Below are 57,671 nucleotides of genomic sequence, written 5' to 3' on the forward strand. Positions count from 1 at the left end.
CAGCAGCTGTGTTTTCACTAGCGCCTGGGTTTGCATCTTCTTTAGGAGCAGCAGCTGTGTTTTCACTAGCGCCTGGGTTTGCATCTTCTTTAGGAGCAGCAGCTGTGTTTTCACTAGCGCCTGGGTTAGCACCGTCTGGCGTTTGTTTCGTAAATGTTAATGATGATTGTTCTCCATTTTTAACTAAATAATATTCTACAAATAAATTATTGCCTTCTTTATAAACAGCTTGAATTGACATACTAACACCTTCATTTGGGTTAGAAAAATCAAAATAAGAAGCGTTTTTTAAGTCATATGCATCATTGTTTGATATATCCGAAATACGTTTTTGATTTGATGCTTTATAAACAATTTTTGTACCTTCATTTAGTTTAGTTCATTTTGCATTTTTAGCATCTGCATCAGGTTTTGGTTTTGCAGGATCAGTTTGTTCAGTATTTGCTTCTTGTGTTCCTGGTTCATCGCCATTTTCAGTATCTGTTTCATCATTGTTTTCGGTTTCTGATTCTTTGCCTGAATCAGGGTTAGCGGGATTAATAGTTTCTTGTTTTTTGAAACTTGTTGCCTTGATTTCTTTACTAAATTCTGGTGAAGTTTCACTATTCATACTTAATGTATAAGTGACAGTAATTCCGTCAGTTTTTTTCATTGCTTTTTTAAAAACTAATGATAGATTAGCATCATTAGTATTAAAAATAAACATTTCTTTTTCTGGATTTGCAGGTACTTCACTAAACATTACGTTTGATTGATTCTTATATGTTAATGTTACTTTTGCATTGTAATTATTTCAATCAATCTTCTTTGATTCAGTTAAAGTAGAAATTTCTTTTTCTAAAGCATTCAGTACTGACATTACCTTATTAGCTTCTTCTTTTGTTGTACCATCTCGGTATAAATTTACTTTTTTTACAGCTTTCTCTAAAGCCTCTTCTACTTTATCTTTAAATTCAGTTGAGCTGTATTTGCTTCTTGTTGAAACAACAAATTTATCAAATTTACTTAAATTTTCTTTTAAAAGGGGGTCTGCTGCTTTTTTACAAGCGGTTGCAACCGAAGCGATCAATGCAGCTGCTGAAAGCAACCCAAAACTAGTGATTAAAAATTTTTTATTAAATTTTTTCATAAAAATCGTTTTTTTAAAACTCCTTAATTTTTAAAAATTATTTTAGTTAAAATATCTTTTACTTGACAAGAATAATGACATTAAAAATATAAAAATATCTTTCTACATTAGAAAAAATAATAAACAATGAAAAATGTCATTCTCTTTTTGCTTTAATTATACTTAAAATTCATTGTTTAAAACAATAAATTTCTAAATACAAGGGTAAAAAATATGTGTAATTATGTCGAAAATTTTATGCAAGTTTTTTAATTTTTCTAACTGGAAATTCACTTGTTTTCAAAGACAAGTGCATAACCTTTTGTTTTCTTTAAATATATTTGCATTTTAGATATTACTAAATAAAATTAATGAGATATGATATTTTTCTTTAATTCAAATTAGAAAACAAATAGAAAATAAAATAATTAACACATTTAAATAATAAATATTCTATGATTCAATTTCAAAAGTATTATTATGCTTTTTTATATTTAGATTTAAATATATTGTTAAGAAAAATAAAACTAGCAATCATATTATGTTATTTCTTAAAAAACATTATTGTACAAATCTTATTTAAATTATAAAAAACACCATAGCGCATGCTACGGTATTTAAAAAATAATAACTATTCTAACTAAATTATATTTTAGAACGAATCTTAAATTTAAAGTGTGTGATTCCTGTGTTATATATATTCATCGCTTTAAATGTATTATTAAATTGAGTCTGATTAATATCATTACCATGAGTAATGTAATATGTTCCTGTTCGTGGATTAGCAATATAGAATCCACGAGACATTGTATACATTTCCTCTTTTACACGTAACACAAAGTCACTTCCACGTTTCCCCTGATATGAATCAGGATAATCTAGTGTCGGCTGTTCAATATTAACTTGAGTTAATGATTCGTTAACAGTATTTGTATGACCTTGTGGTTGCAGTCATGCACCCAACATCGTGTTAGATGCCGCATCGCTCGGTACTTTGGGAACTCCACTTGATAATGTACTATCGTTTTCATATGACACAGATTGAGTTGCATATGGTGCATGCAACATAAAGCGAGCAAATTCAATGTTTGTTCATCTTTCCCATGTATTGCTATCAGTTGCAACTGAATATGTCGGATTATTGCCTGCTGTTTTTTGCAGTTTTGGATATTTTACTACATTATGTAATTCATACCATGAATTATACATGTAAATATTGTGCGTATTTTGGTCTCATTCAAAGGCAAATTTCATATTAATTAATAACGTTGAGGGCATTCATGTATCTTGGTTAATTGGTGCAGAATTACCAGTCCCTTGAGTTTTATAGAATTTATTATTTAAGTATTGATTTTCATTTGGACCTGTTGATAAAGTCGAAGGCACAGCGACTAGAACAACAATTTCATTATTCGCATTAGTGGATAATCGCACGATTTGTTTAGCATTATCTGATACGATTTGTGAAAATTGTGTTCGAGAGAAGAATTCATTGAATTGGAATTTAATGTTTGCACTTGTAGTATCAACATTATTTTCATTGTAATCATAAATTTTATGATTACTACTTGCTTGATTATTAACGGGATTTGATTCACTTAAAACTTGTTTTTTAAAAGCACTGATAATCTCGTTGATAATATCATTTTGATTACTTGCCTTCCAGTTTAATTCATCCGAGTTACCTACAAGCACTTTAGCGTTATAACCTGTTTGGTATTGGTTATTAATTAAATCAGCAAAAATACTTGAACTTCCTGATAAAGCAGCAATCTCATTTTTTGCTTGGAAACTAATTTCAACCTCTACATCATCATACATCACTCCATTAAACTGTTGATAGTTAATTAATGTATTTGGAGCATACATATAACGCAATTTAAACTTCAGTTTTCTCTCTGCTGGTTTAGCTGGATCAATATCCATAATACTATAATACGTTTTATTGTTAACCCCTGCGCTTGGTGCATATGCTGGCATTAGAAATACTCTTAAAGTATTAGGGTTAAACATTGATTTCTGATCAATTTTACTGAATGCAAAACGTTCAAACATTTCTAAGAATGAAGTATTTTGGGTAATGTCAATTGGATTAGTAGTGTTATCTTGTTTTATGTTTGCAAACTTATTTTCAAATATTTTGTAATTGATATCACCTTTGGGTTTGATATCTTGGTATGCAGGTATATTATTACTAGCAACTGCTCTTGTTTGTTTAATTTGTGCCAAAAACAATTGGCGGTAGTCGTTTACTCAATCAAAAAATAATTGAGTATGATTAACATTGGTTGCACTTGCTGATGATGAACTTGGCGGATTCGAATTATTCGCTGGTAATACATCGGCACTAGGACTAATATCTGTTTGGTCTTTTTTAAACAGATATTCTACTAAATCGTAGTTATTTGCAGTTAATCAATCACCATTATCTGCATGCAATGCAGACACCTTAGAATGCATTGTTTGATAAACCGAAGCATAACTGTTAACCAGTTTATTATCTCCATTAATATATGAACTAAATTCATTTTCTACATTATTTGTATTTGGATTAATCTTATACAAATTGTGTGTAATCTCATTTAAACTACTGTGGTCATTTACAAATTCACTATAACTTGCCTTTAAAGTCTGCATAAAATTATTTAATCTAGCACGATAGTCAAAGACTTTATTATAAAAAGCCGCTAACACCTCCGCTTGGTTTGTTTGTTCAAAATTTGCTAAGTCTGTAGTTAAACTAGTATAAGCAGGTTTAATTTGTTCAATATATAATGTATAAACCTTAAGTAAATTTGCTTGAATCAAAAAGTTATTATTACTATCACCTAGATTAACTTCATTGAATAAATTATTGAATTTATAAAATCATCCAGACTGAACATTTGAACCAGATGATGCATTTGTGTTTGAAGGTTGAGTACTAATAAAGACTTTTACATCCGTTTTGATTTTTGCAATAAAATGATTAATTTGATTAATTGCATTTTGAATCAAAATAGTTGTTGGCTTTAAATATGTATCAATAAAATCTGTAGGTTGCAGTGAAGTGTATTGGTTATTATAAAAATCACTTGCTTCATTTAATTGGTTGTTATTAACAAATTGGTTTAAAAATTTATTTTTAATAGTTTCTAATGTTTTAAATGCTGTTTTTGTTGCATTATTTCATAAATGACTATAATTATCAGCACTGAACTGAATTTGTTTGGTAAATTCATTCGTTCTATTTAGAACATCAATAACATTCTGGTTTTGTAAATTAAATAAAGTAATTAGTTGTTTCGCATAAACTGAAAGGCCCGTTCCTAAAGCTGTATTAAATTCTTTTAAATTAATACTACTCATCAAGTTTTGAACATTATTTAACACTGAATCTTGAACTTGATTCCATGTTTGACTATCTGTTTTAGTAACACTATCTGCATCAAAAATATATAATGGGTTCGCAAACCAGGCAGTGTTATATGTGTTATAAGCCTCTAGGCTAGCTTTAGCTTTATTTAGTTCTTGTTTAATAGTTTCAACTGGTAAAGTTGGATTTGTCGCATTTGCTGTTCTTAATAAACTATTAATCCCATCTGTTTTTTCGATTTCGTGAACTAATTTATCCCCAGCTGCAATTAGTTTTTGATACGATTTCATTTTCGCATCATAAACTTTTTTAATCGCATTCGGTAAAATGATTTGGTAGTACTCACGAATTAGATGTTCATTCCGGTTTGTATCTGTTTGATTTATAGCAATTGCTTGGTTAATTTTCATCTGCAATTCGTTATATGCACTAATAACCGCTTGGTCGTTAGTTGGAAGAAATTTCCCATCAATAACTGCGTTTAATTCATTAGTAACTTTAAAATTGTAGACATCCTGAGCTAAATTGATCATTTTTCGCAAATGCACAGCATTTTCTAAAATTAAAACAATTGAGTCATTATCATCAGTCGCATTATTGTAGCTAGATAATGTTTGTTTTAAATAGCGGTTATATAACGTTACAAATTGTTCAGTTGCATCCGTTGCATTTTGATCAACATTATCAATTAAAGTTTTAAAATTTGCTAACCTGTTAATTAAAACCTGTTTTTCTGCTAGCTCTAAAGTATCATTGTTATTTAATTGGTATTTGACCTGTGCTTCTTGGTTAAATAAATTTAATTTTGCCTGTTGAAAGGCAAGTTCTTTAATTGCATCATCAATTTTTGTATTGAAAGTATCTAAATCTGTTTCCTGATCAGTATATAATGCCGCTGCATGAGCAATCGTGGTGTTTGCAAATTCATTAATTCGTTGTCCCATTTCTGTATTGATAGGTGATGTTTGGTCAACAAATGTTTGTGCAGCATTAATTTGCGATGCTAAATCCGCAAACTTGGCAGATAAACTAATCATAAAATCTAATTTAGTATTCTCTGCATTAACAACATTTAAACTTAGAGTATTGTTGTTTGTTGAGCGAATATTATTAATTCTTTGTTCAATACTTGCGGTTAAATTAACATAATTTGCTTTAATTTCAAGAAAGAAATTATTATTTGTCAAATAATTATCAATTTTACTATTTAAAGCAAGACGTGCATTGTTTAAACCCACTTGCTTATTTAAACCATTTGTTAAAGTACTAATGGCAATATTCAAACCATTAACAATACTTGGATTCCCTATTGTATTTGCAGGTTTGGGTGTTAATAAGTTGTTGTCATTATCTGGAAGAACACTTCCCATTACAGAAACTAAACTATTAATATCCGCATTATATCCGGTATATGTACTTGTTAGCTGAGTTCATTCTTTATTTTTCTCTGATAATTCAGCCAATTTTTTAACATAATTTAGTGCTAAAGTAGCAAGAACTTGTTTATCATCAACTACAGTTGCTATATTATTGTCTAACCAATTGATTAAACGCGTTGTATAAGCTTGTTGGTTGTCAATACCGTTTGTTCCGTTGAAACTTATATTTTGTACAAATGTTTTTGCTTCATTAACAATTGTGTTTGTTGCCTGGGCTTGTGATAAAACAGTAATTGCATTGTTTAAGCGTGTTTGGGCATTGGTTATTAAATCCGTTGTATTATCTACACTATTATTGAATAAAGTTTTACCATAAACATTAGTATGGATATTATTCACTTCATTTTCCAGATTAGTAATATAGTTTTCCAAAACAATACTTAAACTACTATTTTGTTGTTTAATGCTTGTAACAAAATCTTGCCCAATTCTAACTTTTTTAGCTAACGCAACTAAAAGTTCTTTGTTAGTAACTAGCGCATTAATTTGGGTATTAACTGTTTTTAAATTATTTAATGTTGCATTTGCAGATTCATTTAATTCCTCAAGTGGTTGTACCGCTTTTTTTACTAAATTATATAATTCTGGATCGATGACATTATTTGGATCATTTGTTTGATTTTCTACATATGTAAGTAAATCAACACTAATAGCGACTTTATTAGCAAGTCGTAAACCTGCAATTTCATCAATCCCATTTATAGCGTTTGATAAGCTTGTTTTTGCAGTGTTAACTGCGTTAACAGCGTAACGTTGTGTGTCTAAACCAATACTTGCGTTATTTAACGCTTGGTTTAATTCTTTACTTGCTTGTTGATAGTTGTCTTCAATAATTTGTGCAGCATCAGTTAAAGCGGCTTTGATTTCTACTATATCACTGTTAGGATTTTTATCCTGATTAGTTAATTTATTAATCAAAGCATTTAGTTGTTCTAAATGGGTTTGGGTAGTATTATCTTTGTTACCTGTATTTTCTACGGCATCCTTAATTTTAGTTAGTTCAAGAATACTTTGTTTAATTTCTGGTGATAATTGTTCATATGTTAAATTATCTTCTGCTAATTTAGTTTCTAATTGGGTTGCAAACTCTTGAGATTTTGACCACTCCTTCAATTGCACTAAACCACCCGCTTGGATTTCATTTAATGCATAGAAACTTTCAATCCGTGCATGCATAGCTTGCAATTGTGCAACCGTATGGTTAGGATCATTGGTAAATTCGTTTATGTAATCAACGAATTTTTGAACTTGTTCATCAAGGTTATTATAATCCCCATTTGGATGCTGCGTTTTTAAATTTGCGTACTTTGTTTCGTAGTCCTTGACTTTTTTTAACAATAAATCTTGTTGGAAACTATGAATTAATTTTTGTTTAAACGCTTTTAAATCTGCACTATTTGTTGTATTTTTGTTTAAATATGCATTTTCGAATTCAGTTTTTTGGTCGTTATAGTTTTTGAAACTTGGATGTTCTGGACTATTAGCTGCATCAATTTGTTCTAATAAAGTATCTAAGCCCCCGACAACCACGTTGTCGTTTTTCTCAACAACACCACCAATGACATTGTTTTTTATGTCATTATAATTATTGTTATACTGGTCTAACAGTGCCTGTTTTTCTTGTTTTTTATTTGCTACATATTCTGTTAAATTATTTAAAGCATTTTTCAAATCACGCGGGGTAATCCCTTCGTTAGCTTCAGTATAAGCCAGATAAAGATTATCTAAATCGCTAGCGTGTTGATTAATCATTGCGTTTAAATTATTGTTGGGGTTATTGTAGATTTTTCAATTTTTTTCGTCCGGGGTTAAAACACCATCTAATTCATTCCAAACCTTCCGTAAAGCCGCTTTACTCGTTGCCACTTGCATAGCTTTATCAAGTTCATTAACTTGTTGTTTAACCCCTTTAAAGGCATTAAACATATTATTGTTAATTACTTCATTTAATTTAGCAGCGTCAAGCGGTGATGTTTCAACAAGCTTATCATACAAAATAATGGCTGCTTTTAGTTTTTCTTGCAATTCTTTGTCTGCATTTAGTGTGTCAGCTGCATTTTTTACAGTAACAAGATTGTCTGATGCGATATTTGTATTTGCATAATCATTGACATAATTTTTAACTCGTTCATTAAATGCCACTTGTAAAGGTGTTAAAGTTGCATCATTAGCGTTAAATACGTTCGCCTGTAAATAATCGTTATATGTCTGAATACGATCACGATTAAATGCTAAATCTAAATTATCTAATTGTTGTTCTAAACCTAATTCAGTTGGATTGCTTGCATCAGGATTATTAATTAAATCATAGAAATCTTTTAAAGGAGGAATATTTTTGTCGTTTCCTAAAACATTAAACAGAATTCTTACCTTATCATTAACTGGGTCAATGTTATTAATTGCCGCAACTGTTCGTGATTTATGATTTGGATCACCACTGTATTCTTGGGCTTTATTAGCAAAATCCTGTTGCAATTTTTCAATTTTTGCAGTTAAAGGAATAATGGCAGATAAATTCTTTGCTTCTTTTAATAACGCTGCTTTTTGTTCATCGGTTAAATCGTTTTGATTTACACGTTTTTTAAGATCATTTAAACGTTTAATTAGCGCTACAACCCCTGGTGTATTCGAAGGAGCATTAACACTATTTAAATTTGCGTCTGGGTATGTTTTAATCAAATCCTCACCGATTTTATTCATTAAACCTAGCATTTCCCCATCTTTACGCTGATCATTAGTTTCAAGAACCAAATCACTTAAGCGTTTGTTTAAGGCATTAATTGTTGCTATATCTGTATCTGGGTTCGTTAATGCTTCATTAATTTCATTTTTTAATGCTTGAATTTGATCAAGATAAGGTTTTAATTTTGTTTGCAGTTTTGTTGAACTCTTACTTATTGCGTCTACTAGAGCATCGGCTTCATTCACCGTGTGTGTTAAATCCTTAATCGCTTGCGCATTCGCTCGTAACTTTATACTATTATCCGTGTGGTCATTAATTTGATTAATAAGAGCATTAACATTTTTTATACTTGTTTTTTTATCCAAAACATCATTAATTAAACTAGTGATATTTGCGAAATCATTGACACCTTGATCTAAACTATCAATTTGAATTTGTTCACTTGGACTATATACGTAATTAGGATCATTATTTTCGTTAAATAAACGACGAATATATTCACTATTATTAGTGAAGATTGCACTATTTTTCGTATAAACAGCAACTAATTCATAAGTTTTTAATAAATCTGTATAAGCGTTAATCTGATTTCATAACACAACTGATGTAACAGGGTTAAACTCTGTTAACATTGTTTCGCTTGTATTGTTTAACACTTGTAATTGATTAACAAAATCCTGCTTGTTAATTAAGTTAGGATTAATATTATTTAGTTCCTCATTGACTTTGTTGTAAATATGTTGCAATTGGTTTTTCAATAAATAACGTGTGTTTTCTCACTTATCTTTTAAGTTTGCATTTGCCAATTGTGGATTAATTTTAAAACTAATTAAATCTTGATCTAAACTAAACAACAGTGAACTAGTTTGATCTAATACAGGTTTATAGTAGTATTTATTAAATACTACATCAGCATCATTATATAAATTATGTAGATTATTTAATTGCTCTTTTAATACTACTAATTCACTTTGCGTGTTTAATAAGTCGACAAACCCTTGAATATCACTATTAATTTCATCAATGAAAAGACGGTAATCAGTATATTCATTAATCTGTTGTTCTAATTTTTGATTAATACTAATAACTTGGTATTGGGTAATTAAGTCCTTAGCTACTAATTGATCTAGTAATGTTTTAAACAAACCAATTCTTTCATCTGCAAACCGCAATCCATTTAGTTCGTTTTCATATTTAAATTTTTGATCTAGTAATATTGAACGATCAATGTATAAATTATTTAATAATCTTTGAACCCCTAATTGGTTTTTAAAAGTGTTTAAAGGTTTCTTTAAATAGACAATTCGATCAGATGTATATTGTAATAACTCACTAAAATGAGCCACTAAATCAACAGATGATAATGTATTTTCATTTAAAGATTTCACAAACTCATCAAATTGGGTATTTAAGTTGCTTAGTTGTTCAGCGGTGGTAGTTTGGTTTAATTGAACAACAAAATTATCATGATAAAAAGCACTTAAACGGTTATATTCCTTGCTTGTGTTCATTAAAGCAACTTCATCAGTTGCTGATTGATCAAGTTCTTTTAGTTGGTTTAAATAATAAGTTGCTGCATTCAAATCTTTGCTTGCTTGAAAATCATTTTTTAAACTCACTAATTGCTTGTGATCAATTTGATCACTGTTCTTTTGTTCAAGAACACTATACAATTGATTGAAAACAATGTTAATTTTATTTAAAAGAACGTTTTTAGTTTTTAAAGCTAATGCATTAAAATCATTCGTATAGTTAACATCCTGTTTTTTATCTAAATCTGAGACATTTAAATCTAATTTATGCATTAGAATTTGGAATTCATTAAGACGATAGTCTTTGTTCATTGCTAACGCATTAATTTCATTAATTAAATTAACAGCTTGATTAGTAATTGCATAGCTACCTAAACTCTTGGTTTGGCTAGTCAATGAATGCAAATTAACTACATTGTTATTTAACACCTGTAGTAAGGCTTGGTTTTGGTGATCTAAAGATATTTGTAAAACATTACGGTAGTTGTTTAATAATTGAGTTTTACGAGTAGCATCACCATCAGTAAACAAAGGCGTTAGTAAATCAATATCTACTAGATCGTTTGCCAAAAATTGTTGTCGTAAATCTTTTTCTTGTAAAAAATTAGTTTGTGATCCCAAAAACAACATCAGTCTTTCTGTGTTGTCTTTATCAAATTGATTATTGTTAATTTGGTTAATTACTGCATCTACTAACGCATTGGTATAAGCTTGTTGGTTGTGATGAATTAATCTTAATTTATCTGCTACACTTGCTTCATTATTATTTAGAACGGCTCACGATGCATCATAATCTTCGTTAATATTACTTAGATCAACATTTAATGCCTGAGCTAAATCATTAGCATCACTGTGCATTTTTGCATATGTTGTATATAAATACGATTGCTTTAACGAAGCAAATTTTTCATGAATCAATAAGGTTGTTGCAATTAAAGCACTTGCACTAATAAACGTGACTGATGCACCGATAATTAATTTTTTAGTAATTTTCATAAATATGCTCCTTATTAATTATTTGACTCATCGTCATCTTGTTTGGGGTGTAAAGTAATTGAAATATCAAAGTATTCAATACCATCTTTAAATTGATTACCTTGACGTTCGATGTTTTGGTTGCTAAGAGAACGAGTAAAACCATCGCTTAACGACTTATCAGATTTATTTTTTATTAATCATTGCGCAATCTCATCCGCCGTGTTTGTATTTGAATTTTCATAACCAACTGGAACAAAACCTACGTGTTGTGACCCATAATCTCACGCTGCTCATAAAGAAATATAAAGATCTGGTTTTATATTAATTCCGTTCCCATTTGTTCAATTAATATCATTACTAATAATTTGGAAACTAATATATAAAGCACCTTTAATACTTGGATCATTTTTGTCTTGAACAGGAATAGCAATAAATACTGGAATTCAGAAACTAAATTTTTGATCATTTCCTTTAAGATCAAATGTTGCTGCATTTCAATAAACATAACTGTTATTAGTAGTATTGTCTGTCGCGTTTACAAAATAATGATCGCTACCGTTATATGGAATTCTAATACCATTATTATTCGTTTTAAATTTAATCTTCATTCCTGAATTTTTATTCGCCCCAGCATCTGAATTTTTAAAAGCATTATCTTTTAAATATTCAAGATTATGATGCTGAGCATAAATTGCTGATTGGGAAGCAACGCTGTTTACAAAGTTATAAATTAGGTTTTTGTTGTTTCAACCCGCTTTTGCTGAATTAAATAAATTAATATTTGAACTAACATTATTCGTTTCTGGAGCCAAATAAGTTTTATCAATTACAACTTCGTTTAGCGTATGGAACCGAATAAATATATCATCAACACTAGTTTTGAAAGAATTAACATTTCAGAAAATATTATTTTGCATATTTTCAGTCGGTTTAACATATTCAAAAGCTAAATTAATTTTAACTTTTTTATATGCTGTATTTGTTTGTAAATATGATTTAGTAAAATCAGGATCTTGTGTTTCTTTAACAAGATAAATACGAACATTATTGCTGAAAATTTGGTCTTGCTCATTTGATAAAACACTGAAATCATCAAATAAATCAGCAAGTTTTGTGATGTCAGATAATTCCTTATTGATTCACAAGTATTTTTTATTACCAACAGTCTGTAACCGACTAGTATCTTGTTCTCATTCATGTACTTGTTGAACAAACTGCTCAGCTAGCACAACTTGTTTTGGACGAATATTAGTTGCATTAGTTTCTTTTTGATTATCGTTGTGTGGTTGGTTTAAATAATCAAAGAAGAACGATTGATTAGACGAATCTAACATTCATTTATTTAAATCTACAGCAGCTTTGTATAGATCTTTTGTACTTGTTAGTAAATTAGTCAGTGCTAAATCGCTATCTTTGTATTGGTTAAGAACATTACTTTTTAGAGTGTTTACATTATTCGTGTTGTTAATGTAAGATGATTTAACATTGCTAAAGACACTATCAATAGTTGTTAAATTTTCTTTAGCAACTAAATTTAACATTGTATTAAAGTTGGTTCTTTGATCTAAGAAATCATTGATAACTTTTCGTAATGAATACTCATCTGTATATGCAGAAGTGTCTAGTTGATCAGTTCCATAAATTAATTTATTAATTGCACTTAAGGCGTCAACCGCTTTGGTTGCAAAATTTTCAAAACCAGTTCATGCATTATTACGTGCTGTTTTAATCGCATCATCTAAGTGTTCGAGATTATAGTTAATTGTCTCACTAACTGGATCTGCTAGATTAACCGAAGTATTTAATGCATCTGTTTTAGTTATTAAATCATTTAAACGAGTCGTTAAAATTTCAGGATATCCTGTTGATGCACCGTCTTCAATGTGTTTTAAAACTTTAATAACTTCATCAAGATAACTACGTAAATTAATATTGTCACCAGTTGGCGTTTTTAGATCATTTCCAAATGCATATGCATCTATTTTTAGTTTATTTAGACTATTAATACTAATTGTCAAGATACTATCAAAGATATTTGTTAAATCCGCTGTCAAATTACTATATTTTGCTCCAATAATATTTTGGTAGTAGTACTCACTTAATGGATCAAATAACTTCGTATATTTACTTTCGTTATCACTTACTGGTACTAACACAAAATCATCTGCTAAATTAGTGTTGGTATTGTTTAGTAAATTAACAGCATTACTAATTAATTGGTTATCTAAACCAACTGCTTTTAATAATAAATTATGGTCAATATTTGCATTATTATTTCTTGTTGTCAAATCTGGGTCATTAATATTTGTTGTAATAGCAGTTGTGTTTAAAAAACTTAAATAAACTTGTGTTTTATTACGAATAGCACGTAGTTTGTTTCTTTCATATTTAATTAATTGATCAACCTGGGCTTGTAATTTTACAGTTCATGTATTAATGTTTTCTGTCCAAGTTTTCAAATCATCAAAATTATTAATCGTAGCTTCGCTGTTAAATGGATTACTATTATCATTCCAGATAAATGTAACATCGTTATTTGAACCACCCATATTACTAGTTGTTAATAACGGTGAAGCGTTAGACTGATAATTATTTGTAATGTATGTATACAATGTCTGAGCTTGTTGTTTGAATGTACTAATTTCAAGTTGTTTTTGGTTTTTTAAACGAGTAATAATACCTCGAGATTCATCCCCAATTTCAAAAATTAAAGTTTGAATAATCCCTTGGTTAGTTTTTTGAGCATTTAATCACGCAACATTATCACCAGTTGCTGGTGTTTTTAATACTTTTTTTGCACGAATAATTAAATTGTCTAGTTCAGCATACAAGGTATTCATTGCCGCTGAGTGTTCAGTATAACGGGGAGTGTTAGGTGTTTGGTTTAATTGGAATGTTTCAGCTAATACAACTAATTTAGCAAGTTGTTCAGTGTTTTTAAAACTATTGTCAAAACTTGTCTGGTCACCATCAATGAATTGGTTGTAATATTGTTCATATGTGAACGCACTCGTGTCATTAGAAGCTGTACTTAATGCTACAGCATGTTCTAGAATATTTAAAAGTGGTGCCTTATTCTCATCTGTTACTCACGAATTATTAGCTGATGCTGCGTTATTTAATTGGACAAGACGTTCAGTGTAAGCTTCAAGAATCTTCATTCGGGCGGTTAAACGTAAGATTTTTTGCTCCTGTGTTTTAATTTGTGCCAAATTATCATTTTTATAATAGTAACTGTCAATAACCTCTTTGTTTAAATCTAATAATAATTGGACAGTTGCACTAATTTTTTCGTTTGTACCAGGATTGATTGTGTAGGTACCATTATTGTTAGTAACATATTTACTAATTATATCAAGATCTTTTTGAACTGCCTGAGCAAGCATAACATAACTTTCAATTAAGCTACGAACCTTAATAATATGTGATTTCGTACTTGCGATTGCATTTTGATTTGCAACAAAATTATCAGAACTAGTCTTTGGTTGCTTTAAATTATTTAGAATAGCTGTATCACCATGGTAATAAAAATTATTCATTGCTGTTTTCAAATTATTGTAAGCTTCCGGGTGAGCAGTTAGGAATTGATCAGTATTATTTGTTAGACGTTCATGATCGTTTTCGTAATATCCGTCATTACCAGTTTTGGTCAATACTAAATCAATCAAATTCTTCCGTTGTAAATACGTATTGTAAGTATTATCAAATTTAATTCCTAAACCATTTATTAACGATTCATTTAATTGATTAACTTGTTGATTAAAGAAGGCTTCATCAATTTCAGAAGAATCAGGAGTGTTGGGGATTGTATCAATAATAACTTTTGATAACAAGAATGCATCATTTGTAAAACTAAACGGATTAAAGTCATTCCCTTGATCCTGGTTAAATCACCAATAATTATTTGTGTTTTCGACGCTAAATGTAGTATCATCTACCACTGTTTTTCACATATACTCTTGGTCCGCAATAGCATTTTCTTTTTCATAGCGATTCTTTTGTTTCGTGTATAAACTAACTACTTTCTCTAATAAGAAATTAACACGTCTCAATTCTAATGCGTGTACACGGTTTTGTGGATTTGTAACATCATTTACCTTTGTGTTAAAGTAGTTTAAATAAGCTTGAGCTTTTGCACGTGAAGTCGTGTTTTGTTCCGTATCGCTCACACTAGCTATCATTTGGTGATATGTAAATGTTTTTAATAACTTACTTGCTTGTAGATAATGTTCACGCATCACTTCTGCTTCTTGTAAATCAGACATCAAGTTATTTAATTCATCAGTTGTTAAACTGATTTGGTCATAACTATCTAAATCAGCATATTTTTGCTTTGCAGATGTTACTTTTTCATTCATTTCTTGCTTAATTTGATTAATTAAAGCTAACGAATCATCAGTTACATCCGAATCGACTGCTGTTGGAGCTTCGTTCTTCTTAGTTTCAGTTTCCTTAACAACCTTTGCTAATTCTAACAAGTTATTCAAGTTTGTATTAATTGTGCTAATGTTATTTTGAATTTCACTTGCTTTTTGTTTTGCGGCATTTAAATCGGTGTTATCAAGATTTTTCACTTCTTGTCGGTATTTTTGCAATAAACCTTTGATTTTTCCACCTAATGTTTGTTCGGACCACAAACTTTCTTGAATATCGTTATCATGTATATTTTCGTCATATAACTCATTAAAACGTGTTTCAAGTTTGCTAATATCCTCTTCGATTGCAGCTTTTGTTTGTGTTAAACTGCTGTTATTGTTTAAAGCATCATTCATCGCATTTAAATAACGGTTGATTTCAGCTGGTGCAGAATTTGTCCCGTCATTTGGTTTAGCGATGTATGCATAATTACCTTCCGCATCCGCTGTTGGTTTGTTTTCGTTTAACGCTTTAACTAATTCATCAGTTGTTAGATTCAAGGTCTCGCGTTGATCATTATTATTAATGTTATTAATCTTCAATGCAACTTGAGTTTGTTTGTCCACAAGAGCGTTTAGTTGTTCAAGTTTATTTAGAGCATTACTAATACTTGCTAAATCTGTTGGATCAATTGTGTTTAATACTAAATCGTTTAATTGTGCAATTAAAGCTGTATCCGTTGCACTGGGTTTTGGGTCAGTTAATTTGATTGTACTATTAGAATCAAGATTATTATCCTCGTGGCCAGCTAATACATTAACTTTAGCTTCAAGCGCTTTTTTATTCTTTACAAAAATATCCTTGTTATAAGCCAAGTTAATTAAATTAACAAACTGATTAATATATTCCACATTAATGTTTGCATCATAAACATTAGACACTGGTCTAAAGCTTACACTATCGTGGTTTTTACTAATCTCATACAAATTGAAAAAACCTTTTTCGCTACTATTAGATAATAATGCACTAACAATTTTAAAATGATTTAAATATTCAGAAGAGTAAACATCAGTTTGATTAGGGATAATTGCACTTGATGTAACTGTTTTAAATCAGTTTTCAAGAGCGATTAAATAAGGAGTTTCTAAACCTGTTAATGTTAAATCCACTCCGTTATTAGTTGCTAATGTTTTATTTAAAGCAAATAAACTAGTAACTTTGTTAATTGCTTCTTTTAAATTATTTGCAGCTGCATTTTTCTTATGACGATAATCATTAAGATTAGCACGAATATTAACAATTAATCCTGCGAACTGATCATCTGTTGTATCGATATTACCAATTAGTGTTTGGTATTGATTAATTAAATCCTGCAATTCAATGTCTAATGTTTGGTAAATAGCTCTATTTTGGTGATCAGCATCTGTTAATACGCCATTAGTTTCCGTAATTATTGCAGATGTGTTGTTAGAAATAGTTTCTGCTTGGTTAACACGTAGATTGATTAACTTGATTAATAAGTCTTTGGCTTCTTGTGCATTTGATTGTTTATTTAACTCATTATCCAAATTAATTATTTTTTGTGCACGAACCAAATCACTATCATTTAAATTATTAAAATCTAACCCGTTAGCTTGAATTGTCGCACTTAATTGTTGGGCGTATTCAGGGTACTGAATCGGTCACGTGGATGTTAATTCCTTGTATGTTTTTAGAGCAATGTTTAGTTTTTTAGCTAGTGCGTTTTGAGAAACTATTTTTGCTTGTAAAGCATCAATACGGTCCGTTAAAGCTGCAACTTCATCTGAACTTAAATTTGGGTTTGTTAATTCGTTATTAATCAAATCCAACAATTCGTTTTTGCTTGCATCTAATGAAGCAAGTTGATCATCTAATGATTTATATGGTTGTGGTTGTGGATTTGATTCTTGCGCATCGTGGACAGATAAATCATTTACTTTATAAGTTTCAGCAATTAGACGCGCTTTGGCAAGATCTAATTTAATTAACTGGTTAACTTGGTCAGCTTTTTGCTTTAAAACAGCAAGTTCATCTTTGTTGATAACCGGAATTAAATCATTTAATTGATTTGATGATTGTTTATTATAAAGATCATTGATTTTTGCATTAATCGTGTTCAGTTCCGTTTGTTTATTACTAATATCATTTTCTAAACTTATTGGGTTTGGATTAAGAGCTTCTAATTTGTCGTGTAAATTACCAGCAGTTGGATTTTTAGGATCAACTAATGTAGTATTTAATTTGTTTAAAAAAGTTTTTGCATTATCAAGTTCTTTATTTGCATTATTAACTGTTTTTTCGTATTGTGCAGCTAATAAAACTTCGCTTGCAATAACATCCATTTCTGCACGTAAATGATTACGGTAATCTTCCTTTGCAACCTCATCTAAATTACTTGGCGGATTAATAATGTCATTTTTTAGTTTGGTAAGTTTGGAAAGCATTTTACTTTCTAAAGTGGTTTGTGCTTGGTTAGGTTCTCGGAAACTGGCGTAAGTTTGTTCAATTAAATTTTTAATCCGAGTAAAATCACTTCGAGCATTAAACTCTGCTTTTTCTTTTAAGAAATTTTCAAACTCATCGCTTAAATTATCCTGAACGATTTTTAAATTATGCTCAGTGGGATTATCAAGTGCAGTTTTAGCTTGACTCATTAAATCATTAATATTTTTTAAACGAGCAGCCAATTGTGCTTTGATTTGTTTATTACTTTCATTATCCTCTTCTAGTAATGAAAGTTCTTTGTCCACTTGTTTAGCAAGTAGCCCTAAATCGGCAATTTGCGTAATTTTTGCGCGTAAATCGTCTGCATAAACCCCCAAATCATAAATTTTCTTTTGCTTTTGTTCGTAAGTTAAATTTGTGTTATCTTGAACAACATTCATTTGGTTTAAGATTGCATTTAATTTATCTAATAAATTCTTTTTAACTTTGTCGGCTTTACCTTCGGGAAAAGCTGTGTTTACTTCTGGCTTAATAGTTAAATTAATAAATTCACTGTGACGTTGTTTTTGGCGACTCACACGTAAATCATCATAGAAACCTAATACTCATTGTACTGCGGTTATCAGTTGATTTCGTGTCGCAAGAGAATAAGGTTGTGCGTAATTTGTATAATTTTCTTCTAGATCGCTAAATGTTTGCTTAAAACTATCTAAAACAAAATCTTCTGTCAATTCAGTTTTAATTCTAGGTAATAAGTTTAATAAAACTTTTTTATAAACTGTTCGTACACTATTAATCCCTTGATTAATTGTAAATAATTCATCATCATTACCCGCATTTTGAACCTGATTTGTTAAATTCAATACTTCTTGTTCAGATAAAAACATACGTACAGCATTAGTTTGTACATATTTCAATTCTGATAATAATTGCTCTTTTTGTTTTTTATTAAATTTAACAAACATTGTTTTTGCATTAATTTTTGCGCCAATGTTATTTAAATTTGAAATATAAGTTAGAAAATTATCGTTAAAATGAAGATTTGTAACTTCATTTAATAACTCATTTTTTGTTGTTTCATCTAAAACATTGTTTGTAAATGCTGTTGTAATTTTATCATTTATTTGTCCTAATAATTGTTGCGCAACTTTGATTTGATTTAATTCACGATTTAATCTATTAAAATTATCAAATAAAACATCTACATCATTTGTTGTAGTGTATGATTTTTTTAAAAGCGTGCTAACAAATTGGGATAAATCTTCGTCTAAACCACCACTAATCGTTTTTAATTCAGCAACTAAGGAATCAATTCCTACTTTAATGTCAATGGGGTTTTTAAAATAATTAGCAACATTGTTTAAAACACTGGATAAATGATTTTTAATGACATCAAAACCAGTTACCTTCTGATTATCTTCATTACTAATTTCTACATCCAAAAAGTTTTGATGGTTAGATACAAAGCTCATTAAATCATTAATTTCGTTATTTAAAGCAAGTTTAATACTATCACTTAATTGAGCATCAGCAATTTCTCTTAAAACATTTTTAAAAATATTATTAATAGTGCTGAATTTTAATGTCCGTGCACTTGTCTTTGTGCTAGCTTGGTCAAAAACTTCATTGTATAAATTTTCAAATTGAGTAATTTCATCGTAGGTCAAGTAATCAGCTTTTGATTTTTCAATCATTAACTGCGTTAATTGATATAAATCATTAACCATATGGTTCATTGACAAACCATATTCATTCCGGTTATACATACGTTCAAAATTAAACATTGTTGATTCAAAGTTCAACATTTTTGCTTGTTCTTTTTGGTAAACAGCATTAATCTCTTTTAAAAACTTAGGCACTTCATTTGCATTATATGTTGCAATTACCGCCTGTGCTTGAGCTCGAGTATCTGCTAAATGGAATAAATTTAAATAAGCTTCAGCATTTGCAGGTTGATTGTCATTTAGTAAAACAGTTCTTAATTCTAATTCAGCAAGTATGTTTCTTTGTTTCACCATTGTTTTAATGGGCGATTGATTATTAGTCAATAATTGGTGAGCATACAAAATCGCTTTATCAATATCTTGTCGATTTGTGTAATCTTGATTGGCATCTAATAGGTTTTGTGCTTTTTGATTTTGTTTATCTAATTCTACAAAAACATTCCCTTCATTCGGGTTGTTATTTGTATTATTCGTTTTTAATAGTAAAGGTACAGCAATCGCACATGCAACCGCTGGAATCGCTAAGCTAGCAGAAATAATTAAACCAATTTTTAAACGACGTTTTTGTTTGTTATTTTCTTTTTTCATTTATTTTTCCAAATCCTACTTATTATTAAAATACCCTAAAAATCCATGTACTCTTTGGTTTACTGTTCACAGTAAACCATTATTATTAGAATTCTCATATATATAAAAATCTGCTACAAAAGCAATTAATAGAGCGATCCCGACCAAAAATAATAAAATTAAAAAACTAATAATAACCCATGTGGCAATTCGTCTGCGAGCAGCACGAGTTAGTGAATACCGATATAATTCTTTATTTTCCGTTTTGTCCAAATTTTGCTTCATAAATTCTCCTTTATAAAAATAAAAACACAATATATAGAATATATTGCAGAAAAGAAATCAATAGTTATAATACCATAAAAAATTTTAATTGCAAATTTTTATTTTGTTAAAACAGGTTGTTTTGTCCTAATTTTTAGTAAAAATTAAGTAACAAAAGGAAAGTAAAAAGAGGGTTATTACAAAACTAAACCCTCTTTTTTATTCTCGAATATTTCTAACAAATGTTTTGAACATATTGTGTCTAATTTGTAATCTATATCATAATTATACCGAATTTGTTAACTTTTTTCAAGTTCCACATTCTAAAACATCAATCCGTATCAATTTGTTATAAATAAAAAATAATTTTATTAAAATTAAGCAGCACTATTCGTTAATGGATTATCAAAGTATAATTCTAATTCGTATGGTGTGGTGCCATCTTTTCTTGTAATTTCTTTTTGGGAATTTGCAAATAATGTTAAAACTAACCCAATAACCTTAATCCCATTTGTATCTGATGTATCAGGTAAAACGAAGTTGTACGTTTGTTTCGTTGCGTTATCAAATTTTTGTTGGTTACCTGTTGGTCTTCTGTAAAATTTATTAGATATCATTTTTTGATTATCTTTAAGGTAAACCAAACCAACACTAGATAATTCTAAAATATTTGGATTTTCACTGGTTTTTAAAATATTTTTCTCACTTTTTCGATCTTCTATGATTCGGTTTCTAATAACATTTTTAAGCTCATTATTTGCTTTAGATGCTTCGGATCCATTTTTTCAAAAAACACTAATCCCACTAACAGTAACAGTATTATGATTAACTGTGAATGTAACACCACCATCAGCTAAAGTTACCCCTAGTTTATCAAAACTATACTTTGGACTATATTCTGCTAATGGATCTTCAGGACTAGCAGGTTAATTATTATTCGTAGTAGTTGAACCATTGCCTAGATCAGTAGATGTGTCTTTTGTAGTCGCAAACACAACAACCGCTTGACGATCGTCATTAACCCCATTTGCAGCAGCAGTTAAGGTTTGAATACCATTATATACAACCCCATCATTTTTAAATGTTGGAGTGAAAATAGAAACTTTTTCACCACCGTTCGGATCATCCTTAAGCATATTAAAATCAGTAATAACAATTTGTGCAGATGGATTATTGCCTAATAATGTTTGTACATTTGCAATTGGAACATTTTTATAAACTAAACGATTATTAGATAATAATTCTGTCTTAAATGTTGTGAAATTATTTTCTGTCAATTTAACAGTATAGGTTTCATTATTTACAAAAGATAAACTACCCGGTGCTAAAAACAACCCTGTTGCTTCATCTGTATTTTGTAAACGAGAACCTATATAATCACGACTATATGAATCTGCCATATAATCTAAACGATTGCGGTTATTTAAATTAACAATTCTAAAACTTGTAACAACTTCATTTCATAAACTATCAAAACCAGCATTATCGTAAACTTCTTTATTCATATTAATATTCTCTACTGTAATATCAACATGTCCGTCATCAATAATTTTATATGTAACTGTTGCTGTTTTCGAGTGTGTTTCGTCGCTGACACCAACATATAAGAAATCACTATCATTTGATTGGAATGAACCCAATGTTGTAAATGTTGTTTTAGGAGTTAATGAAATTAATTTCTTGTATTCTTGATCAACTAATTCATAAAAACCATTTGTAAATGTACTTGGCGTTTTTTCTTTTAAACCAGTAAATAATCCCTTGATTTCAGTAACTAATGTATTTGCTACATCTTTTTGGCTTTCATCCTGCTTAGTTTCTAAATCTTTGATTTTTGTATTGATATCATTTAGAGTTTTAGCAGTATCTAGATAACGTTGTAACTCTTCTTCTGCTTCTTTTTGTTTGTATTTAGCAATAGCCTTGACATCCAATTCAACCTTAATCGCATCAAGAGCTGTAATTATCGCAGTTTGAACATTATCAGGATTTGTTAAACTAGTTTTAAAAGTATTAAGTTGATTTTCTAATGCAACGTATTCCTCTGTTTTATTTTGTTTAAACATTGTATCTTGAATATAGTATACAAAGTGCCGTGATAAATCATTTTCATATTGTAATCGATAAACAACTTTAATGCTATCATTACTTTTTTCCGCACTAACAAGAATGATTTTAAATTCAGGATTTGAAAAAGTAATAATAACTTTGGTTGGATCTATTGTGTTAGGAACTTCTGAGAAGAAAATATTTTCTTGGTTTTCGTATGAAACTTTTGTGTTTTGTTGGGCTTTTCCTCAGTCAACACTTGATGTTGATTCGCTGCTACCATTTTCTTCATTATTTTTCTTTCCATCATCTGTTTGTGTTTCTGTTTTTGGTTGTAAAAATTGTGATGCAGGAATTGTGAATTTGAATTCACTACTTGTATTTTTACCCTTAGTTAATGTATAGTAAACATCAATTTGTTCGTCTGTTTTTTCTGCTCGTAAAAAATTAACAATTATCTCAAGACCATTAGTTTTAAAACGGAAATAGCTACGATTTAAGCCACTAGGTACATCTTTAAAATATGTATTTGTTTTATTTAAATAATCAATGCTGACTTTTTTATTCGCTGTCCCAAAATCAAAATCACTTGCTTCTTGGAAATCACTAGAACTAATAACTTTAGTTAATAGACCTGATTGTTTGTTATCTTTTTTTAAAGTATATGTGACATAAATACCATCATCTTTTTTCTCTGCACTTACCAACTCAGCAGTAGCCATAGTATTAGATAATTGAATTTGGTTTAAATCAATTGGATTGTTAATTGATGCATATGCCATGGTGCTGCTATTTGCATAACTAAGAGTTGTTCGTTCATTATAAACTGTTCAATCAATCGTTTGTTGGTCATTAATTAAATTATGAATTTTTTCTTCAGATTCATTAATTAATTTTTGAACTAATTGTTGTTTATTTGGTACATTCTTGTTTAAAATTTCATTTACTTGACTTTTTGTTTCTGTTAATAAACTAAGAATCTCATTTTTATGTTTATCTTGAATATATTTATCAGTTGTTTCTTTTTCGTATTTCTCAAACAATTGCCGCGCATTATTTGTATCAGTGTCAGCGAAAACACCACCTACTTGTGTATTACTTTTACACGCTACTGCTACGCTTGCAATCATTGCTAAACTACTTAAAACACCTAAACTCGCCCAAACGAGTTGTTTTTTATTTTTTTTCATAAAAACTCCTTTTATATCGTTTATGACTTTTTTACAAAACATTTAATGATTTATATTTTATAAAAAAGTTATATAAAAATTTCTAAATACGGCAAAAAATATGCTTTTTTTACTATTTTCAAAAAAATAATTAACATAACAAAAACTCAGTTCTTCAACTGAGTTTTTTGTAAATATAAAATTATCGCTAATTAGTGGTGTGGAGTCTCAGGTTCGTGATGTCATGAAATGTATTCATAACGTTCTTTTTTTGTTTCATACCCACTAAGACGTTGATTAATTTTTGTTTTATCTTCTAATTGTGCTTGCATAATCTCTTCAGGAGTTACAATTAAAAAATCCATACTGTATGCATCTTCACCATGTAGTAAGTAATCAATATGACCTAATTGTTGGTGAACATTTAAACGTGGTTTAGTAATTAGTACTAAGAACGCAGTAAATGTAAAGGCATAACCAGCTGCTAGTGCTACTGCTCCGATTTGCAACCCAAATAATAATGCAGGGTTGACCATTCGTTCATCAATTACACTGTACATTAAATTAGGGTTAACTTCTTTCATCGCAAAAGCTCCGATTAAAAGCGAACCAGTCACTCCACCCATTCCGTGGACTGCTCACACTTCAAGTGAGTCATCAATTTTTGAATGGTGCATGATACGTGTACATCCATAGCACACAACACTTGCGGCAAGACCGATAACAGGGGCACTTCAGATTGGAACATAACCTGCAGTAGGAGTAATTGTTGCTAACCCCGCAATTGCACCGGTTACAATTCCCACTGATGTTGGTTTGTGTTTTTTAGTAAATGCCGTTTCAAAAATCATTCACATCACCATCGCAACGGCCATTGCAATGATTGTGTTTAATCATGATGATGTCATTAGACTCAATGATGAAGCCGCATCCGCACTAAAGGCTGCACCCCCAACATTAAAACCAAATCATCCCATAAATAATAATGCAGCTCCAAGAATTGTTAATGGAATGTTATTAGGTTTTACTTTATCATTTTTTAAAGTATAACGTTTTCCTAAAACAAATGATGCAGCTAAAGCACCAAACCCGGCAGTCACGTGAATAACAATTCCACCCGCAAAGTCTACTACACCCGCAGCAGCTAAGAAACCTTGTCCCCAGATTCAGTGTGCAAACGGAATGTAAATTAAATATTGTCATAACACAAGGAAAATTAAGTAGTTCTTAAATTTCATACGGTCAGCAAAGGCACCAACCATTAATGGTGGTGTAATAATTGCAAACGCTAATTGGTATGCAAAGAATAAGATTAATGGTACACCATTTGTGAAATTAGCAAAGACTAATCCCACTTCTCCACCTCATCCATTAAAAAATAATAGATTGCGGAAGGCAAAATATGTTGATGGATCACCAATAATTCCTTGTCCCACAGAAGGTCCGAATGCTAAACTGAACCCTCCGAAAATTCAAATAATGGTTGTAATTCCTAAAGAAGCAACGCATTGGTTGATAATTGTCAAGATTGCTTTCCGACGCACCAACCCTCCATAAAATAATCCTAGTGCCGGTGTCATTAATAACACAAACACAATGGCTAGTGCTGCTAGCAATGTATTTGTCGGATTAAAACTAACAGATTCTAAAAGTTCACTCGAAGCATTAGCAGATAAGTAATGCAGATCGTGAGTTACATGTTGGGCACCCACTTGCCAATCAAGTTTAATTGTATGTTCAGACACTAGTCACCACCAACTTTCTTCTGATTAATAGTTTGTACCATAACTATTTTACTTGTTGTTGATTTTGTTTTAAAACAACTTTGTTATCATTATTCAAAACAACAACTTGATCCTTTGTTCCAAAAACATTTTCTCAACGCTTGTTATCAGCAACCATTTGACTTGCTAATTCTTTTGCAGTTGGTAGGACAAAATCAAAAGAGTAAGCATCTTCGTCATGCAACATATAGTCGATATGGCCTAATTGTTGACGAACACTTAGACGAGGTTTAGTAATTAATACAATTAAGGCAGTAAATACAAAAGCATAAGCAGCCGCTAGTGCTACTGCACCAACTTGCAGACCAAATAACATTCCATATTCACTTGGTTCAGCCCCAATCACAGCATATAATAATCCATTCGGATTAACATCTCGTGAAGCAAAAGCTCCAATTAAAAGCGAACCAGTCATTCCACCCATTCCGTGGACTGCTCACACTTCAAGTGAGTCATCAATTTTTGAATGGTGCATGATACGTGTACATCCATAGCACACAACACTTGCGGCAAGACCGATAACAGGGGCACTTCAGATTGGAACATAACCTGCAGTAGGAGTAATTGTTGCTAACCCCGCAATTGCACCGGTTACAATTCCCACTGATGTTGGTTTATGTTTTTTGTTAAAGATAGTTTCAAAAATCATTCACATCACCATCGCAACCGCCATTGCAATGATTGTGTTTAATCATGATGATGTTGCAATGCTTCATGTAGCAGCATCGCCTTTGGTAAATGCTGAACCACCAACATTAAAACCAAATCATCCAAAGAACAATAAAGTTGCTCCCAAAATTGTCATTGGAATATTATTTGGTCGGTTTTTATCTGTTTTTAAGATATAACGTTTTCCTAAAACAAATGATGCAGCTAAAGCACCGAACCCTGCAGTTGTATGAATAACAATTCCCCCTGCAAAGTCTACTACACCCGCAGCAGCTAAGAAACCTTGTCCCCAGATTCAGTGTGCAAACGGAATGTAAATTAAATATTGTCATAACACAAGGAAAATTAAGTAGTTCTTAAATTTCATACGGTCAGCAAAGGCACCAACCATTAATGGTGGTGTAATAATTGCAAACGCTAATTGGTATGCAAAGAATAAGATTAATGGTACACCATTTGTGAAATTAGCAAAAACTAATCCCACTTGTCCTGATCATCCATCCGCAAACAATAAATTACGGAATGCAAAATAAGCTGATGGATCACCAATAATACCGTTACCAACAGAAGGTCCGAATGCTAAACTGAACCCTCCGAAAATTCAAATAATGGTTGTAATTCCTAAGGAAGCAACACATTGGTTGATGATTGTTAATGTAGATTTTCGACGCGTTAATCCACCATAAAATAAACCTAGTGCCGGAGTCATTAATAAAACAAACACAATCGCTAACGCAGCGAGTAAAGTGTTTGTTGGATTGTATCCGACTGCTGTCAGTTCAGTTTGATTATCAAACGCACTAACAAAGGTTAATTCATGACTGGAGAAGAAAATGTCTTTATCAACACCTAAAGTCATTATTATTACCTCTTTTATAATTTTTATCAATATTATGCAAACATAATACCCCTTTATTATATCCTAAGAGAATACGTCCAACATATATATTTACGAGTTTTTAACTTCTTTAAGCATTAATAAATAATCTTTGTATCGGAATTCAAGAATTTCATGTTGTTCTATCGCTTGTTTAACTGCACACATTGGTTCTGAAACATGCAAACAGTCTTGAAATTTACATTTCAAACTCAATTGTGCAAAATCCTTAAAGCTTCGGGCTAATTCTTGGGGCGTTAGTATCGATAAGTCTAAACTTGAATACCCTGGAGTATCAACCAAAAAAGCATTACTAACTGGGATTAATTTTGTTGCTGTTGTTGTGTTTTTACCCCGCTGTAAACTCAATGATACACCTTGAGTTTTTTGTACATCTGCTTGTAATAATTTATTAATTAGAGTTGATTTTCCTACACCAGACTGACCAACTAGACAGAAAACGTGATTGGTAATTAGATTTTTTAAAACATTTAAATCGGTTTTCTTTTGTAAATTAAAAACTTGATAATTGTCTTTTCGAAAATTTTGGATTATTGTATCTGCTTCATTCTGGTCATCTAATAAATCATATTTACTAAATGCTAACACTACATGTCTAATATTTTGGAATTCATAATAAGCTATTAATTTGTTTAATTGATAAACATTTAAATATGGTTGTTGAAATGATGATACAATTACCACCACGTCTACATTCGCAATCCGCGGTCTAATCAATGTATTCGTGCGTTCGGTAAAAGCGACAATCACATATTGGTTGTCAATCAATTCTACTTGAACATTATCACCAACTAACGGTTTATGTTTCTGGTTTTCATATTTAAAAATCCCTTTAATTAAAGCGGGAACAATGATTTGTTCATCGTATAAATAAATTTGAAATGATGATTTAACTAATTGAATAATTTTTGCTTGCATAATTACCTAACTAAACTTACAACTATAATAATGGTTAACAAAACACACACTAAAAAAATCACCATCGCAATTTGCCACCCCAAATGCATATACCATGGCTGATCAGATGATGTAATTTTATTTAAAGAACGCAAGTCATTATAAAGAACAAGATTTTTTTGACGATTTAATCCCTTTGTTTGTGTGTTATTTTCGATTTGTTTTAATGCAGTTAAAAAATCTTGTACAGATGTAAAAATCTGAGTTTTATCATTACTCTTAGATAGCACAGCGTTACGAATCAATTGGTTTGTTGCTGGATTAATTTGTGGGTTAATCGTATCTAGGTCTAAAAAATCAAATGTTTGCCATGCTTTTAAATAATAAATATCTTGTTTGGGAAATTTTTTGAAACGCTCATAATGCAATGGATCAGTCCCCGTCAATAATTCGTAATATAAGACCGCAAGTGAGTGCAAATCAAATTGCGGATTAAAAATCAGATAAGGATGCTGGCGATAATCAATTTGCACTAATTGAGGGGATGCATATACAGTTGTACATTTTAATTCATCATCTATTGTTAATACTTTATTATCGTATGCAACATAACTTGCTCCGTAATCAATTAACTTAATTTTAGTTAATGACTGATTGATTAAAATGTTTTCTGGTTTTAAATCTTTATGAATTAAACGTGGGGATAGATTATGAAAAAAATCCAAAACTGATCCAATTTGTTGGACTATTAAACGCGCTTTACTCGGCGTTAATAAAATATTTTTGTCTAAATAATCCCGCAAACTCATTCCATCAAAATATTCAAGAATCAAACATAAATAAGTTTGGTTATGATAGATATAATTAAAATTTGTATGATATTTAATTAAATATTCTTGTGCTTGGTGATTAATATTTTTTAACATATTAAACACTCTAATCTCATCCCTTAAGACATTTTTCTGTTTAACATCATTAGTTGTAATAATCTTTAAAACAACTAATTTTGTGTTATTAGACGGTTGAACAAGATAAATTTCACTAAAACCACCATTTGCGATGTGCTTAATTACCTTATAAGAGACATTAGTTTGGGGATCAACAATTAATGTGTGATTAGCAAATAACAAAGGCATAATCTATCAATGAATATAATACGCAAATGAAATATTATCCTGTGAATCATTATCAATTACAGTTTTTAATAATGTTTGCTGAATTTTTTCTTTATCATCTTCGTTAGTTAAATAACTATATAAGTTATTCATTTCATAATAAGGATAAAAGCCATCTGACGCTAAAAAAATAATGTCATGTTTTTTTAATTGGTTCACATAAAAATCATAAGTTAAAACAACGTTAGACAAACGACCAATATATTGTGTTAAACTATAGAGATTTTTCTCATATTTTTTATATAAATTAGGTTCTGCATTCATCTGTTTTAAACGATTTAAAACATTATGATCATAACCGATATGATTAAAACCTTTATCAGCAGTTAGTAAATAAGCACGTGAATCACCAATATTCATCGTATAAACCTGATTATTAATGATCAAACACACTACAAGGGTTGTTGCCATTTGATACGCTTGATCATCAATATTTGCTTGTTGTGTAATTTTATTTTGCGCTTGGTGAATTAGTTCAATTAATCATGAACGAATTTGGTTTTGTCCGCTACATGATTCGGATTTATTGTTTTCTAACAGAACAGCTTCTTCCTGCTCTTTTTCTTCTAAAGCTTCATTTGATTCTTGCTTCCTAGCGATCATTTTCAAATCTGTGCGTAAAAAAGCATCTTTAATTGTATCACTAACAATTAAACTTGCTGTGCTTGATCCAGCATAACCTCCTAAACCATCACATACTACTAATAAAACTTGATCTCATTCGTTTTTAACAACTAATGAAACATCATCATTGTGGCTGCGATAAGCACCAATATCGGTTAAATAATTGAATTGCACCATAAATACCCCTTTTTAATTAAAGAGCTTCTTTTTATCTTCACATGTAAAATAACTAGGAATCTTTCATTCAACACGTATTACTGCTTGTTGTGCAAAGATCCCAATTAATTCATACATACTCTTTGTCATAAGTTTTGTGTTTGTTGGCTGATTCCATACTAAAAAGTCTAAATAATAACGAAAATTCGATACTAAATTAGCAAAATCTTGAATCTGTTGTGAACCATCATTTTTTGATTTTAATAAAAAATAACTAAAATGAAGCAAATTTCGCGAATTTAATCCCATTGATGTTAAGTTTGCTCTTCATTTCGAAATATTAGGCTGTAGTCCTACGAAAATATCACTAATTAATTCTGTTGCTAGTCCATAAGATTCAAATATTAAATCAATGTGGTTATTATAAGTTAATCATTCGTTGTAATCAAAATTTCAACCATTAGTAATTCAATTAATTTTTCGTTTACCAATTTGTAAACCATCCGCTTCATTGAATCGAGCAACCACTTTATCTCAAATTTTTAAATTAATATCATTTAAATTAAATGTGTTCAAATAGAGATGATTAATTTTTAATTCAAATGTCTTTTGAATTAGCAAAACAACATGAATTAGACTTGATATTGAATACATATTTAAATTGCTTGCACATTTATCGCAATGTGCTGAGCAATTAGTCCCGATTTCTAAACTTAATGCTGCTTGGTTATTTTGTGTGTTTAATGCAGCATATAAATATTGATTGTCAATTTGAATTTCTAAATAAACAACTGTGTTTTTTTGAGTTTGTCGTAAGATTTTAATCTCTTGGAAATTGAAATTATTAGCTAATCACAAACGGTTGTCCTTGCTGATATTACTCATTTCCTTAAAATCTCAAACTAACTTACCATACACTCATTCATAAACTTGTTTGGCAAGAAATTTATTTTTTTCATGTTCAACACAAAATTTTTGCAAATCTGTTAATGTATAATCAAAAAATAAACAGTTCATACTAACGACGTAATTCCTTATTTAAAATCGCTTCCAATACTTCTGCTGCATTTTTAGGGTCATCGTTAATAATGTTGTATTGATAAACATCCTTAATTTGCATCTCTTTTTCTGCTTTTTTTAAACGTTGAGCAATTACTTCTTTACTTTCGGTGTTACGAGATAATAAACGACGTTCTAATTCTCTCAAGTTTGGTGGTAGCAAAAAGATCGATAGCAAATCGTCATCCTTATATAAATCAAGAACTTGTAAAGCACCCACAACCTCGATTTCCAACAAAACATTTTTTCCTTTATTTCGCAATCGTTCAACTTCTTGTTTTAATGTTCCGTACTTATGGTTGACAAATTCGGCTCATTCGATTAATTCGTTATTGTCAATTGCTTTATTAAAACGTTGATCATCGACAAAATAATAATCCACACCATCGACTTCACCATCACGTTGCTTACGAGTTGTCATTGAAATCGAATAAGCTAAATTAAGATAATTATTATTAAAAATTTGATTTAAAATTGTTTTTTTTCCTACACCACTTGGACCAGAAAAAACAATCAGTTTTCCTTTATGCATATTTTTTCCTTAAACTTCGCGCATACAAATTAGCGTATGAACTTATTTTATATATTATAAATAAAACTGGAGGATAATCCACACTAAATAAGAACAATTTATAAATCTTATTTATTATTGAAATGTGGTATTAATTTTGTCATTTGGGGACAAAAATTAGCACATCAAAAATTTTAGTAGTAGATAAAAAAAGATAAACCTAATAAAATATAAGCGATATTAATTGTAAAGGAATGTATACGATGTCAGAAAAATGTCATTTATCTCCGGAAGAATGCGCTTCGATTGGCCTTGCTCATAAACACCATTGTCCTTGAGAACAAGACCATATTTGTCGAGTAATTTTGCAATATAGAAACATTAGTTGTAAACCAACTAAATACAAGGTTATTTACCAGTTAGTAGAAAAACACAATTTACAATTGACGAAACTAATTAAATTGTTTGAAAATACTAATATTTCAGGATATTATAAATGGTTGCAGGCTCATAAAATTAATAATCAATGTCCAATTAAAAGTCGAAATAAAGATTATGTTCGTCGAATTTATGAAGCTCATCCTAAACACATTGGTTGTCGAAAAATAGCAACAATTTTAAATGAACAATACAATATTAAATTAAACTACAAGACAATCAACCAATACATGAAATCAATGGGTTTATGCAAAAACCACAAACACGATGCAACACCGACTAACTAACTTAAAAAAACATTGTTTAATTGATCATATCCCTTTAATGCGTGACAAAACCATTAATTATATGATCAATTTTTTAAATTCGCATCATTACCAAAGTTATTTAGAAATCGGCACCGCATATGGTTATAGTGCGCTAAGTATCCTAGTGCATTGTTCACATATTCAAAAAATAGTAACATTGGAAAAAAATCCTGAACGGTTTGCGATTGCACAAGGCTATTTGCAAAATACTTTGATTCAAAGTTTTAATACTGATTGTTTTAATTACACACCTGATCAAAAATATGATGTATTAGTAATTGATGGACCAAAAGGTTCCCAAATCAAATTGTTTGATCAATATATCCAGTACCTTAATTCAAATGGGGTAATGTTTATTGATAACTTATATTTAAAAGCAATTAGAGATTTACCAATAAAAACAAAAAACCAAAATAAATTACTAAATAAACTTGACGAATTTATTAATTATTTAAAGAAGCAAACAAAGTATGTTTTTGAAATAATTGATATCGATGATGGTTTAGGAATTATTCAATTTAAAAATTAAAAAACCAGTGAATTTTTCGCTGGTTTTTTTTAATGAATTTAGAATGGTTTTTTTCTCTTACTATCACATTATTTATGTATCTATAACTAGTAAATACTACTCATCTAGTTTTGCTTATCTTTTTTTGTAAACACTTTTTCAACAAATTTGTCAAAACTCCTAACTATTAAATGTTTTAATAAATACTTTTGTTATTTTAATAATCTGAAACTAAAGATTACATAAGAATTAAAAATCCACTTATAAATGCAACTTAATTTTGGCACATAAAAATAATTACTAATTCATCTCACTAATAATAAAAATAGAGTAAAAAAAGAATCCCTTTGTAGGGATTCTTAATTATTATTGATGTAGTCGAACTTGGTGTTTTAACATTTTTAAACGAATTTTAACATTCAAGACTAAAGCGTTTACTTGCTCTTCATCTTGAGGTCTATTTCTTAAATGTTCGCGTAACTTATATAAAATTGTTTTAAATTCTTTATAAGTGTGTTTATAGTCTTGATATACACGTAATAGCTTGAAATATTTTACCAATTTAATTAATTCAGATATTATGAACAAGAATCCAACAAACAAGAATGGTAAAACATTAAATCATTCATACCCACCAGTATAGAGTGGTTTAACTTTAAATACACTGTTTAGTCCCGGTATATAAACAAGCATAAACATCATTGCAAAAGAAATTGAAATGGTTATTAAAACATAACGTAAATCTTTAAACGAGTCAATTAAAATTGAATGGTTAACTTTAAGAATCGCTGCATTAAAAGATAGCATTAATCCCATAAACATAAACGATAGTGCAGAGCCTGCGCCAATTGCATCATGAATTTCGCCAATGCTATAATGGCTTGGGAGAACAAAATGCAAATTCTCTTTAATATTTAACTCTCAAGTGTTAAAATTCTGGAATAAATATCGTATATTCTCTAAACTGAAATTATGTAAAGAACCACTAACCCCTAAATAGAACAAGAGAATTGAACTAAATCCAATAAATAGACCCGTAACTATAATCTGCAACCACATTCGTGTTGTTAAAATTGGCGCTGATTTAGACAGTGGTTTGTTTTTCATTAGGTTAGTACTTGTAAAATTTAACCCCAATGCAATCCCTGGAAGAGTTTCAGATACAATATTAATTCATAATACCTGCAAACTACTCATCGGTGACATATTAAAGATTATTAAACCAAAGAATAAAGAAATTAATCCTGATAAATTTGTGATTAATAACAGAATAATTACACGCTTAATGGCATCCATAATCAAACGACCCATTTTAACTGCGCGTACAATTGTTTTGAAATTATCATCAATTAGAATCATATTTGCTGCTTGTTTTGAAACTTCAGTTCCCATAATGCCCATTGCGCACCCAATATCAGCTGCCTTTAATGCGGGAGCATCATTGACTCCATCACCAGTCATTGCAACGACTTTGTCGTGTTTTTTTCACGCATTAACAATGCGAATTTTATCACTTGGTGATACACGTGCATAAACAGAATAATCACTAATACTTGATGATAATGTTTCATCATCCATTGCTTGCAATTCTGCACCACTAATTGTTTTTTGATCAGCTTCTAAAATATGCATTTGGCGAGCAATTGCACTAGCAGTCTGAATATGATCACCTGTAATCATAATCGGACGAATTCCGGCTTCTTTAGCAATGTCAATTGCATGAATTGCTTCAGGTCGCGGAGGATCAATCATTCCAATTAAACCAATAAAGTTCAAATTTTGCTCGATTGTTTCTGCAGGAATTTCTTCATTTCAATCTGTTAATAAAGTTTTGCAAACTCCTAATACCCGTAAGGCACTGTCTGCCATCTTAGTGTTTGCGTTTCAGCTCTTTTGATCCAAAGGTTCGCTTGTGCGTTGACTAATCATATCAATCGCACCCTTGGTAAATAGATAATATTGGCCATTATTTTTTACAACAACACTCATCATTTTTCGATCAGAATCAAATGGATATTCAAATACCCGCTCGTATTTGTTGGCAAGTGTTTCATCATCGATTTTAAATTGATGTCATGCTTGTAAAATAGCAGTTTCTGTTGGATCTCCTAAATAAACTGTAACATTATTATCATCAACCGTTGAAGTTGCGTTATTCACAATAACTGCTGTTTCTAATAAATTTTGGGCTTTTTGATCTGTTTGATAAGTTTTTAATCCTCCTTCAGGAGTGTAGAAATGAGTAATTGTCATTTTGTTTTGCGTTAATGTTCCAGTTTTATCTGAACAAATAACGTTTGCAGAACCTAATGTTTCAACTGCTGATAATTGTTTAATCAACGCATTTTTTTTGCTCATTTGCTTAACACCAAAGGAAAGAATGATAGTCACAATCGCTACCAATCCTTCTGGGATTGCTGCAAAAGACAATGAAATTGCAAGAATTAAGGCACTTGCTCAGCTAGTTTTTCAGTCACCACCACCAACAAGATAAACATACATTACAAGCACAACTAAACACAGTACACTTGCAAAACCACCAATAATTTTGGACAATTTTCCAATTTTACGCTGTAAAGGTGTCTTCTCTTCCTTTTGTTTGTTTATTAAGTCAGCAATTGTCCCGATTTCAGTATGCATCCCAATATTAACAACAACAGCATTACCTGTTCCATTAACAACATTTGTTGATGCAAAAACTTTATTTTTCTGATCTCCAATTCCTGCATTTACGTCTACTTCTGCGTCAGCATCTTTACTTGTAAGTAAGGATTCACCAGTTAAAATCGCTTCATCACATTCCAGTGATGATGAACGAATCAGCAATGCATCCGCAGGAACGCTATCTCCTGCCTCTAAAACTAAGAGGTCACCAACAACAACATCTTGCGCACTAATTTGCATTGTTTCTCCATTACGAACAACTTTAGCGTGTGGGGAGGTTAGTTGACTCAAAGCTTCGCTTTCTTTTTCTGCTTTTGTTTCCTGATAAACACCAAATGATGCATTTAGCAATAAAATAAAACAAATAACCGCAAATTCAACATATGATGTGATAAGTTCAACAGTGTCATCAGCAGGGTGGACAATAGCCAGGGCAAGGGTTATAATCCCTGCAACAGCAAGTAACAAAACCATTGGATCAAGAAATTGCTTAAAGAATTTAACTACAATACTAGTTTTTTTCTTTTTTTGCATAACATTCGTTCCAAAACGGTTACGATTTTCTGTTACTTGTTTGTCATTTAACCCATTAATTGGATCAGTTTCTTGTATATCATAATCCCACAAGAGGGGTTCTTTTTCTTTTTTTCTTTTCACTTATAATTCTCCTTATAGATTTATATTTTACTTAATATTTAATTAAAATTCAAATTAATACATAATCCTTATTATAATAATATATTAGATATAGACGAGGTATTTAAATATGTTAGATAAAATCACCGCTGTTTTACAAACAGTAAACGAATCAGCTGAACAATTAGCTGGCGAATTAAGTTCAATCAAAATTGGTTTAAGTATTGGAATTGTTTTATTTCTAATTGCGGGATTAATTATTGGTTTCGTAATTTCTACAAAAGTTATGAAACGTCAACTAAAGAAAAACCCACCAATTTCAAAGGATACAATTCGTATGATTTACTCACAAGTCGGTCGTAAACCAAGCGAAGCACAAGTTAACGAAATTTTTAACCGTGCGAACCGTAATCAACGATAGGAATTATGAAATTCTTAAAATCAGCACCTACTAAACAAGAATGAATTCAAGATGACAAAGTTGAAATCTGTTTTATCGGACGTTCAAATGTTGGAAAATCATCTTTAATTAATGCATTAGCAAACCAGAAAATCGCTAAAACTTCAAATACCCCTGGGCGAACACAATTAGTAAATTTCTTTGATTTGCCTGATTATCGATTAGTCGATCTACCAGGCTATGGATTTGCAAAAGTTAATAAAGATCAAAAAACAAATTTAACAATGATGATTGATCAATATTTAACTCAACGTACTAACCTAAAAGCTGTTTTTCAAATTTGTGATCTAAATGTTTTAACTGATATCGATGCACAGATGTCCATCTTTTTTCAAAACCAAAAATACGATCATTTTTTAGTTTTAAACAAAGCCGATAAAGCTAATAAATCTTATTTCCACAACCATTTGCACCAAATCACTAAGATGTTTCAAATTAAACCAGAACAAATTATTTTGGTATCTGCGAAAAATAAAACTAACATTGATTTTTTAAAACGTTTAATGAAGTCAGTAATTCAAAAAAATAATAAACAAAAAGCAACTGTAACTAACTAGTTGCTTTTTTCTTTATTTAAAAATTGCATTTTTGTCTCATAGAATTTTTTAAGTTCATTTGAATAACGAATGGAGTGAAAAACAACATTGGTTGCAATCTCTTTATTCACTGGAACCAATACCGTTTGAATGTGATTGTAATTTATTTGGTCTACCATAATTTGAAAATTATTAAACATATTTTCATTCCCGTTAAATAACTCATAATAATCAAGATAGTAAAAATTTAATTGATTATCAACAACATCATAGTAGTTGAGCAAATAATAGCGAAATAATTGGTTATAACTAATAACCAACAAATCATAATTTTCAAAAAACTGAGCATTAAATTTACCAGTTGTTAACTTGCGGATCAAACCTAGATGCTGTTTTGGATCAGCATCGTATGAAACCCAGTGATTATTCAGCTGCAAATAATCATTGAAGCTAGTAATTCGCTTATAATTATAACCGCTTTTAGTAGTTTGAAAATTAGCTTCTTGATCTACTGTTAACCCGATATAAGCTGTTCAATCGGTGTTATTGTATTCTTTTATTAAACTAATTGTTTCTTCAATATAAAGTTCATTTTTTTTAGTTACACTTAAAACAATTGATGCGCTTGAAATAATCGTAAACAAACCCGAAAATATCGCAGCTTTAATAATTTTTGATTTTAATCTGCGTTTGTTATAAAGAATGGTTTGGAGATTACGTTTAGCATCAAAACTCATAGGTAATTAGATCTCTTCTTCAAAGTTTGTCGCAACTCATTGGATGTCATCGTCATCGTCACATGCACTAATAAAACGAACAAGTTTTTCTTTTTGTTGCTCATCCAATGCAATATATTCATCCGATACTCATTTAATATCAGCGCTAACAACTGGAATATTACTAGCAGCAAGTGCATTTTTTGCTTGAATAAAATGATCTTTGCTGACTTTAACTTCGTAGATTGTTTCAATTAATTCAATATCAATTAAATCAACTTCTAAAAGTGCTGCAATGATTTGATCCTCAATTACATCGTTTTTGTTAATTAAAAAAACCGCATATTCATTAAATGACATCGCAACAGAATTAGGTTTAGCTAAACTTGCATTCAATTTTGATAAATAACCCCTAATCGCACTAATTGTGCGGTTTTCATTGTCAGTTAAACAGTGTATCATAATTGCTAATCCATTTGGTCCAAAAGCTTCATAAGTTAGTTCAACTAAATTTTGACTGTCCTTGTTTGCGCCTTCGATATTTCTTTGAATCGAATCACGGCTTAAATTATTGGCAAGAGCGCGCGTAATAGCCGCTTTTAAACGTGGATTTGCTTCTGGATTTGTACCTCCAACCTTTGCAGCTGCCTTAATTTCTTTGGCACATTTCATTCAAATTTTAGCCTGCTGTTGTTGTTTCTTGTTAATTCCGCTTGCAATTAAATGTTTTCGTGGCATATAAATAAACTCCTATTGTTTTAAAATTTTTTCTTTTTGGTAAGCATACACAATATCTTTTTGTTGTGTATATAAATTATTAAATTGTAAATACATATTAATTTTTAACTGGTTGTCGAAAAATTTTTTGTATGCAGCATTTGTTAAATAACGTTCAAGATCTTGATAATTAAAAATTCCGACAAAATCGTTTGCAGAATGTTTTTTAATGTATGCATTCGTTGTATTAATCATTAAACTATACATTTGATATTTAAATAGCTTAATCCCTAAATGTTGATCCAAAATAATTTTAATGGGAGGCACACTTGGATCTTGAAAATAAACAAAGAAAGAAACATTTAAATCATCAGGATTTTTGTTGAAAGTAACAGAAGTAATTTGTTCACTATTTAAAGCTTTAAATGAATCAAACTGGCTAATGCGTTGTGTTGTCATAAATTCCTTAAAAAATGCAAGACTAACAATCTTTATACGTTTATAATCATAAGTTAAATATGATTGAAAATCAGTTAAGCCATCGTTATCTACTGTTTTTAAAACTTGCGCTTGTTTATCCTGGTAGATTTTAATATCAGTCAATAATTTCCGATTCACTTGTTGTCGTGCAAGAAAACGAGCATTAGTGCTTAATTTAGTTTGTATTTCATCAACAAAAGTAAAGTGGCTACTGACTTCTTTAAGTTGTAAAATCGCCGCTTTATTGTTGATAATTTTATTATCCAGCCCAGCTAATATATCATTTGCCAAACCAACATAAGTTTTAAAGCTTAAGTTATCAGGAATAACCAATGAACAAGCAGTAGTAGTACATAAAAGACACGCACCAAATATCCCTAGTCCAGCGTGATACAATTTTATTTTATTAAATTTCTTTCCCATATGATATATATTATAAAAAATAAACTCTCTTTGCAGAGTTTATTATTTAGAAAATAATGACGTTGCTTCAAACATTCCAAACGGTGTAAAGTAAATTTTAGAAACCGCTAGTGAAATTATGAATCCAACAAAAACGCATAAGATCGAAAATAAGACCCAATCTATTAATTGCAACGAAAAGTTTCTATATCTTGTTCTTGCGTATCGGGGATTGTAACTCCGTGCTTCCATTGCATTCGCTAAATCCTCCGCTTTTTTAAAGGCAATTGAGAATAAAGGAACAACTAATGCAACAAGTGATTTAATTTTTTGAGCAAATCCTCCATTTTTAAAATCTACACCCCGTGAGGCTTGAGCGTTTAAAATCCGTTTTGATTCGTCTAATAAAGATGGAATAAAACGAATAGCAATTGAAATCATCATCGATGCTTCCGTAACGGGTAATCGTAAGATCTTAAATGGTGTTAATAAATCTTCTAAGCCATTTGTTAGTTCGATTGATGAAGTTGTCGAAGTTAAAATTGATGCTAAAACAATCATTAAGAAAATTTTAATTGAAATATACAAAGCTAACTGAATTGCAACTGGTGATAACGCAACTGCAGAACGAGTATATAAAATAATACTGTTTAGCCCACCTAAATGTTCCTTAGCTTGACTTAAAGATAAACCAAAATATTTAACTGCTTGAACATTTGTAGGATCAGTAGGATCAATAAATGGTAATTTAAAGTTCGAAATACTCATTCAGTAGGCTAAATGATGATATTCTAAATGGGGAAAATCATTGTTTTTAATAGTTCCAAAAGTAGTGATGAAATTATTCTTAATAGCACCTTCCTCTAAACTATCGAATGTGCTTGCTAATTTTTTAATAAAATCTTTTTCTTTGAGATCATTGACCATTAAGAATTTCTGAAAATCAAAACTATTAGGATCAGTAAAGAAACTTGGGTTCAAATATGTTTTAATTTCTCCCCCTCAAATTGGGGAAATTAAGTTTTCAATCCCATTATTTTGATAGTGCGCTATTTGATGTGTTTGTTCATATAAACCCGGGGTTTTAACTCAATCTAAATTTCCAAATAAAACTCCCTGTTGAGCAATATTGAAAATTGCAATAGGTTCCTTATAAGTCATCCAGTTAATTAACAATAGTAGGAAAAATAGGAAGAGAACGGATTTAAAAATATTTCATAACATTCTTCATGGTAGTTTTGCAACAAAGAAAATAATTAAAATAAAAACACCAATAAAAAATTGAGCAAAGAAGCCGAGTGGTAAAAAAATCATTGCGATTAGCAACAAGAATGCAATAAATTTCATTGCCGGGTTTAGGCGATGAATGACCGATCTTCGAAAAATGTATGCATTAGCACTCATAATTATTCACCTTGCTTTCTTAATTCTGTTTTATCTTTATTAGATTTTAAATCAACAATCGCATTCGCAAGCTCCTCGATTGTTCGTGGTTGGTATTCAAATAATTTATTAAAGCTTGCATCTTCAGCAACTAATTGATTAATAGTTGTAACTACCTTTGGTGGGGCAATTGATGTTTTATTCATTAGTTGTTGATCAGTAAAAATTTCATAAACTGAACCATTTTTAATAATTTCACCATCATGCATCACAATTACTTCATCAGCAATTTGTAATACATGGTCCATTGTATGGGTAATAACAAAAACAGTTTTATTTTCGTTCTTAGCATCCATAATGATTTGCATCATTTCTTCTTCACCAACCGGATCCAGTCCCGCAGTTGGTTCATCGAAAATCAACATATCTGTTTCAATTGCGAGAATCCCTGCAATTGCTACTCGGCGTTTTTGTCCCCCGCTTAAACCAAAAGGAGAATATTCAAGATATTCATCACTTAAACCAAGTTTGTTTAAGTACTTTTTAGCTCTTTTTCGAGCCTCTTGTTTTTTGATCCCAAAATTCATTGGACCAAACATAATATCTTGCTCAATTGTATGTTTAAATAATTGGTATTCAGGGAATTGGAAGACAAAACCAACTTTTTGACGCAGCTTTTTGTAATTTTTTAATTTTTTTGTTAATTTGAAGTTAGTCTTAATATCAGGTAAATGACGAACTTCAAATTCCTTAAGATCTTCAAACGATAAAGCATCATTAATTTCTAAATAACTATCTTCATCAATCCGAATAACCGCAACCTTGGCAACATTATTTAAATGATGATTACGTGTAAAACCTAAATCCTTAATAAATTTCACACTTTTAACTTTGCGCTTATATTGTCCTTCAAATAAAATTCGTGCGATTTTCTTATTTACTTTATTACTAAATAGAACAAGAAAGTTTCAATCATCAAGTTTATAATTTCATAATTGGTTATTAATAATGTTATCTTTTTTATCGATAACGCCTAATAAGTGGTTACTAATATTATAGTAGTCACCCGCAACAATATCATCCACCATGATGTATCCATATTTTGACATTAATAAGCCGTTAAAATGAGTTACTAAAGTGGATTTACCTGATCCAGAATTACCAATAATGCAGTAAATTTTGTTTTTAGCAAAATCGTAATTAATATTGTTTAAAGCTACAAATTGGTTCTCCTGATTCTCATCATAAACCGCATATAAATTTTTGACGCTAATACTTAAATCGGGGTTGGATGTCCGCATTATTTTTGGCATATTCTTTTAATCAACTCCTTGTTATTTAAGGTTAGATCAACATCTAAACCACTCTGTTTCAATAACTTTGATAATTTTAAAGTAAAAGGAATGTCTAAATTCATTGCCTTTAGTTTATCCTCGTTCTCAAAAACATCTTGGGGTTTGCCAATAAATTGAACTTCCCCTGCCTTCATTACGATAACTTTATCTGCATTAATCACTTCTTCCATATCATGAGTAATGGAAATGATTGTTTTTTTGGTTACATCCCGTAACCCTATCATTAATTCTTTTAATTCTTTTTTCCCTTTTGGGTCAAGCATTGACGTTGATTCATCAAAAATAATAACTTCAGGGTTAATTGCTAATACAGATGCAATCGCAACACGTTGTTTTTGACCACCTGATAGTTCAAGTGATTCACGTTTTAATAAATCATAAACGCCCGCTGCTTGAGCTGCTTCAGCGATAATATCTCAAATCTGATGGGAAGGCACCTTACGATTTTCAAGACCAAACGCAATATCATCTTCAGCTGTAATTCCAACAAACTGATTATCAGGATTCTGGAAAACAATCCCAATATTATTGCGAAGAAATTTTAAATTAACCTCATTAATTTCAATTCCAAATAACTTAATTTTTCCGGATGCAGGTTTTAATAATCCAGTGAGTACTTTACTAATAGTTGATTTGCCTGAACCATTATGACCGATAATACACACATACTCGTTTTTGTTAATTTCAAAAGATACATCTTTTAAAATCACCCGATCCTCATTATATGAGAAATAAACATTTTCAAAACTTACAGCTGTAGCAGATTCGTTGATTAAATGATCGATTTCTTTAAATTTAATAATAGTATTGTTCGTATTTTGTGACATAGATAAAAACCTTATGTGAATGTGGTTTAATTATAATAAATTATAATTATAACAAAAAATAAAAACAAGCATAGAACTTGTTTTTATCTTTAGAAATATGTTAGTTATTAGTTGTTTGGAATTAAAACCTTAACACCAGCACCCATTGTTGGTGAAATAGTAATATTTTGAATATATTGTCCTTTAACAGTTGATGGTTTACGAGAACGAATTAAAGTTAATAAAGCAAGAGCATTATCTTTAATTTTTTCTACATCAAAAGAAACTTTTCCAATATTCATATGGATATTTCCGTATGTATCAGTACGATATTCTAAACGTCCTTTTTTAAATTCTTTCACCGTTTTTAAAACATCAGTTGTAACAGTTCCAATTTTTGGGTTAGGCATTAATCCACGAGGACCAAGCACCTTTCCTAAACGAGCCAATTTTGGCATTACTTTTGGATCAGTAATAATAACATCAATATCATTTAACATTTTTTCAATGTTTTGAATGTAATCAACGCCACCAAAATAGTTAGCACCTGCTGCTTTAGCATCTTCAGCACTTACATCTTCAGACAATAATAAGACACGTACATCTTTTCCATTACCGTGTGGTAAAGCAATTGATCCACGTAGTTGTTGTTCAACTTTTGTCGTGTCTAAGTTTAATTTAACAGCAATATTCATTGAACCATCGAATTTTGTAATTGATTTAGCTTGTGCTAAAGCAATCGCTTCTTCTAAACTGTATGCTTTGTTTTTGTCAAAACCTTCATAAACAGCTTTTAATTTTTTTGTTAATTTACTCATACACTATTTTACTCCCTATCTGCCTTATAAGGACTGTATCCTTCGATTTTAATACCCATTTGCTTAGCAGAACCTGCAACCATTCCCAGCGCAGTTTCTTCATCATAAGCAGTCATATCAACTAGTTTATAACGTGCAATTTCTAACGCCTTTTCCTTAGAAATTGTAGCTACAACTTGTTTTTTTGAATCCTTAGCTCCAGATTGGATGTTTGCCGCTTCTTTTAGTAAGTAAGCAACCGGAGTTGTTTTTACAACAAAGTCGAATGATTTATCTTTGTAAGCAGTGATCACAACTGGAATAACTTTTCCGTTTTGATCTTTGGTTTTATCATTAAACGCTCTTGTAAATTCGGCCATATTAATACCGACAGACGCTAATGCTGGACCTGGTTTTGCTTGGTTACCAATTAAATTTAATTTTGCGATTCTTGTAACTTCTTTTTTCTTTTTGACTACAGCCACACGCAACACCTCATATATCTTTCTATTTAAATATTTTTAGTATTCGCTACGTGGTTTAACGATAGTTCTCATGTTTTAAACCATCTTCCACATGCTTATATATTAAAAAATGTGTCATTACAACACGTATATATTATATTAAAAAAATGATAGAATACCAAATTAATTAATATTAATGTAAAATAAATAAATATTAAGCTCGAGGGATTTTATGCGTAATTTTTGATTATTAATGAAAAATATGTTTAAACTGCTTTTTAGGTCAAGAACCCTAATGATTCAGTTGTCAATCTTAATGATTATCTCTACTATTGTGATCACCACAACTACAATAACTATTCAGCGTTTAAATAAATCTCAAGCGGATTTAAAAAAATCATCTATTGCAAGTGAATCTTATTTAGAGCCGTTAAATCACGATCAACTTGTTTTTGAACCTATTCCACTGGCATCAAATCGCATTCAATATGATACAAATGAAGTTGTTAAACTGCAAGTTTTTAACCAAGCAAAACTTTCAAACAACTATTTTAACCTTGCCGATCAAAATGCTTTTAAACAATTATATTGACCCCACACAATTGACCAAAAGGTTGCAAATTTAGATGGAAATATCGACTGAAACTATTTAAACACTCATTCCTTATCAACTGTTTTTTGATTAAATAATAACCAGAGTCAAAATGATGATGATGCGAATAGCTATCATGATTTAGTCTTTGATAATATTAATCAAAAAACCAAGCTCGTAGGAATTCAAAAACTAGATTCTGGGCGAATTCTTTTCAAAACTCCGAGTTTAAAAACAGGTTTATTGAAGTACGAACCATATTTAAAATTAAATATGGGTGTTGCACAAACTAATGCTAATTTTTTAACTTTTTATCAATTTGATAAAAGTCTTCCATTCGGTTTAAAAAATTTTATTCAAAATCCTATGGTGATTAAAAATATTGATATTAATGAACAAAAAATTATTCAATCACCAAGTTATCGAGAATTTGATTACCGGGTTTTTAATAGCTTTCATGACACATGAACTAAAGTAATTGAATTCTTAGAAAATAATACAATAAGCAGTAATTACGTAGCTGTTCCCTTGCATATTGATCTGAAGCAATCGTCAGATGAATATGTCTTTTTTGCAAATTACTTACGGCACCAAAAACCTGATTTAAACCAGATTAATGAAAATAATATTCTCTATGAATATGAAATTCCAATTGCTGACAGAGAACAAATGTATTACGATTTGTTTAAAAATTATTTATTTATTCCCCAGGAATTAGCAGATGATCCTAAACAATTTAATCGAATCCAGGATATGATTGCAAATGCAAAAAGTTTATTGAACACAAAAATCAAAGAAGAAACTCGTGTTTTTTACGAGTATTCACGACAAAAATTTCTCGCTAATGAACGACAATTAAACTATGTACAAAGTCAATTGTCCCAAAATAAAGAACAATTAAAGCTAAAACCAAATGATCAAAATTTATTACAACAAAAGCGACTATTAGAAGCTCAGATTAATAACTACCGTAACAACAATTTTGTTTATAAATATTTACAGTCAAAAAGTTTTATTCAAACTCTTGATGACTACGAAGTTTTTTATAAAAAACACGAATCTGGAATTTTTAATGATTCAAAATCTGACACAAATTTTATTGTTGTAAACACTAGTCAACCAACTTATAAAAAAGGGCAAGTGGTCAAAGATGAATTACGGATTAACAATATAGTTACTGTTAATCCAAAATTAAAGGATTCTCTAAAATTTAATAAAAAATATGAACGAGTTTACTTTCATAAATCATTACCAACATTTGCAAATTTTGATACTTTATTTTTAAACTACAAAGCTTTTTTGCAATATTTACTCACAACATACAATAATGATTCTAGCCAAGACGCAAGCATTCCGCCTGCGGAACGAGACTATACATCATATATCACACCAGGAATTATTTATAAGTATAATCTATTGGATTTTTTTCGTATTATATATGAAAATGGTGATTGGTTAACATCGAGTGAATATCAACAAGAGGCTGATCATTTTAGTTATGATCTTTATGACCAATTTATTTATCAACCAAATAAAAATTTCACTATTCCTGTTCAGATAAATTCCTTCAATAAACAAGACGAATTAATTGCTGTTTATCGTGAACCAAACACACAACAAGTGTTTAACTTTCCTGCCTACTATTTAAACGAAGATAGCGTTTTTGTAATGACTAATGATCAGTACAGAAACCAAGCAAAAACCCTGCAATTAGAAAATATTATTGTTAAGGGTAGTAAGGACCAAAAAAACCACCTAGCTTTAAGAAAGGCTAAACGTTTTTATGATTTAGATTATGATGTATTTTCTCAGGTTAATGATCTACAAGCGCTAATTAAATGAGCAGAAACATCACCCTTAAAGCTAAAAAATTTGCAAAATGCAATTAATGGTTTCATCCGTTTATTCATTTTTCATAACTTTCAAATTAACGGGGATAGCTATTTAATTGAATCTGTTGTTCAAAAATCTAACGATATTCAATTACCATTCAATATTAATATTTTTGAAAAAACATCTGATCTTGCTTATGTTTCATCCGCTTATTTGCAAGCGCACAATAAGGATTCAAACAATCCTAAAAAACCAGGTGATTTGCAAACATATTTAGAAGCACAAAAAATGGTGTATAAGAAAAATGATAATCAACCACCATTCTACGAAATCAATGGGCTAAAAATTGCGAAAGATTACGATTCATGATTACGCTATGTTGTTCCTGATGAAAATAAAATTGAAATTAATAATCAGTATTTTTATATTTTAGATGGTGTTGATTCGGCTGAATTTTTATTCCCCGCAATTAATGCTGATGATATTCTAATTGATCCATCAAAAAGTGCTGTTTTATATGTGAACCAAGGTGGTTTTGATAAACTAAAAGCATATAATAGTTCTGTTGATATTCTCTCTTACTACACACTTAAATCTGACACCAAACCATTTGAATATTTCAAACGTAGCCAATTATTTGAAAAACTAAAAAAAGATTTTGACGCAAGTCATAAAGCAAAAATATACACCAAAAAGGAAGCAATCAAAACATTCCCTCTTTACGCAAAACGTGTTGGTTTTCTAGATCGTTTAACATATATTGTACTTACAATTGCAATCGTTCTTGTTTCTTTAATTATGATTCTAGGAATGTATTTTGTAGGAACAAGTTTGCGAAACTTGATTAAGAAAAAACAAATTATGTTTGCAACTTTGCTCGCACAAGGTCAGAGTAAATTTAAAATTTGAGCGTCGTTTTTACCTTTTTATGTTTTACCACCTATCATTACAGTTTTAATCGCTTATCCAATTGCCTTCTTTTTGCAGCCGTATATTATGAGTTTATTTAGTCCATACTGATTTATCAGTTTGCCTACAAACTTTGTATCTGTTGGTTGGATCTTTGCGTTATTAGGTGGCTTAGCAGCCATTTTGGCTGTTATTAGTGCAATTGCAATTCTTAAAATTCTAAGTAAACCGGTTGCAGAAACAATGAAAGGTGATCCTGGGTTTAAGTTGAACAAACTAATGATGTCATCACGCAAAATATTATCTAAATTTGGAGCAAGTGCAGTTTTACGATCAACTTATGTTTTATCAAATATTGTACGAATGAGTATTTTAATGATTATTAGTAGCTCATTTACTATTACTGCTACGGTGTTAGCAACAACCAAAAATAATTTCGTTTCATCCGCTATACATACAAATAAACAGCGCTCATATCAGTATGCAGTAGATTTATATTCTCCAACAAACCAAGGAGGTTTATACTATACTTCTCCATACCACCTAATTGGTACTGCAACTAAAAATGCTCCAATGAAACCAATTGTTCAACAAGTTTTATTGGACGCAAAAATAATTAATTACGCATATGAGCCTGTCGATATAATTTACCACGACCAAAACGAAAAGCAGTTTATTATAAAAAGTGTTATTAATCATGATGGTTTTATCCCATTTGATTATTTATCATTACCTGATGGCAATGTTTATAACTTTGAGCAAATTCGACTGCATAAGCGTCCACAAACAAAAATTATTAGTTTTGAACAAATTAACCCAGATTGGCAAGTGATTGACAAAACTAAATTAGGTTATTTTATTTTTGAAAATCATCACCAGTACATTCAAGTTAAAAAACCTAATCAAACACCTAATTTAACCCTTGTTTATCAGCACAATGAAAAAACATTGCAATTAGAACCTGTCAAACAGGATAGTAAGTTTGTTTATTTTGACGTCTCGCCGCTTCAACAAACACTTGGCTTATATGTTTTAAAAGGTTTATACAAGAATGAAGAATTAGTTTATAAACCAGAGTTATTTGCAAATAATTTGTTAACTTTAGACTACCAAAAACACGGTTATTTCTTTTATGACCATAACACACGTTTGCCTTTTATTTATTTCAACCATCTTCCTAGCGATTTAGAAGATCAAAACTTAATTTTATATTTACGTTATAACAATATCACTAGTCAACAATTAACAAGCAAAGTTGTCAATAACCAAGTAATATTTGATTTAAGTCATCTTGAATATTTGAATGAACCCCAATTAAATTCAACTAATACTTATAGAATTCAATATCTCGCAAGTGATGCAAAAGTTATTTATAGTCAGGATAAACAAAATTTAAGTGATAATATCCATTACTATAATAATAGTTTGTACTTATCTAATATCACAGATATTCATAATGTCCAATTTGATTATATGAACACTAATCGAAAAATAAATGTAGAAATTAGTGCAATACCATTATGTAATCCTAACCATAAAAACAATGCAATTTGCACCAAACCATCCGAACCCAAGCAACAACAAATTCTAGGCAATTTCTTGCGTCCTGGGATTGTACAAATCAATTACCAACATTTATTAACCAACCATATTTCCGAAATCAAAAAAATCGCTTACCAAGACCAACAAATTAACTTGTATTTAAATAATCTTGATCAAATTTACAAATATGGTGTAAACACATTACCTTATTCAACAATTGCATATAACAATGCAATGCGGGTAATTAATAGTGTGGATGATAAAAATGGACCAATCACCTTCGGTCCAATTTTATCAAACACCTATTTCCCATCTCCTTCAACCCAACCTGAAATCTTTGAAAATATTGAATTCTTGGATTCAAAAATTATTACTAAAATAGCACTAGATGGTAATATTCAAGTAGATACCGGACAATTCCCAATCCAATTCAACCCGTGAGTTTTTGCAAAAACTTTCTTACCAACCCAAGTTTCTGGAAAAGCGGAAGCAAACTCTCAATCATTACTCGAAGCAGCATTTAGGGAATTTGGTTACAAATTCGATACAAATAAACAAAAAGTAAACCAACTTTTTGATGTACCTGATCTAAATAATCCACAAATTGTTCATAAACAATTTTCCTTATGAACAGTTACTGGTAAACCGCCCTTATCAGAAAATGATCCTGATAATTTCTTTATTAAAAAAGATGGTGTTTGACAATTTAATCTTGCCGATAATATTGGAACAAAAAAAGGTGCTGCCCAATTCCGCCCTGAATTTGTACGTTTAATTACGCAAATTCTAACTAGCAAGAAGCTAAATCATAAACAATATAAAATCGCTTTAAAAACAGTTAATTTTGATTCAAATGAACAAATGCAAACATATACTTATTTAACTGGTCATTTATTAATCAATAAAAAGCCAAGCAAAGCAAAAATTCTGGGAATAAATTATGAGCAAAACCTTGATGAAAAGACAAAACAATTAACTTTCTATGATGATCAACAAAAGGATTTATTAAATTTAATTAAAAATGACGATATTAATCAACAGGCATACCCTCTGCTAATAAATGCGGTTGTTGCGAAAAAGTATCAACTTCGTGTTGGGGATGAAGTTAACTTTGATATCAATAATCATATGCGTCGATTCACCGACCAATTCAATAACCACAAAAAAGATTATCAGACACGTTTTAAAGTGGTTGGGATTGTTGATACACATATGGATGAACAATTTTATATTAATCAAAAAATTGCAAACGAATTAATTGGTTTTAATGCGTATAAAAACCAGAAGGGTTATGAACGAGGTTATGAAATTTCGTCCGAACGATTATTTAATGGTTTTTTCACAAAAGAAACTGAACCATTATTCTTTTATAATATTGCATCTTTTTATTCTCCATCAGGCTTAACACCAGCACTAGGAAATTGACCGATTAATGATATTAATTTTAACGATGAATTTTCAAGCAGTGCAATCTTCTATATGATGTTATTATCATGGGCTAAAATTAACGAAATCATCAGCGATGATCCTAACTATAATCCCGTTGATTTCAGCCAGTTGAACATGAAAAAATTAGCACTCAAGATTCGGGAAATTTTTGGACAGCAAGTTGTTGTTCCTTCATTCGTGGGGGTAGATGCAAATCAAGAAAATACAATTTTAGCAAAAACCATTGACTATACAATCTTTAATATTTTCTTAATTGTAATGTTGTCTTTACTTCCAACACTATTTATCATCATCATTGTAATTGCTTCTACATTAGCAAATGAATCCCAAAAATCGATTGCAATGATGAAAGTCTTGGGAACAAACAATTTTAGAAACGTGCATAACTTTATGTTTGTATATCCAATTGTTTGAATAATTAACATCATCTTCTCAATTCCTTTAGCTTTTGGTGTAATTGAATTATATAAACTAGCAATCTTTAATGCCTTTAATATTATTATTAGTCCTATCATTCCATGATGAATCTTTATTCTCACTTTCGGTTTAGTAGGTATGATTTTAATCGGTGCATGGTTACTAACATACTACAAAACAAAAAATCTCAACCTTGCATTAGCATTAGCAGAAAATAAAGAATAGAAAGTATAAACTTAATACTATAATGAGTTGTTCCTTGTCTATAAAATTTCCAATTAAAACCTTTAATTAAAAAATAATTAATAAATGAAGCAAAAAATATTAAAAAAAGGGGGGGACATGAAAAAGTATACAAAAATATTATTTAGTAATCTTAGCCTGATTGCGACAAGCATTGCAATCACAAGTTTAGCTACTACCTGTTTTAATGTTAATAAACCAACTACAAAAAAACCCGAACAAATTGATTGAGATTTTTTTAATAGCAATGTTGTTGTTCAATACAAAAATCAAACAAATACTTCTTTTAAAGAAGTTCCTAATAGCTTAACTGGCGAACTTTTTGAATTTATAACAAATAACAACAATATTACAGTGCTTTTTGTAAGTGCATTTAAACAAAATAAAGCAATTAACGTTACATATAAACTAAAAAGCAATAATCAAGTTTCATGACTATTCAATCAAACAATTGATTCCCGTTACTTTAAACAATTAAAAACTAATAACAAATCAAAGACATCGGATATACCAATACCAAATGATAGTAGCATTATAGAGGAAGATAAAAAAAGAAAACTACTAAAAGAAATTGAAAAAATTGAACGACCATCTATTGTTGAAAAATCAAAATTTTACCCCTATCTTTGGGTCGATAATATTTGAAGAATTAAAGGTTATAAAAACTACATACACATTAGTTGACGAGCACGAGATGAGGCGGTCATTGAAAATAAAATTGTTTTATACAAAAACGCGCAAGATGAGTATAAAAATAAGCGTGCAAAATTATTTATTCGTTTGGATGATGGAAAAACATATACCTTCTTAATTCCGATTATTTGGGATGGTCAATCTGAAGTCGCTCTAGAAAAGCGATTCCAAAATAAAGATCTGGCAATTATTGGAATTCAAACAATTGATGGAGAAAAAATCGAAATCAAGCAAGAAAATAATCAGGTGTACTTGCCTTTCTAGTTAATAAATATACGTAATTTCACCATAAAAATATATTTAGTAAATTTTATATTTTGCTAAATAATAAATTTTTATATACAATAAAAAAATAATGTTTAAATAAATATAAACTCTTTAGAAAATTTAGAAGTAAAAAATAAAATAATATAAGCTACTAATAAATTCAACTTTTTATTTATTGGTAATCAAAAAAATTATTTTTTAAAACAAATATATGAAAAAATTTAAAAAATCTCTACTCTTCTTATCTGTTGTTCTCTTCACTTCTTTACCTGTTGTCGCTTGTACGGTTAAATATAATGATCCAAATGCCAAGGACAATAAAGATCAAAAAACAGATAAATCTGAATTACAACCAAATAATCAGCTAATAGAACGGAAATTGTTTATTGAAAAACTAAACAATTTGAACTTGAACAAAGAAATTAAAAATGAGATTATTAATAATACACCGATTCCATTTGTGAATACCAACCAAGCCGATATTTTGCTTATTATAAATAAATTTTTAACAATCGAAGCTTTTGTACCAATGAGCTTCAAGTTTAAATATGTAAAAGGTGAAAATTTAAAAGAAAAAATTACTAACCAAATCCATTTAATATCAAACAAAATCAAAACACCATTGTTATTTAATCAACCCTTAGTAATCAACGATTTGATTAACGAAGCTGATTCCTTAATTAACAAATATAATAATCTCTTAAAAAGTAAGAATCAACAATTTGTTTTTCTTCTTGATTCCTTGAATCAAATCAGTTCAAACGATATTTTAATCAAGCAAATTGGTTTATTTTTAATCCAACAACATCTGAATAATTATGATGAGGTAGACATTGGTTTATTTACAGATTTAATTCACTTTAAAAACAATTTTAGTTATTTAAAAACATTATTAAGCACGTATGAAAATCTTAATGATTTAAATTTACAACCTATAAGAGATTATGTTCATAATCTAGAAAACATCAACTCAGTCCCTGAATTAGATCTAATAAAGTTAATTGAAACGTCCAAAAGTTTAATCAACAAAACTAAAGGTTTTTTTATAAATAACCAGAATTTAGTTGTCATTAATAGTGAATTAAAAAATAAAACAACTCAGCGAATTCTAGAATTTTTTTCCGATGATATTACAAATAAAACTAAATGGCTTACTATGGTTGAAGTATCTATTTTAGATAATGATTTAATAAACATTAACAATCAGCTTGATCGCTTAACTTCAGATTTTATTCACCGTCAAACAACACTTAAAAATACCTTATTAAACACTCCTTTTACAACAAATATTAAAAACTTAATTAATACTTATATTTACCAGTTCAATACCTTTAAACAGCTTCAAAAATTCGAAAATAGCTTTAATAATTTTAATAACGCATTAAAAATATTTATCGAAAAAATAACTAAGTTTCGTGGAGATATTGAAAACAATAATGTTAGTTCAATCAACGTTTATAATTTTTATAAATTTCTTTCCCGCATCCGCAATATTTTCACTAACAATAAAATCGTTCATCTACCTTCATTAGATTTTAATCATATCCACAAACTAATAGTTTCTATGAGCAAAGAATTGAACATTATAATGTCTAGTCAAAAACAAAGTGATTTAACTCTCAGGGAGCTGCTATTAAAAGAAACGGAAAATTTATACCATTTGGACTACGGAATTAATGGTCAAAAATTTAATTTTGATGAATACGCAACTCCCGCAAGTTTTAATTTAACTAATGCAAATATTTTCTTTGACAACTATGATACTGATATCTTTGATTTCAGTATTACTGATTTAGAATGAGATTTAGCAAACCCCCAAGTGTTAATTGCAACCATTACTGTTGCGATCAAAGGGGTGGATAATATTCAAGTATCATTTAAAAAAACAAAAACTTTTAGTAAAACGGTTGATCTCGATATAATTCGTAAACAAGAATATCAGTATTTAGATGATTTGTTTCATATAGATTACGCAAGAATTAAGAGTAGTCAATTTGATTGATTTGATCAGCGTGAACATTACGAAGATTTTTTTACGCCTTTATACACCGGAATCAAACAATATTTTAATTATCAAATCAATCATGTTGAATTTGTAAATAATCACCTTTATGTTCATGTTGGCGTTTACTGAAATAAGCAATTAATCAAAAGTTTTGTTTTACAACCTAAAAATAAAATTTATTTTAATACCGAATTGCCAAATGATGTTTTTTTAGATAAGTTACACCAAATCGCAATCGAAAAAATTGTTTTAAACACAACTAAAAACCGTGTGGTGCAATCTCAGTTATTTTATCAAAATTTAAAATTAAAAAACCCTAACCAAGCTTTAACCCATTCTGATTTCACAATCAACCAGGCGCAAAAGGCGATTAATGAAGTTTATGATTTGCCCAAATTCGGTAATTATCAAGTGATTGTTAAAGAGATCATTCAACACTCATTAACTTCCAAAAGTGTTAAATTAGTTCTATGATACACATATAAAGGTGTTGAAGTTCCAAATTATGATCCGAATAAACAACGAGCCAATTTTATTTGAATGCATAACTTCAAAAGTTTCAATTGATTTGATATTAAACCAAAAAATAAACATTTCACACAAGCGGATTTTAATAGTGAATATCAACAACCTAATCCAGATGAAATTATTAATTTTAATAAAATAAATGCAACTAATTTTGATTGACGTTACACTGAGGCGATTTTATTAAATAGAGCAAAGAACCGTTATGTTGGTTACCGTTCATTAAACCCGCAAAAACTAATTAACCAAGAAGCTTTTATTAATATTAATTATTTTTTAAACTTAGTAGAATCACGAAAACCAGAAACAGTTACTGACCCTGCAACCATTTACATGCCGTTAAGCAATAACACTCTAGCCCCATTAAATACTCCTATTAATAATGCCAATCCGCAAATTATTAACGATAATTACTATCTGTTTTTTTATGATGTCCGATTAGTTAACCGTTATAGTATGTCTTTTAAGCTTGGATATATTAACAAAAATAACCATAACATTCGTTACACAAACAACAAAGATATTACGCTTGTTAACTTAGTTAATGATTATGAACAGGCGTTATATCCGGAAATAATGCTTAATAATATCACCTATGATGATTTAATCTTTGATGACCAACTAATTCATAATGATCTTAATTACTATACAACTTATGAAAGGTATAATGATTTAAAAAAAGCTATTCGCATTCGTGCAAATGATCAGGATCAAATCGTATATCAAAATTTTTCATTACCGCGTAATTATTTCGAAATTAATGCTTTTAGGGTAGTGAATAACAAACTTTACTTTAATTTAAAAGTAACTGGATATAATACACGATTAAATAAAACAACTAGTATTGTGGGTAAAAACTGGTATGAAGTTCCTAAAATTCGATTAGCAAATCATAATCCCAAAGAAGAATGAAATACTGATCAACAAAATTTATTGACTATTTATCAGGCTAACCACTCTGTTTATCGTCAACGAATAATTGAACCTTATTGACGAGATTTAAAATGAACAAAAAATAATGAAACTAACAGCGCACAATGATTACTTCCTCTTAAATATCTAGAACAAACATTATTACAGCCTAATCTAAAAAATCCACGGATAAATATAAGTTTTGAAGCAAATTCATTAATTATGGATGATCTAAAAAATAATCGTTTTTTTGATGAACAGTATCAATTAAAAGTTAGCATTAATTGAAACGAATTAATCCAAAAACAAATTTTATTTCAAACATATAATTTGCCCACAGATACTACTGTTACTTATCAGATATTATTAATCATGAAATATGATCCACATATAGGAATCACATTTACTTTTTTTCCAACTAATCCAAAATATAAAATATTAGTTGACAACCCGCATAAATTTATTAACGAAAATAATAACTCTCTTTTTGATGAAAACAAAGCATTTTTAATTACAGATTATGCGGCAAAGATTAGCATATCTTATACGAACTACTTGCAAAACGAAAACTTCGGATACGAATCAAATCGATTTGATTATAATGATGTTTATTTTTCAAAAATTAACCAACCAACATTATTTGCTAATGATGAATCATTTTATACTAATAAAGGTATATATAACCCAAACCAAAATGTATACTGAAAATTACACGATGGATTCAAACTAGATGTGGATACTTTACGTTTGGATAAGTATATAAAATTTAATCAAGCACATAATGAATATATTCGTGCGTTATTAAACGTTCGAGATTATGGAGACCAAATTGTGTACGGATCAGCAACAATTCTTGCAAGAGTCAGTACGAATCCTAATGATAAACGTTTTTATGTTATAACCAACCGGCACGTTGAGGGGGATGGTTTAGATAATTACGCAAGTGTTGCACACAAAAATTTCTTACGTGAATTTACAAATCGACTGTATTCGACAATAGACAAATATTTAAAAAATGATTTAATTGATGGCAATACACAAGGTTTTTGACCAGCTAATACCTATAACGGTGTAAACATTAAAGTTATTTATTCAGGTTTTGAACAAAATAATAATTCTGATACCTACATATCGAATCCAGATATTACAGTATTCGTTGTTGATTTAAATCCATTTTATCAAGATGCTTTGTTGCACGGATATACTGATATTATTTATAAAATTGATCAGTTATCCAATAAGGATATGCAACTAGATATTAGTGGCAATGATGCAATCATTAATGTCCCCCATTTGCGCGAGGCAACAGTTTTGGGTTTTCCTGGTAAAAAACAAACTGGTTTAATACTAAATCGTGTACCCACTGATAACAAAAATATTTATATTAATACTCATAATCATTATCCAACTGTTTTTGCGGCTCCCGGAATGTCTGGTACTGGTTTCATTCTTGATAATAATACTTATTTTGGATTAATTAAATCTCAATGAACAACTGGCACTAAGACATGAGGATTACATTATGCTGGATATTTATATAATCACTTTGGAGTTAATTTTAATCACCAAAACCCTTTAACACTAGTTAATGATAAGTCATTAGGCGCTCAAATTTTACGAGCAAACTTATTAGACCCAATTAACTACCGACTACCTTGATTTTTTAAAAAAATAGAACAAAATCAGCAGTAATATCTATCTAAAATTAGACAACTAATATTTTTAAATTTTACAAACAGGTTAATCTGTTTGTTTTTATGAATAAAAATAAAAAATTTATCAATTAATAATTATGATTGAATAAAAAACATAAATTTAATTGAAATATAGACCATGATGCCATATTTTAAAAAACATCTCCATTTTATTCTATATATAAAACAAAAACTAGACTTGTATCAGAATCTTATATAATTAAGTTTCAAAAATACATCAAAAACTTAGCACATCATAAATTAAGTAATACACAAAAGTATGTATAAATTAATTTAAATTCTACAACAAATAGAATTTATCAACCTAAAACAGGCGTGTACAGATAAACCATATGCCATTTCAAAAAAGATATTTCAATTATTTATGTATATTTTATACATTATACATTCTCTATAAAACTAAGTGTGAGACAAGGCAGTAATTTAACCAAAGTGC

At 29.8% G+C, this 57,671-nt stretch carries 30 protein-coding genes; 8 read left to right on the forward strand and 22 right to left on the reverse strand.

Translation table 4 applies throughout. The annotated features are described in order from the left end of the window. From OF377_RS02850 to OF377_RS02870, 5 genes are all read right to left on the reverse strand, one after another. Positions 1-1,129 (reverse strand): Vmc-like lipoprotein signal peptide domain-containing protein (locus OF377_RS02850; protein WP_263836378.1); only part of this gene is annotated, 1,129 nt, incomplete at its 3' end. A gap of 624 nt (positions 1,130-1,753) precedes the next feature. After that, positions 1,754-11,113, reverse strand: a complete 9,360-nt coding sequence (locus OF377_RS02855) for a hypothetical protein (protein ID WP_263836379.1) — start codon at positions 11,111-11,113, stop codon at positions 1,754-1,756. 14 nt (positions 11,114-11,127) lie between these two features. Then, positions 11,128-20,229, reverse strand: coding sequence for a hypothetical protein (locus OF377_RS02860; protein ID WP_263836380.1), 9,102 nt, complete (start codon positions 20,227-20,229; stop codon positions 11,128-11,130). A gap of 15 nt (positions 20,230-20,244) precedes the next feature. Further along, positions 20,245-20,493 (reverse strand): hypothetical protein, encoded by a 249-nt coding sequence (locus OF377_RS02865; RefSeq protein WP_263836381.1) that lies wholly within the window; start codon positions 20,491-20,493, stop codon positions 20,245-20,247. Between the two features lie 356 nt (positions 20,494-20,849). Further along, entirely contained in the window at positions 20,850-21,089 is a 240-nt protein-coding gene (locus tag OF377_RS02870; RefSeq protein ID WP_263836382.1) for a hypothetical protein, read from the reverse strand. Between the two features lie 103 nt (positions 21,090-21,192). Here OF377_RS02870 and OF377_RS02875 point away from each other — a divergent pair, with 103 nt between their 5' ends. Next, positions 21,193-21,402 (forward strand): hypothetical protein, encoded by a 210-nt coding sequence (locus OF377_RS02875; RefSeq protein WP_263836383.1) that lies wholly within the window; start codon positions 21,193-21,195, stop codon positions 21,400-21,402. On the opposite strand, the gene OF377_RS02880 is transcribed toward OF377_RS02875, so the two are convergent. The 8 genes from OF377_RS02880 to gmk form a co-directional block, all read right to left on the reverse strand. Then, positions 21,399-23,711 (reverse strand): hypothetical protein, encoded by a 2,313-nt coding sequence (locus OF377_RS02880; RefSeq protein ID WP_263836384.1) that lies wholly within the window; start codon positions 23,709-23,711, stop codon positions 21,399-21,401. The genes OF377_RS02875 and OF377_RS02880 overlap by 4 nt on opposite strands. Positions 23,712-23,902: 191 nt before the next feature. Further along, complete coding sequence (locus OF377_RS02885) at positions 23,903-25,435, reverse strand: ammonium transporter (RefSeq protein WP_318032051.1); 1,533 nt, start codon at positions 25,433-25,435, stop codon at positions 23,903-23,905. A 43-nt stretch (positions 25,436-25,478) separates the two neighbouring features. Beyond that, complete coding sequence (locus OF377_RS02890) at positions 25,479-27,002, reverse strand: ammonium transporter (RefSeq protein ID WP_318032052.1); 1,524 nt, start codon at positions 27,000-27,002, stop codon at positions 25,479-25,481. 90 nt (positions 27,003-27,092) lie between these two features. Continuing rightward, the gene (gene rsgA, locus OF377_RS02895) at positions 27,093-27,959 is read right to left on the reverse strand and encodes a ribosome small subunit-dependent GTPase A (protein WP_263836385.1); all 867 of its coding nucleotides are present in this window, start codon (positions 27,957-27,959) and stop codon (positions 27,093-27,095) included. Between the two features lie 2 nt (positions 27,960-27,961). Then, positions 27,962-29,074 carry a serine/threonine-protein kinase gene (locus OF377_RS02900; protein ID WP_263836386.1) on the reverse strand — a complete coding sequence of 371 codons (1,113 nt, stop codon included), beginning with the start codon at positions 29,072-29,074 and terminating at the stop codon, positions 27,962-27,964. Between the two features lie 3 nt (positions 29,075-29,077). After that, complete coding sequence (locus tag OF377_RS02905; protein WP_263836387.1) at positions 29,078-29,914, reverse strand: PP2C family protein-serine/threonine phosphatase; 837 nt, start codon at positions 29,912-29,914, stop codon at positions 29,078-29,080. Between the two features lie 12 nt (positions 29,915-29,926). Then, positions 29,927-30,910 carry a hypothetical protein gene (locus tag OF377_RS02910; RefSeq protein ID WP_263836388.1) on the reverse strand — a complete coding sequence of 328 codons (984 nt, stop codon included), beginning with the start codon at positions 30,908-30,910 and terminating at the stop codon, positions 29,927-29,929. Between the two features lies 1 nt (position 30,911). Continuing rightward, positions 30,912-31,484, reverse strand: coding sequence for a guanylate kinase (gmk, locus tag OF377_RS02915; protein ID WP_263836389.1), 573 nt, complete (start codon positions 31,482-31,484; stop codon positions 30,912-30,914). A 242-nt stretch (positions 31,485-31,726) separates the two neighbouring features. Between gmk and OF377_RS02920 the strand changes: the two genes are divergently transcribed. Together OF377_RS02920 and OF377_RS02925 are read left to right on the forward strand one after the other, a co-directional pair. Further along, positions 31,727-32,188: a transposase gene (locus OF377_RS02920; protein ID WP_263836390.1), complete on the forward strand. Its 462-nt coding sequence runs from the start codon at positions 31,727-31,729 to the stop codon at positions 32,186-32,188. Beyond that, entirely contained in the window at positions 32,169-32,738 is a 570-nt protein-coding gene (locus OF377_RS02925) for an O-methyltransferase (protein WP_263836391.1), read from the forward strand. Before OF377_RS02920 ends, OF377_RS02925 begins: the two co-directional genes overlap by 20 nt. Positions 32,739-33,083: 345 nt before the next feature. On the opposite strand, the gene OF377_RS02930 is transcribed toward OF377_RS02925, so the two are convergent. Next, positions 33,084-36,038: a cation-translocating P-type ATPase gene (locus OF377_RS02930; RefSeq protein WP_263836392.1), complete on the reverse strand. Its 2,955-nt coding sequence runs from the start codon at positions 36,036-36,038 to the stop codon at positions 33,084-33,086. 109 nt (positions 36,039-36,147) lie between these two features. Between OF377_RS02930 and OF377_RS02935 the strand changes: the two genes are divergently transcribed. Both OF377_RS02935 and yihA read left to right on the forward strand, forming a co-directional pair. After that, positions 36,148-36,438 carry a YneF family protein gene (locus OF377_RS02935; RefSeq protein ID WP_263836393.1) on the forward strand — a complete coding sequence of 97 codons (291 nt, stop codon included), beginning with the start codon at positions 36,148-36,150 and terminating at the stop codon, positions 36,436-36,438. 2 nt (positions 36,439-36,440) lie between these two features. Then, positions 36,441-37,034 carry a ribosome biogenesis GTP-binding protein YihA/YsxC gene (gene yihA / locus OF377_RS02940; RefSeq protein ID WP_263836443.1) on the forward strand — a complete coding sequence of 198 codons (594 nt, stop codon included), beginning with the start codon at positions 36,441-36,443 and terminating at the stop codon, positions 37,032-37,034. Here the strand turns inward: yihA and OF377_RS02945 are convergent. The 8 genes from OF377_RS02945 to rplK all read right to left on the reverse strand — a co-directional run bounded on the left by OF377_RS02945 (position 37,031) and on the right by rplK (position 44,154). Next, positions 37,031-37,750 carry a hypothetical protein gene (locus OF377_RS02945; protein WP_263836394.1) on the reverse strand — a complete coding sequence of 240 codons (720 nt, stop codon included), beginning with the start codon at positions 37,748-37,750 and terminating at the stop codon, positions 37,031-37,033. The genes yihA and OF377_RS02945 overlap by 4 nt on opposite strands. A 6-nt stretch (positions 37,751-37,756) precedes the next feature. Further along, complete coding sequence (locus OF377_RS02950) at positions 37,757-38,467, reverse strand: YebC/PmpR family DNA-binding transcriptional regulator (protein WP_263836395.1); 711 nt, start codon at positions 38,465-38,467, stop codon at positions 37,757-37,759. A gap of 12 nt (positions 38,468-38,479) precedes the next feature. After that, positions 38,480-39,349 (reverse strand): hypothetical protein, encoded by an 870-nt coding sequence (locus OF377_RS02955; RefSeq protein WP_263836396.1) that lies wholly within the window; start codon positions 39,347-39,349, stop codon positions 38,480-38,482. Positions 39,350-39,391: 42 nt separating this feature from the next. Further along, a complete protein-coding gene (locus tag OF377_RS02960) occupies positions 39,392-40,732 on the reverse strand; it encodes an energy-coupling factor transporter transmembrane component T family protein (RefSeq protein WP_263836397.1) in 1,341 nt (446 codons plus the stop codon). 2 nt (positions 40,733-40,734) lie between these two features. Continuing rightward, positions 40,735-42,024: an ATP-binding cassette domain-containing protein gene (locus OF377_RS02965; RefSeq protein WP_443080800.1), complete on the reverse strand. Its 1,290-nt coding sequence runs from the start codon at positions 42,022-42,024 to the stop codon at positions 40,735-40,737. Further along, positions 42,012-42,893: an energy-coupling factor transporter ATPase gene (locus OF377_RS02970; RefSeq protein WP_263836398.1), complete on the reverse strand. Its 882-nt coding sequence runs from the start codon at positions 42,891-42,893 to the stop codon at positions 42,012-42,014. Before OF377_RS02970 ends, OF377_RS02965 begins: the two co-directional genes overlap by 13 nt. A gap of 107 nt (positions 42,894-43,000) precedes the next feature. Then, positions 43,001-43,690: a 50S ribosomal protein L1 gene (gene rplA, locus OF377_RS02975; protein WP_263836399.1), complete on the reverse strand. Its 690-nt coding sequence runs from the start codon at positions 43,688-43,690 to the stop codon at positions 43,001-43,003. Positions 43,691-43,698: 8 nt separating this feature from the next. Next, positions 43,699-44,154: a 50S ribosomal protein L11 gene (gene rplK, locus OF377_RS02980; RefSeq protein ID WP_263836400.1), complete on the reverse strand. Its 456-nt coding sequence runs from the start codon at positions 44,152-44,154 to the stop codon at positions 43,699-43,701. 274 nt (positions 44,155-44,428) lie between these two features. Between rplK and OF377_RS02985 the strand changes: the two genes are divergently transcribed. The 3 genes from OF377_RS02985 to OF377_RS02995 all read left to right on the forward strand — a co-directional run bounded on the left by OF377_RS02985 (position 44,429) and on the right by OF377_RS02995 (position 57,212). Continuing rightward, positions 44,429-51,100 carry an ABC transporter permease gene (locus OF377_RS02985; protein WP_263836401.1) on the forward strand — a complete coding sequence of 2,224 codons (6,672 nt, stop codon included), beginning with the start codon at positions 44,429-44,431 and terminating at the stop codon, positions 51,098-51,100. A 117-nt stretch (positions 51,101-51,217) separates the two neighbouring features. Then, positions 51,218-52,075, forward strand: coding sequence for a hypothetical protein (locus OF377_RS02990; protein ID WP_263836402.1), 858 nt, complete (start codon positions 51,218-51,220; stop codon positions 52,073-52,075). 214 nt (positions 52,076-52,289) lie between these two features. Next, a complete protein-coding gene (locus tag OF377_RS02995; protein WP_263836403.1) occupies positions 52,290-57,212 on the forward strand; it encodes an MGA_1079 family surface serine endopeptidase in 4,923 nt (1,640 codons plus the stop codon). The last annotated feature ends 459 nt before the right edge of the window (positions 57,213-57,671 follow it).

Origin of the sequence: Ureaplasma sp. ES3154-GEN (assembly GCF_025780075.1) — a bacterium.
GTDB lineage: Bacteria > Bacillota_I > Bacilli_A > Mycoplasmatales > Mycoplasmoidaceae > Ureaplasma.